50 protein-coding genes, 2 tRNA genes and 1 CRISPR repeat array (1 of these 53 cut by a window edge) are annotated in these 56269 nt (G+C 69.7%); of the genes, 21 read left to right on the forward strand and 31 right to left on the reverse strand.

Annotated features, from left to right (window positions below; translation table 11 throughout):
- The first annotated feature begins 149 nt into the window (after window positions 1-149).
- A CRISPR array of direct repeats spans window positions 150-1337; the repeat unit is 29 nt; unit sequence CGGGACATCCCCGCGCCTGCGGGGAACAC.
- Window positions 1338-1520: 183 nt separating this feature from the next.
- The 10 genes from cas2e to JJQ90_RS23400 form a co-directional block, all read right to left on the reverse strand.
- Complete coding sequence (cas2e, locus tag JJQ90_RS23355; protein ID WP_216878701.1) at window positions 1521-1865, reverse strand: type I-E CRISPR-associated endoribonuclease Cas2e; 345 nt, start codon at window positions 1863-1865, stop codon at window positions 1521-1523.
- Entirely contained in the window at window positions 1846-2793 is a 948-nt protein-coding gene (gene cas1e / locus JJQ90_RS23360; RefSeq protein WP_216878835.1) for a type I-E CRISPR-associated endonuclease Cas1e, read from the reverse strand. Before cas1e ends, cas2e begins: the two co-directional genes overlap by 20 nt.
- Window positions 2794-2818: 25 nt before the next feature.
- A complete protein-coding gene (gene cas6e, locus JJQ90_RS23365) occupies window positions 2819-3502 on the reverse strand; it encodes a type I-E CRISPR-associated protein Cas6/Cse3/CasE (protein WP_216878702.1) in 684 nt (227 codons plus the stop codon).
- A complete protein-coding gene (cas5e, locus tag JJQ90_RS23370; RefSeq protein ID WP_216878703.1) occupies window positions 3499-4257 on the reverse strand; it encodes a type I-E CRISPR-associated protein Cas5/CasD in 759 nt (252 codons plus the stop codon). Before cas5e ends, cas6e begins: the two co-directional genes overlap by 4 nt.
- A gap of 2 nt (window positions 4258-4259) precedes the next feature.
- A complete protein-coding gene (gene cas7e, locus JJQ90_RS23375) occupies window positions 4260-5300 on the reverse strand; it encodes a type I-E CRISPR-associated protein Cas7/Cse4/CasC (protein WP_216878704.1) in 1041 nt (346 codons plus the stop codon).
- On the reverse strand, window positions 5297-5839 hold the full coding sequence (casB, locus tag JJQ90_RS23380; protein WP_216878705.1) for a type I-E CRISPR-associated protein Cse2/CasB: 543 nt from the start codon (window positions 5837-5839) through the stop codon (window positions 5297-5299). The genes cas7e and casB overlap by 4 nt, the downstream gene beginning before the upstream one ends.
- Window positions 5836-7422: a type I-E CRISPR-associated protein Cse1/CasA gene (gene casA / locus JJQ90_RS23385; RefSeq protein WP_329959505.1), complete on the reverse strand. Its 1587-nt coding sequence runs from the start codon at window positions 7420-7422 to the stop codon at window positions 5836-5838. Before casA ends, casB begins: the two co-directional genes overlap by 4 nt.
- Before the next feature lie 48 nt (window positions 7423-7470).
- Entirely contained in the window at window positions 7471-10182 is a 2712-nt protein-coding gene (gene cas3, locus JJQ90_RS23390) for a CRISPR-associated helicase Cas3' (protein WP_230410927.1), read from the reverse strand.
- A 329-nt stretch (window positions 10183-10511) separates the two neighbouring features.
- Window positions 10512-10586 (reverse strand) — tRNA-Asn (locus tag JJQ90_RS23395).
- A gap of 83 nt (window positions 10587-10669) precedes the next feature.
- Window positions 10670-10740: transfer RNA gene (locus JJQ90_RS23400), tRNA-Cys, on the reverse strand.
- A gap of 198 nt (window positions 10741-10938) precedes the next feature.
- Between JJQ90_RS23400 and JJQ90_RS23405 the strand changes: the two genes are divergently transcribed.
- From JJQ90_RS23405 to JJQ90_RS27545, 3 genes are all read left to right on the forward strand, one after another.
- A complete protein-coding gene (locus JJQ90_RS23405; protein WP_230410928.1) occupies window positions 10939-11619 on the forward strand; it encodes a protein-L-isoaspartate O-methyltransferase family protein in 681 nt (226 codons plus the stop codon).
- 67 nt (window positions 11620-11686) lie between these two features.
- The gene (locus JJQ90_RS23410; RefSeq protein ID WP_230410929.1) at window positions 11687-13072 is read left to right on the forward strand and encodes a TolC family outer membrane protein; all 1386 of its coding nucleotides are present in this window, start codon (window positions 11687-11689) and stop codon (window positions 13070-13072) included.
- A 51-nt stretch (window positions 13073-13123) separates the two neighbouring features.
- Complete coding sequence (locus tag JJQ90_RS27545; RefSeq protein WP_329959506.1) at window positions 13124-13678, forward strand: DUF2497 domain-containing protein; 555 nt, start codon at window positions 13124-13126, stop codon at window positions 13676-13678.
- Window positions 13679-13746: 68 nt separating this feature from the next.
- Here the strand turns inward: JJQ90_RS27545 and JJQ90_RS23420 are convergent, their stop codons facing one another.
- The gene (locus JJQ90_RS23420; RefSeq protein ID WP_216878708.1) at window positions 13747-14721 is read right to left on the reverse strand and encodes a tripartite tricarboxylate transporter substrate-binding protein; all 975 of its coding nucleotides are present in this window, start codon (window positions 14719-14721) and stop codon (window positions 13747-13749) included.
- A 98-nt stretch (window positions 14722-14819) separates the two neighbouring features.
- Between JJQ90_RS23420 and JJQ90_RS23425 the strand changes: the two genes are divergently transcribed.
- Window positions 14820-17501, forward strand: coding sequence for a valine--tRNA ligase (locus tag JJQ90_RS23425; protein WP_216878709.1), 2682 nt, complete (start codon window positions 14820-14822; stop codon window positions 17499-17501).
- Between the two features lie 6 nt (window positions 17502-17507).
- Here the strand turns inward: JJQ90_RS23425 and JJQ90_RS23430 are convergent, their stop codons facing one another.
- Together JJQ90_RS23430 and JJQ90_RS23435 are read right to left on the reverse strand one after the other, a co-directional pair.
- Window positions 17508-18074: a Uma2 family endonuclease gene (locus JJQ90_RS23430; RefSeq protein ID WP_216878710.1), complete on the reverse strand. Its 567-nt coding sequence runs from the start codon at window positions 18072-18074 to the stop codon at window positions 17508-17510.
- A gap of 70 nt (window positions 18075-18144) precedes the next feature.
- A complete protein-coding gene (locus JJQ90_RS23435) occupies window positions 18145-18642 on the reverse strand; it encodes a hypothetical protein (protein WP_216878711.1) in 498 nt (165 codons plus the stop codon).
- 166 nt (window positions 18643-18808) lie between these two features.
- On the opposite strand from JJQ90_RS23435, the gene ilvD reads away from it, so the two are divergent.
- A complete protein-coding gene (gene ilvD / locus JJQ90_RS23440; RefSeq protein ID WP_216878712.1) occupies window positions 18809-20527 on the forward strand; it encodes a dihydroxy-acid dehydratase in 1719 nt (572 codons plus the stop codon).
- 141 nt (window positions 20528-20668) lie between these two features.
- Here the strand turns inward: ilvD and JJQ90_RS23445 are convergent, their stop codons facing one another.
- The 9 genes from JJQ90_RS23445 to JJQ90_RS23485 form a co-directional block, all read right to left on the reverse strand.
- Window positions 20669-21643, reverse strand: coding sequence for a Bug family tripartite tricarboxylate transporter substrate binding protein (locus JJQ90_RS23445; RefSeq protein ID WP_216878713.1), 975 nt, complete (start codon window positions 21641-21643; stop codon window positions 20669-20671).
- Between the two features lie 113 nt (window positions 21644-21756).
- Complete coding sequence (locus JJQ90_RS23450; protein ID WP_216878714.1) at window positions 21757-22926, reverse strand: cobalamin-independent methionine synthase II family protein; 1170 nt, start codon at window positions 22924-22926, stop codon at window positions 21757-21759.
- Between the two features lie 27 nt (window positions 22927-22953).
- Window positions 22954-23769, reverse strand: coding sequence for an ABC transporter permease (locus JJQ90_RS23455; RefSeq protein WP_216878715.1), 816 nt, complete (start codon window positions 23767-23769; stop codon window positions 22954-22956).
- Window positions 23770-23947: 178 nt separating this feature from the next.
- A complete protein-coding gene (locus JJQ90_RS23460; protein WP_216878716.1) occupies window positions 23948-24880 on the reverse strand; it encodes an ABC transporter permease in 933 nt (310 codons plus the stop codon).
- Window positions 24877-25269 carry a VOC family protein gene (locus tag JJQ90_RS23465; RefSeq protein WP_230410930.1) on the reverse strand — a complete coding sequence of 131 codons (393 nt, stop codon included), beginning with the start codon at window positions 25267-25269 and terminating at the stop codon, window positions 24877-24879. Before JJQ90_RS23465 ends, JJQ90_RS23460 begins: the two co-directional genes overlap by 4 nt.
- Entirely contained in the window at window positions 25251-26909 is a 1659-nt protein-coding gene (locus tag JJQ90_RS23470) for a peptide ABC transporter substrate-binding protein (RefSeq protein ID WP_216878717.1), read from the reverse strand. Before JJQ90_RS23470 ends, JJQ90_RS23465 begins: the two co-directional genes overlap by 19 nt.
- The gene (locus JJQ90_RS23475) at window positions 26891-27172 is read right to left on the reverse strand and encodes a type II toxin-antitoxin system RelE/ParE family toxin (RefSeq protein WP_216878718.1); all 282 of its coding nucleotides are present in this window, start codon (window positions 27170-27172) and stop codon (window positions 26891-26893) included. Before JJQ90_RS23475 ends, JJQ90_RS23470 begins: the two co-directional genes overlap by 19 nt.
- 10 nt (window positions 27173-27182) lie before the next feature.
- The gene (locus tag JJQ90_RS23480; protein WP_216878719.1) at window positions 27183-27440 is read right to left on the reverse strand and encodes a hypothetical protein; all 258 of its coding nucleotides are present in this window, start codon (window positions 27438-27440) and stop codon (window positions 27183-27185) included.
- Window positions 27441-27453: 13 nt separating this feature from the next.
- On the reverse strand, window positions 27454-28176 hold the full coding sequence (locus JJQ90_RS23485; RefSeq protein WP_216878720.1) for an orotate phosphoribosyltransferase: 723 nt from the start codon (window positions 28174-28176) through the stop codon (window positions 27454-27456).
- A 63-nt stretch (window positions 28177-28239) separates the two neighbouring features.
- On the opposite strand from JJQ90_RS23485, the gene JJQ90_RS23490 reads away from it, so the two are divergent.
- Window positions 28240-29163 carry a mitochondrial fission ELM1 family protein gene (locus JJQ90_RS23490; protein ID WP_216878721.1) on the forward strand — a complete coding sequence of 308 codons (924 nt, stop codon included), beginning with the start codon at window positions 28240-28242 and terminating at the stop codon, window positions 29161-29163.
- A 38-nt stretch (window positions 29164-29201) separates the two neighbouring features.
- The gene (locus JJQ90_RS27655; protein WP_216878722.1) at window positions 29202-30038 is read left to right on the forward strand and encodes a protein-methionine-sulfoxide reductase heme-binding subunit MsrQ; all 837 of its coding nucleotides are present in this window, start codon (window positions 29202-29204) and stop codon (window positions 30036-30038) included.
- Between the two features lie 13 nt (window positions 30039-30051).
- Here the strand turns inward: JJQ90_RS27655 and JJQ90_RS23500 are convergent, their stop codons facing one another.
- From JJQ90_RS23500 to mepA, 3 genes are all read right to left on the reverse strand, one after another.
- A complete protein-coding gene (locus tag JJQ90_RS23500; protein ID WP_230410931.1) occupies window positions 30052-30930 on the reverse strand; it encodes an ABC transporter permease in 879 nt (292 codons plus the stop codon).
- Window positions 30920-31729, reverse strand: a complete 810-nt coding sequence (locus JJQ90_RS23505) for an ABC transporter ATP-binding protein (protein ID WP_216878723.1) — start codon at window positions 31727-31729, stop codon at window positions 30920-30922. The genes JJQ90_RS23500 and JJQ90_RS23505 overlap by 11 nt, the downstream gene beginning before the upstream one ends.
- A 176-nt stretch (window positions 31730-31905) precedes the next feature.
- Window positions 31906-32760 carry a penicillin-insensitive murein endopeptidase gene (gene mepA / locus JJQ90_RS23510; protein ID WP_216878724.1) on the reverse strand — a complete coding sequence of 285 codons (855 nt, stop codon included), beginning with the start codon at window positions 32758-32760 and terminating at the stop codon, window positions 31906-31908.
- 195 nt (window positions 32761-32955) lie between these two features.
- Here mepA and galE point away from each other — a divergent pair, with 195 nt between their 5' ends.
- Window positions 32956-33957: a UDP-glucose 4-epimerase GalE gene (gene galE, locus JJQ90_RS23515; RefSeq protein WP_230410932.1), complete on the forward strand. Its 1002-nt coding sequence runs from the start codon at window positions 32956-32958 to the stop codon at window positions 33955-33957.
- Window positions 33958-34002: 45 nt separating this feature from the next.
- Here the strand turns inward: galE and JJQ90_RS23520 are convergent, their stop codons facing one another.
- The 6 genes from JJQ90_RS23520 to JJQ90_RS23545 form a co-directional block, all read right to left on the reverse strand.
- The gene (locus JJQ90_RS23520; RefSeq protein ID WP_216878725.1) at window positions 34003-34302 is read right to left on the reverse strand and encodes a hypothetical protein; all 300 of its coding nucleotides are present in this window, start codon (window positions 34300-34302) and stop codon (window positions 34003-34005) included.
- A gap of 11 nt (window positions 34303-34313) precedes the next feature.
- The gene (locus tag JJQ90_RS23525; RefSeq protein WP_216878726.1) at window positions 34314-35702 is read right to left on the reverse strand and encodes an HlyD family type I secretion periplasmic adaptor subunit; all 1389 of its coding nucleotides are present in this window, start codon (window positions 35700-35702) and stop codon (window positions 34314-34316) included.
- Complete coding sequence (locus JJQ90_RS23530) at window positions 35699-37450, reverse strand: type I secretion system permease/ATPase (protein ID WP_230410933.1); 1752 nt, start codon at window positions 37448-37450, stop codon at window positions 35699-35701. Before JJQ90_RS23530 ends, JJQ90_RS23525 begins: the two co-directional genes overlap by 4 nt.
- 2 nt (window positions 37451-37452) lie before the next feature.
- Window positions 37453-37815: a hypothetical protein gene (locus tag JJQ90_RS23535; protein ID WP_216878727.1), complete on the reverse strand. Its 363-nt coding sequence runs from the start codon at window positions 37813-37815 to the stop codon at window positions 37453-37455.
- Window positions 37816-38037: 222 nt separating this feature from the next.
- A complete protein-coding gene (locus JJQ90_RS23540) occupies window positions 38038-39000 on the reverse strand; it encodes a glycosyltransferase family 2 protein (RefSeq protein ID WP_216878728.1) in 963 nt (320 codons plus the stop codon).
- The gene (locus JJQ90_RS23545; protein WP_216878729.1) at window positions 38997-39449 is read right to left on the reverse strand and encodes a GtrA family protein; all 453 of its coding nucleotides are present in this window, start codon (window positions 39447-39449) and stop codon (window positions 38997-38999) included. The genes JJQ90_RS23540 and JJQ90_RS23545 overlap by 4 nt, the downstream gene beginning before the upstream one ends.
- A gap of 130 nt (window positions 39450-39579) precedes the next feature.
- Here JJQ90_RS23545 and JJQ90_RS23550 point away from each other — a divergent pair, with 130 nt between their 5' ends.
- From JJQ90_RS23550 to JJQ90_RS23610, 13 genes are all read left to right on the forward strand, one after another.
- Window positions 39580-40428, forward strand: a complete 849-nt coding sequence (locus tag JJQ90_RS23550; protein WP_216878730.1) for an NAD(P)-dependent oxidoreductase — start codon at window positions 39580-39582, stop codon at window positions 40426-40428.
- A 2-nt stretch (window positions 40429-40430) separates the two neighbouring features.
- Window positions 40431-41945 (forward strand): aldehyde dehydrogenase family protein, encoded by a 1515-nt coding sequence (locus JJQ90_RS23555; RefSeq protein ID WP_216878731.1) that lies wholly within the window; start codon window positions 40431-40433, stop codon window positions 41943-41945.
- Window positions 41946-42070: 125 nt separating this feature from the next.
- Window positions 42071-43672, forward strand: coding sequence for an ABC transporter substrate-binding protein (locus tag JJQ90_RS23560; RefSeq protein WP_216878732.1), 1602 nt, complete (start codon window positions 42071-42073; stop codon window positions 43670-43672).
- 111 nt (window positions 43673-43783) lie between these two features.
- On the forward strand, window positions 43784-45376 hold the full coding sequence (locus JJQ90_RS23565) for an ABC transporter substrate-binding protein (protein ID WP_216878733.1): 1593 nt from the start codon (window positions 43784-43786) through the stop codon (window positions 45374-45376).
- A 226-nt stretch (window positions 45377-45602) separates the two neighbouring features.
- Window positions 45603-47162: an ABC transporter substrate-binding protein gene (locus JJQ90_RS23570; RefSeq protein WP_230410934.1), complete on the forward strand. Its 1560-nt coding sequence runs from the start codon at window positions 45603-45605 to the stop codon at window positions 47160-47162.
- Between the two features lie 7 nt (window positions 47163-47169).
- Complete coding sequence (locus JJQ90_RS23575) at window positions 47170-48753, forward strand: ABC transporter substrate-binding protein (RefSeq protein ID WP_216878843.1); 1584 nt, start codon at window positions 47170-47172, stop codon at window positions 48751-48753.
- Between the two features lie 164 nt (window positions 48754-48917).
- The gene (locus tag JJQ90_RS23580) at window positions 48918-50510 is read left to right on the forward strand and encodes an ABC transporter substrate-binding protein (protein WP_216878735.1); all 1593 of its coding nucleotides are present in this window, start codon (window positions 48918-48920) and stop codon (window positions 50508-50510) included.
- A gap of 72 nt (window positions 50511-50582) precedes the next feature.
- Window positions 50583-51524 (forward strand): ABC transporter permease, encoded by a 942-nt coding sequence (locus JJQ90_RS23585; RefSeq protein ID WP_216878736.1) that lies wholly within the window; start codon window positions 50583-50585, stop codon window positions 51522-51524.
- Window positions 51521-52429, forward strand: coding sequence for an ABC transporter permease (locus JJQ90_RS23590; protein ID WP_457851895.1), 909 nt, complete (start codon window positions 51521-51523; stop codon window positions 52427-52429). Before JJQ90_RS23585 ends, JJQ90_RS23590 begins: the two co-directional genes overlap by 4 nt.
- A gap of 5 nt (window positions 52430-52434) precedes the next feature.
- Window positions 52435-53427, forward strand: a complete 993-nt coding sequence (locus tag JJQ90_RS23595; RefSeq protein ID WP_216878737.1) for an ABC transporter ATP-binding protein — start codon at window positions 52435-52437, stop codon at window positions 53425-53427.
- Window positions 53424-54470: an ABC transporter ATP-binding protein gene (locus tag JJQ90_RS23600; protein ID WP_216878738.1), complete on the forward strand. Its 1047-nt coding sequence runs from the start codon at window positions 53424-53426 to the stop codon at window positions 54468-54470. Before JJQ90_RS23595 ends, JJQ90_RS23600 begins: the two co-directional genes overlap by 4 nt.
- Before the next feature lie 112 nt (window positions 54471-54582).
- Window positions 54583-55089 (forward strand): (2Fe-2S)-binding protein, encoded by a 507-nt coding sequence (locus JJQ90_RS23605; protein ID WP_216878739.1) that lies wholly within the window; start codon window positions 54583-54585, stop codon window positions 55087-55089.
- 99 nt (window positions 55090-55188) lie between these two features.
- On the forward strand, window positions 55189-56269 hold the beginning of the coding sequence (locus tag JJQ90_RS23610) for a xanthine dehydrogenase family protein molybdopterin-binding subunit (protein WP_216878740.1). The gene runs 1307 nt beyond the window's last position; only the first 1081 of its 2388 coding nucleotides appear in the window; the start codon lies at window positions 55189-55191; its stop codon lies off the right edge, out of view.

Consider the following 56269-nt stretch of genomic DNA (forward strand, 5'->3'; position numbering starts at 1 on the left):
TTCTCTGCCATGTGCTCAGTATGCCACCCGGCCCGCCGCGACGCACGCCTTGCCTGAGCGGAATATATTCAGGGCCGGTCAAACTGACCCACTACCCCCCGCGCCTGCGGGGAACACGACGTGCCGAGCGGGATGGAAACCGAGGCCCCCGGGACATCCCCGCGCCTGCGGGGAACACCGTCGCGTAATCAGCGACGCCTACAACCGAGGCGGGACATCCCCGCGCCTGCGGGGAACACTGCTGATCCGGCGCGATGATCAGCTTCTTCGGCGGGACATCCCCGCGCCTACGGGGAACACGAGCCGGCGAAGTTGAAGGGATGCACCCCGCTCGGGACATCCCCGCGCCTGCGGGGAACACGCGCATCTGCCGGAGCACACCCAGCCGCACGCCGGGACATCCCCGCGCCTGCGGGGAACACTGGTTCCGGACCTCCCTGCCCCAGTCGTCCGCCGGGACATCCCCGCGCCTGCGGGGAACACCTTCACCGCCCGCCTCCCCGGCTGCGTGAGGCCGGGACATCCCCGCGCCTGCGGGGAACACATCCTGGGTATCCAGGAACGCACCACGGTGGCCGGGACATCCCCGCGCCTGCGGGGAACACTGGCCGGACTGCGACGCCGGGACATCCTGACCCGGGACATCCCCGCGCCTGCGGGGAACACCGCAGGGCGTTCTTCCCCTCCAGCACCAGCGCCGGGACATCCCCGCGCCTGCGGGGAACACGCACGGCCCGGCCGGCTGGACGCGCGACGGGCTGGGACATCCCCGCGCCTGCGGGGAACACGGCCGGCCAGCGCGGCGGCAGGGTGGCCAGGTAGGGACATCCCCGCGCCTGCGGGGAACACCTGTTGCGCGCCATCCAGTCGGTGCGATTCGCCGGGACATCCCCGCGCCTGCGGGGAACACTGAATGATGGCTGGGCCTACAACGGACCGATCCGGGACATCCCCGCGCCTGCGGGGAACACCAATCGGCGCGGGCGGCAAACCAGGCGGCGGCCGGGACATCCCCGCGCCTGCGGGGAACACGGCATCCAGGGCGGCCGCTTCATCGGCGCGGACGGGACATCCCCGCGCCTGCGGGGAACACCTGGTCCCGGTGCAGCAGATCGGCGCGTGCGACGGGACATCCCCGCGCCTGCGGGGAACACGTCGCGCGATGCTCCTCGGGGATTTCCTCGTGCGGGACATCCCCGCGCCTGCGGGGAACACCGTGATCCGCTGGAGACCGACATGTTCGTGGACGGGACATCCCCGCGCCTGCGGGGAACACATCCCCCTCAGCTGCAGGATGACCTCATGCGCCGGGACATCCCCGCGCCTGCGGGGAACACTTGCCCTCGTGGTACTCGGCCCAACCGCACAGCCCGCGCCTGCGGGGAACACTCAGGCCGGCAAGGGAACGCGCCGCCTGGATTTCCGCACAGCCCGCGCCTGCGGGGAACACTCTTCGTGCAGTGCACTGATTTATTTGGCTGATTCTCATCTCAAAGATCCTACCGGCCCGAACGGCCTTTTCAGGCCGCCCCACGACCTCGGCGGCGGGTTTGGTTGGAAGTTGGCCCAGGTTCCGCTGGAAGGGCCGCTTCAGCCACAAAACGCACCAGACGGAGGCCGTCGAGATCAACCGGGATACGGCGGTTCAGACCGCAGGTATCGAACTCGAACCCGACTTCATTCGGCGTCGACCAGGCCAGCACCGCGTTGCCATCCTCGATGTAAGCACAGACGTTGCCCCAGATCATCTCCCGCACGCGGCGACCATAGTCGCCGATATAGACGCCCGCCCGCACCTCCAGCAGCCAAACGGCCAGCCGTCCGCGCAGCCGGGGCGGGGCGTTCTCAACCACGATGACCAGCATCACCCAACCCCTCCGGCGTGTCGAAGGCCACCGGCATCGCCTCGGGGGCGGCTTCCGGCATCGGCAGGCCGCCGGCGGTCAGCACATCCTCGATCAGCGGGATCAGCCGGGCCAGGATATTGGTGCGGCGGAAGGTGTCGCGGCAGCGGCGACGCACCTCCGCCACCGGGTCCTCCACCCGGCGCCCGTCCAGCGGTCGGTCCTGCTGAACAGCCGCGGCGACCCGAAAGGCCTCGGGCACCACCGTCTCGAACTTCACGATGTCGGCGATGTCATAGACGAAGCTCTGCGCCTTGCCGGTATGCAGGAAGCCGATCGCCGGGGCATATCCGGCGGCCAGCACCGCAGCCTCGGTGATGCCGTACAGCGCCGCCGTCGCAGCCGACAGGCAGCGGTTCACGACGTCCGCGGTGGACCACTCGCCAGGATCGTAGGACCGCCCGTTCCAGGTCGCCCCATGCCGCTGCGCCAGCAGCTTGTACGTCTCCCGCACCCGGGCGCCTTCGATTCCGCGCAACTGATCGACGGAGCGGCGCTGCGGGGCCTCCTCCTCGAAGCGAAGGGCATACATCCGCCGCACCACGCGCAGCCGGCTTTCCTCATCCAGCGCCAGCCGGGCCTGAAGCAGCAGACGGTCGGCGCGTGCCCCGCCGGGCTGGCCGGCCGCATAAAGTCGGACGCCCGCTTCTCCCACCCAGATCAGCAGCGTGCCGGCCCGGGCCGCCAGCGCCACGGCGGCGTGGCTGGTGCGCGTGCCGGGCTCCAGCATCAGACAGACCAGGCCGCCCACCGGGATATGCGTGCGGACGCCGCCCTCATCCACCATGACGAAAGCGCCATCCAGCACGTCGAGCCGCCCCTTCTCCACGAAGAGGATGGCCGCGCGTTCGCGGAGCGGGATCGGCCGGGGTGGTGGCAGCCCCGGCATTGTTCCTGCCGTCACGTGGCGCGCGTCATGTCGCGCGACGAATCAGCATCAGCCCGCAGCCGAAGGCGCGCGCCCGACCGAAGCCGGCTGCCAGCGCCGGTAGAAAGGCGGCGGGATCCGTCACCTCCAGCAGGCCCTCGAAATCCAGCACGCCGAAGCGCATTGGGGCCTTGGGACCGCGGCCGATCCGGATGGTCTCGTAGCCATCGACGGCCACATCGCCGAGCGGCCTGAAGCCATGCGCCGTGCCCTGACGCGCCAGCCAGGCGCGCCCGGATTCCTGCGCCAGATCCAGCCGCACCGACGCCCGCTGGCCTTTGGGCGTGGCGTAGAGCGCATGCATGACCACGTCCTGCCTCTTGCCGCGCTGCCCCGGCCCCTGCGGCTGTGCCACCACCGGATTGGCGTGCAGGCGGAAGCGCAGGCGGTCCCCGGCTGTCAGCGTGGGCGCGAAATCCTTGCTCTCGATCTCAAAGATGTCGTGCAGCGGGTTCGGCGGGCGTGGTGACAGCGCCAGGAACTGCCCCGGACTGTCCTGGCGCCAGAGGAAGTCACGCTGGCGGTCCGGCCCGTCACTGAACAGCGCCCAGATCAGCCGATGCGCCGCCGCCGCTTGCTCCCCCGTCTCCTCCGGCACGAGCAAATGTGCCAGCGCCGCTACCGAGGGCGCCTGGCGAAGACGGATGCGGCTGAGCCACAGGGCCGTCATGGCGCTGCGAGCTGCAGTACCAGCTCCTCCCTTAGATCGAACTGCCAGCGGCGGCGCGAGCGAGGCTGGTCGCGGCGCAGCTCCGTGCGCAACCGGCGCGGGTCATCGGCCGCGATGTCCACCGCATCGGCCGAATCCAGCGTGACAATGAGCGGGTCTTTGGGCGCACCCGGGCGCGTGTTCAGCCAGCGGTCACGGAAGGCAGTCTCCGCCCCCGCTTCATGCCGCGCTGCGAGTGCTGTCGGTGCATCCGCGGCCTCGGCGATGGCGGGCGCCAGCGGCAGCCCCAGCGGGCAGGACTTGCGGCCCATATACGGCACGAAGCTGGGGCGCTGCATCGCCGCGGCCAACTCCTCCAGTGACCAGCGTGGCACTGCGCCGCGCGGCCACAGGGCACCCAGGTGCCAGGCATCGCTGCGGTAGTCGCGGCGCGAGAGGATGGTGTTCAGGTCCTTCGTGGCCAGTTCCGCCGCGCGCGTCGCGAAGCGTCGCCCGCGCTGGGCGGAGGGCACCTGTGCGGTGTGGTAGTCGGCCAGCAGCCGCCCCGGCGCATGGCACAGCAGCGCCAGCGCATAGTCCTCGGCCAGCGCGGCCTGCGCCGCATCATCCTCGCGCTCCAGCCCAAGGCAGGCGCCGACCAGGCCAAGCACGGCGGAGCGCCCTGGCCGGTCCCAGCCGGAGCGGCGTTCGCCGACCGCGATGGCGCCGAAGGACGCCAGCGGTGCGACCAATGCGAAGGTCAGGTAATGCGGCATGGTCAGTCGCGGCAGAAGGCGACGATGTCGGCAAGCTTGCCGCCATGGCCGACATGCAGGATCGCGGAAGGCTCCGGCGCCTGCTTGTAGGCGGCGTCAATGTCCTGCCTGAAGCGAGTGAGCGCCTTGATGGAATCCTCCATCAGATCGTCGCCCACCACCGGCCGCGCGAAGGCGCCAGCAAGGGTGCGGGGTTGCAGATCGCCCTTCTCGGCCAGGATGAAGCTGGCCCGCCCATGCGCGGCGAAACTGTTCTGCTTGCCGCGCGGTGCCGCGGTGGCGGCGGCTTCCGCCAGGGCGCCGAGCGCGGTGGCTGCAAGCGCCGTATCGCCGCCAAGGTTCCGCACCAGCAGCGCGCGGTCGATGCAGAGATACAGGTAGAAGACGCCGGAGCCGAAGCCGGCCTCACCCAGGAAGCCTGCGCCGGCATCCTCGGCCGAGGTCTTTAGGTCGTCGACCGCAGTGTAATAGTCGTCTTCCACCGTCACGCGATGCGTGGTGATGGCATGCGCCACCTGCGCCGCGGCTTCGCGGTTGTAGTCCGGGTCCGCGGCCAGCATGCGGCCGAACAGGGCGATATCGGCGGCAGTGTCAGCGGTGCGCAGCAGGTCGGCCGTCTTGGCGTCGATCTTTTCGCCCGCCATGGCACGATCGGCCAGTGCCAGCGCTGCCGCGCTTTCCTCCGGCGCGATGAAGGCGAGCTGCTCGATGCGCGTCGAATCCTTGTCCTTGGCGTCCTTGATCTTGCCGAAGATGCCGGCGATCTCGCGCGCCACCTCGATGGCCTTGTCGCCGGCCATGCCGCCGGATGTCAGATGGTCGCGCAGCACCTCGCCCAGCCGCTGGGTGCGGCTGCCCATATGGCCGCGCAGCGCCTCGGCAAAGACAGGCGCCGTGCGCCAGGCCCGTTTCAAGGCCTGGGAGGAGAGGCGCAGCCGCGGCACGCCGCCCACCACCGCGGTTTTTGGGCGGCCGGTATCGTCGCGGTTCATGTTGGCGGGCGGGAAGAAGGTCAGCAGGTGCAGTTGCAGGAAGCGGCTCATGCGACGGGTTCCTCGGCGGGTTGGGCTGCGGCGCCTTGCGGATTGGCCTTCCAGTAGTCGAAGACCCAGCGGCGCTTGCGTTCGTCGCCCCGGTAGCGGTCCGGCCAGTCGAACAGGGCGGCGGCCAAGTCGCCGACATTCGCCTTGCCGCTCATCAGGGCGACCAGGCGACGGAAGGCGGGCAGGCATTCCTCCACATCGCTGGCTTCCAGCAGGCGGCGGAACCGCAGCGGCTTCAGCAGTGCAGTCTCCGGCCGGTCTGAGCTTTCCGGACCGAGCATCCCGGCGACGCGACCAGACACATCCTCCCGCACATGCGCCAGCACGGCGGCGGCGAGCGAGATGGCGGGCAGGTCATAGGCTTCCGTTGCCTGGCAGAGCTGGAAAAGCTGGATGGTGGCGGGCTGTTGCATGGCGGCGGCCACACTGGGGCAGCGGCGCAGTTGGGCCAGGGCGGCGCGGTCACCGCGATGATCGCGGGCGGGGTCGGGCGTCATCCGGCGCCACCAGATGGCGGCGCCCTGGCGGTTCTGGATCATGCGGCCTTGCCCTTCTTTTTCGCCTTCGCTTCCGCCGCAGGCAGGCCGAGCGTAGTGAACAGCGCCGCGCCCTCCTTGCCGAAGCCGGTCAGCGCGAAGACCAGGTTGCGGCGGGCGCGGGAGATGCGCGGCGCGGCGCCGCCGTTTTCCGGCGTCAGCGGTGCCGCCTCATCGAACAGCGCCAGAGCGAGGGCGCGCAGCCGGACGAGCCTGCGTTGCGAAACATCGGCCGGGGCCTGGGAGAGCAGGCGGAAGAAGTCGGCCTCCGTCTGCTCCCACAGCCTCTCGCGCAGGCTGGACAGCAATTCGGAGTCCAGCTTCACCGTGGCGCCGGCGCTGAACAGGGCGTAGCGCACCGCGCTGCGCAGCAGGCCGGCGACCTGGTTGGCGGAGAGCACCAGCCGTGTGGCCAGCGCGTCATCCGCCCGGGCCGGCAAAGGCATCTCGGATTCCAGGAAGGCGCGCGCCTTCATGTTGTCCATGTCGTAGCCAGCCGCGAGCAGCCGGGCCGAGACTTGGGAGTCGACCTCCCGTTCGTCGCGCCAGGTGGCGACGCTGTCGCCAGGTAGCCGGAGGCCATCCGGCGCCGCGGCGACCAGGCCAAGCCAGTGGCGATAGCCAATGCCGCCGGGTTGGGGATGCAGCGGCAGGAACTCGCCGCCGGCCTTCAGGGCGTAGTGCGGTGTCAGCGGATGCACCTTGCCCCATCCGATATAATTGGAACCGCGCGGCCGCTGCCGCCAGGACCGCACCTGTACAGCATCTGGCATGCCGGTCAGGCCGCATGCTTGTGGTGCCTCCGCCATCGCGAAATCCAGGCGGATTCGGCGCGGCATGCCCCACCAGCATTGCAGGGGATGCACATCCTCGGGCACCACGTCGCGCGACGGGTTCGGCACCAGCCAGGGGAAGATGCGCGGCAGGTCCTCGGCCTCGGCGGGGCGGCCGAGCGGGACATTGGCCCAGACCTGCTGCCAAAGGGTCGGTCGGTCGCCCGGCAGCACCAGCGTGGTCATCGGCCCACCGCCGCGCAGCCCGGTGCGATTGCCGGCACCGCCGGCCGGCGCCCAGGATTGGAAGGTGAACAGCGCCATCGCCGCCGCGGGCCGCCCAAGATCCGCAAGCCGGCCGCGCCGCACCAGCAGGTCCGTGTTCTGGCGCAAGGTACTGGCACCGGGTGAGTCGATCAGCAGGCGTTCGACGGGCTCGGCGTCGGAGACCAGATCCTCAAAGTCCTGAAGGAAGCGCGGCCCGGGCCCATCGAGATGGAAGGCGTGGGCGAGCGGCGCGAAGGCGGCATCCAGCGTGGCGGCATCCGGCGGCACCTGCCACCCATCGAACCAATCCCGCGCTCCCTTGGGCGGGCAGGCGGTGGCGAGCAGGCCGATGAGGAACTCCAGCGCGGCGATACGGAAATCGGCACGTGGCCAGTCCAGCGCCACGGCCGGGTCGTCATTTTCGGCGATCTGGGCCGGGCTAATCGTATCGAGCTGTCCGCTTCTTCGGCGTACTGGCAGCCACTGGTTGACGAGGAGATTAAGCGGCGACGCGCGCGTAGCGCCGGTCGGATCGACTTCTGACACGAGCTCCGTCCTCCTCGAGAGCATGGTCATTCTGAAATCGCAGCAATGTCAACCTGAGGTTATAGGGGTGGCGCCATCTGAGGTTGCGGATGATGGCCAACGGAGCCCGGCGGAAGTGTCGTAGTCTGCCATCGTCGCTTCGCCGGATCCGGAGAGGAAACGCAGTTGGAAACCGGGTGCGGTCTCCGTCATCAACGCCAGGACCACGCGGTCCGACTCCCGCTCCCACCGCCCCCAGCTCTGCTTTGCCGCATCCGCTGCAGCCTCCAGTCCCGGCGGCGCCGGGCAGGTCGCAATGCGGTGGCGTGCCACCGTGACCTCGGACAGGGCCCAGGCGCGGCCCAGATCGGAATCCTGAGCGTAGGGCACCACGGCCCCATCGCGCAGCCGCGCCAGGCGCAGCGTCACGGTCGGGCGGTCCTCCAGCCGTGTCGGGGTGTGTGTCTCAGGCTCCCAGAAGCCGGCATCACGGTCCCAGCAGGCGTCGAACTCCAACAGGTTCATCCGCGCCACGCCTTGCGCCGCCCGGTCCCGCCCCTCGGCCTGCCGCGCTGCCGCGGCGAGGGCAGGGGGCACGGCGCCGGGCGCGTCGCGATCGAAGGCGGCCTCGATCAAAGGCCGCATATCGTCGGGCGTGACGATGGCGCCGCGGGAAAACACCGCCCGGGCGCTACGCCACAGCAGCGCCGGGTCGCTGTAGACGGCCCCCGTGCCGGGTTGGGCCGCCTTGATCCAGTCGGCGGCAGGCGCCTCCACCGGCTCCGGCGACACCACCAGCAACTCCGGCCCTGGCACCGGGCGCGGCCCACGGGCATGGCGCCACAGCCGCCCGGCGCGCTGGATCAGCAGGTCGACGGGCGCAAGGTCCGTCACCAGAAGGTCAAAATCCAGGTCGAGCGACTGCTCCACCACCTGCGTCGCCACCAGCACGCCGGGCCGCGTCCTGGCGTCGCCGTCACGGCCGAAACGGCGCATCACCTCGGCCTCGATGGCCAGGCGGTCGACCATGGCGAAGCGCGCATGGAACAGCAAAGCGGGAATGCCCATGGCCCGCAGCGCCTGCGCCGCGGCGATCGCATCGTCCACCGTGTTGCGCACCCAGGCCACCGCCGCGCCGGTTCGGGCTGCCTCGACGATGCGGGCCAGGGCGGCCTCGGCGTCCTGAAGCCGCGTGACCTCCACGCGCCTTGGCAGGCCATCTCGCGGCGCGCAGGGGTGTTCCGACACGTCAGCGGCCCCGGCCAGCGTCGCCAGCGGATAGTCGTTGCGTGCCAGTGGCAGCGTCCTGGCACCGAGCCCCTTGCGGAAGGCGTTCACAAGGCGTTGCCGCAGCGCCTTCGGCAGCGTTGCCGACAGCAGCACCACCGACCCGCCCAACGCCGCGTGGAATTCCAAAAGCGTCAGGATTTCGCGCTGCATATAGGCGTCGAAGGCATGCACTTCGTCGATCACCAGCACCTTGCCGGCCAGCCCCTGAAGCCGCAGCGCCGCGTGCCGCACCGGCAGCACGGCCAGCATCGCCTGGTCCACGGTGCCGACGCCGATCTGCGCCAGCAGAGCGCGCCGGCGATCCTCGGCTAGCCAGGCGGCGCAATGCGCCTCGGAGGGTTCGTCGGCCGGGTCGGCGGGTCGGCGGCCCGTGGGCCCGGGTTCCGCGGGAATGGCGGTGGCGAAGCGCGGGTCCAGGGCCGCGCGGGCATGTGCCAAAGCCAGCGACGGCCGGGCCTCGGCCGCGAAGAGGCCACGATAGGCCTCGGTAAGACGGCCGAACATCGCATTCGCGGTGGCCATGGTCGGCAGAGCGAGGAACACACCGCTGGCGCGATGCGCCGCCAGCAGGCGATGCGCCAGCGTTACCGCTGCCTCGGTCTTGCCGCTGCCCGTCATGTCCTCGATCACGGCGAGGATGGGACCCTCCGGCAGATCGACATTCTGGGCCCAGAGCTGGACCGGCGAAGGCTGAACAATGGCCGGGAACAGGCCGCCTATCCCGGCGAAACGCGAAGGCGCGGCTGGCGCCAGACCCGCCGCTGCCAGCGCCGCCGCGGCGCGCGGCAGCGCGTGATCCCAAAGATAGGCGGCAGGGTCATCGACCGCCGCCGCATAGGGGAACCATGCCTGCCGGGAGCCGACCCAGTCTGCCAGGGTCACCAGCCCCGCGAGGTGCCAGCCGAGCCGCGCGACGTCTCGGTCCTCCTTGGGGCAGGGCAACACGGGGCTCCCGAACAGGGCGTGCATGGCGCCGAGGAAATCCGAAGCGGCATCGATGCAGGCCGGGCACAGCTCTGCCGTGGTCGGTGGAGCTGGCGGCATCGCTGGTGGGCGGCCGTGGTGTCCGGCGACAGCCCGCAGCAATGGCGCGCGAAGGCCGTCGATCCAGGCCGGCCGTCCATCCTGCAAGGGTGGCAGCGCCGTATCCAGAAGCCGCGCCAGCGGCTTGCGCAGCAGATGCAGTCCCAAGGCATCGTGCCGCGCTCCGGAGGGCACGGCCTTGGGCCGCGGGCCGAGCGCGGCCTGCGGCCAATGCGTCATGTCCTTGGCCTGGAAGCTGCGGGAAAACTTGCCGATGTCGTGTATCGCGGCCAGGAAGCCGAGCATCTGGCCCGGCACATTCATCGATCGTGGTCTTTGCAGAATTATGGCGACAGCCGCGACATCCAGTGAATGTGCAACCAGTGAATGCAGGGGAAATGCAGAAACGGCCTGCGCCTGCGCCTTGCCCCAAAAAAGTGTCGTTTGATTTCGCAGGCGCCTAGCCAATGCTTGGGCGCCAGCTCACGGGGATCTGCAATCTCGACGCGATCAGCCTGTCCATCTTGTCCCAGCTACCTTGGGTGACCAGCATGGCGTCCGTTCGCAGATCCAGCACACTTGGTGGATTGTGACCTCCAACCGCGTGCTGATCGCTCGCAGTCGAGGAGCGCGAGATTGGTGGATTCGCGCGCCGTGGCGTGCCCGCTTTCTCGGAAGGCCTTCAAGAAAGGGAGACATGCATCAGATTCGGGCCGATACAGGGCGTGCCGGATTTGTGGGCTGGTCTGTGGGCCGGCAAACGCAGTGCGGCGAAAGTGGCAGAATACTTGGGGAAGTGGCTCCGGCGGTTGGATTCGAACCAACGACCAACGGATTAACAGTCCGCTGCGCTACCGCTGCGCCACGCCGGATCAGCCAGTGGCCGGGCTATAGCAAGCACCCCGGCCGGGGTAAACCCGCCTCGCGACGATTGTCGCGGAAGCGGGGAAGGGAAAGGCCGCGGCCGGAATCGAACCGGCATATACGGATTTGCAGTCCGCTGCATCACCACTCTGCCACGCGGCCAAGCATGGCGCCCCTGTCCTGCAAAAGTCCGCATGACGAAGCGGCGCCTCTATCCGGCAGCACGCGGTTTCGGTCAAGCGCGGTTAAGCACTCTGCGCGCATGCTGCGGCGCGGAAGTGCTGCTTGGCCGGCGGCCGGACGGCCCGTATAAGCGCGGATATGAACAAGGCGGCGATGATGGACCTGGATCGCGCAGCGATGATGTCTCCCTCCGATCCCGGCATGGCGGCGGCGCGCCGCTTCATGGTGGATGGCCAGTTGCGGCCGAACAAGGTGACCGACCCGGCGCTGCTGGCGGCCATGGGCGACCTGCCGCGGGAGGCCTTCCTGCCGCCCGCGCTCGCGCCCCGCGCCTATGCGGATGAGGATGTGCGCCTGCCGGGCGATCGCGCGCTGCTTCAGCCGATGATGATCGCCCGTCTGCTTCAGTTGCTGCGGCTGCGGGAAGGCGACCGGATGCTCGTGCTCGGCGCCGGCACCGGCTACAGCGCTGCCGTCGCGGCGCGTTGCGGCGCGCGGGTGGACGCGGTCGAATCGGACCCGGCGCTGGCCGACATCGCCCAGACCGCCTGCGCCGCCCTGCTGCCTGCCGGCGCGGTGACCCTGCTGCGCCACGACCCGCTGGCCGGCCACCCGGTCGGTGCCCCCTACGACGCCATCCTGATCGAGGGCGAGGTGCCTTCGGTGCCGGAGCGTATTGCCTTGCAACTGGCCGAGGGCGGGCGGCTGGCCACCGTGCTGGCCGCCCCCCATCGCGGCGCCTTTTCCCGCGCCGTGGTCGGGCTGCGCGCCGGCGGCAGCTTCAGCGTGACGGACGCCTTCGATTGCGCCACGCTGCCGCTCCCGCAATTCCAGCCTGCGCCAGGCTTCGTGTTCTGAACCATGCCATGCGGCCGGTCATCCGGTCGCCCCGCTTTTGCTTGCGGGTTGTAGGAGCCGCCGACCGATGATGTTCAACCGTTCGACCCTGGCGCTCGCCACCCTGCTGATGGCGCCGCCCGCCCTGATCGCCCCCGCCGCGGCCCAGACGCTGCAGGAATCGCTGGCGCTCGCCTATGCCAATAACCCCACCCTGCAGGCAGCCCGCGCCCAGCTTCGCGCGGTGGATGAGAATGTGCCGCAGGCGCTGGCGGGCTGGCGGCCGACCGTGCAGGTGGCCGGCAGCGTCGGCACCGCGCAGGGCCGCAGCACCAACACCGCGACCGGCGGCCGGGCCAGTGCCGATCGCGACACCTCCTCGATCCAGGCCAGCGTCACCCAGCCGCTGTATCGCGGCGGCCGCACCACCGCCTCCACGCGCCGGGCGGAGAACCAGGTGCTGGCGCAGCGCGCCCGGCTGCTGGCGACCGAACAGCAGGTGCTGTCCGACACCGTGAATGCCTATGTCGCGGTGATCCGGGACCAGGAGGAGGTGCGCCTCAACATCAACAACGAGCAGGTGCTGACCCGCCAGCTCCAGGCCACCAACGAGCGCTTCCGGGTCGGCGAGATCACCCGCACCGACGTCGCCCAGGCCGAAAGCCGGCTCGCCGGCACCCGCGCCTCCCGCGCCGATGCGGAAGGGCGGCTTCAGCAGTCCCGCGCCACCTTCGCCCGCCTCGTCGGCCAGCCACCGCAGCGGCTGATCGCGCCGCAGCCGCTGCGCGTGCCGATGGCCAATGCGGCGGAGGCCGGCACGCTGGCGGGCCAGAACAACCCGAATGTCGTGGCCGCCCTGTTCGACGAGGCAGCGGCGCGCGACCTGGTGGACGTGAATTTCTCCTCCCTGCTGCCGCAGGTCAGCCTGAACGGCTCCACCTTCCGCAACGACAACAGCAGTGCGCCCGACACCCGCTCCACCGGCAGCCAGGTGACGGCGAACCTGACGGTGCCGCTGTACCAGGGCGGCGCGGAATACTCCCAGGTGCGGCAGGCGCGGCAGACCGCGCAGCAGGCGCGGCAGGTGGTGAACGACCAGCGCCGCGCCGCCAGCCAGCAGGCGACCTCGGCCTGGGAGACGCTGACCGCCGCCCGTGCCCAGGTGGAGAGCGTGCGCGCCCAGATCCGCGCCGCCGAGATCGCGCTGGACGGTGTGCAGCGGGAGGCGGTGGTGGGCAGCCGCACCACGCTCGACGTGCTGAACGCCGAGCAGGAATTGCTGAACGCCCGCGTCAGCCTGGTGCGGGCGCTGGCCAATGTCATCACCGCCTCGCACAGCCTGGCGGCCTCGGTGGGGCGCCTGACCGCGCGGGATCTCAACCTGCCTGTGCAGATCTATGACATGGAAGCCTATTACCGCGAGGTGCGGAATCGCTGGGTCGGCTTCGGCGACTACGCCGAACAGGGGCGCTGAGGCATGAGCGGCGGTGCTGGCCGTCCGGGCGGCGGGGCCTCGGACCCGGCCATGGATGACATCCTGGCCTCCATCCGCCGCATCCTGAATGAGGATGAGGCGCAGGAGGGTCAGCAGCAGGGCGGCGCGGCGGAGCCGGAGCCGCTGGACCTGACCGAGGCGATGCTGGTCGCCGCCCCACCGCCGCCGCCCGAGCCGCCGGTGGTCGCGGAGGAGCCCGAGCCCGAGCCCGAGCCGCAACCGGAGCCGGAGGAGATCGCGGCGCCGGTCGTCCCGGCACCGCCGCTTCCGCCACCCGTCATCTCGGCGCCCGTGGCCGTGCCGCCGATGGCGGAGGTGCCGCCGGCTGCGCCGGCGCCCTCCCTCGATTCGCTGATCGCCCCGGCCGTGGCCGCCGCCACCACGGCGACCCTGGCCTCCCTGCTGCGCAGCGTGGCGCAGGAGCGCAATGCCCCGGTGCATCGTGGCGGCCCGTCGATCGAGGATGTGGTGCGGGAGGAGCTTCGGCCGCTGCTGAAGGCCTGGCTCGACCAGCATCTGCCGCCGCTGGTCGAGCGCCTCGTCCGAGTCGAAATCGAACGCGTCATCGGCCGCGCCGCGCCCTAAAGACTGGGAGGGGCCCGGGGACGATCATCGTCCCCGGCGGGGCGCGGGGCAGAGCCCCGCTCTTCCTCTCAGTCCGGCTTGATCTGGTTGTCCCGGATCACCCCCGCCCAGGTCTCCATCTGCCGGTCGAGGAAGGTGCCGAATTCCTCCCGCGAGGAGGCGACGATCTCGACCCCCATCGGGCTCGCCAGCCGCGCGCGCACCTCCGGCACCTCCAGCGCCTTGGCGAGCGCCGCGTGGAAGCGGCGCTGGATCAGCTCCGGCGTGCCGGCGCGGCCGAGCATGGCCCACCAGGCCTTGGCGTCGATCCCCGGCACGCCGGATTCGGAGACGGTCGGCAGGTCGGGGAACAGGGCGGAGCGCTGGCCGCCGGTCTGCGCCAGCGGGCGCAGGGTCTGCCCGACCTGGCCGCCGAGGCCGGCGTTGCTCGCCATCGGCAGGTCGAGCTCGCCGGCCGCGGCCGCGGCGCTCATCGGGCCGCCGCCGCGATAGGGCACATGCACCATCTTGAAGTCGCCGCGCTGCTGCATCAGCGACATGGTCAGGTGCGACAGGCTGCCGACGCCGATGCTGCCATAGGTGATGGTATCCGGCGCCGCCTTGGCTGCCGCGATCACCTCCTCCAGCTTCCGCCAGGGGCGGGAATTGTGGGTGGTGATGAGCATCGGCGCGGTGCCGATGAGCATGATGGGCACCAGGTCCCGCTTCGGGTCGAAGCCGAGATTGCTGATGAAGGACGGGTTCACGGAGTGGCTGTCGAAGACTGTCACCCAGGTATTGCCATCCGCCGGCGCGCGCGCCGCGGCGGCCGTGCCGAGGGCGCCGGAGGCGCCGGGCCGGTTCTCGATCACCACCGGCACGCCGAGGTCCTGCGTCAGGCGCGGCTGAAGCAGGCGGGTGATGGTGTCGACGCTGCCGCCGGGCGGGAAGGGGACGACGATGCGGATCGGGCCGTTCGGCCAGGGCGCCTGCGCCAGGGCCGGCGCGGCGAGGGCGGTGGTGGCGAGCCCCGCCAGCAGGGGACGGCGACCGATTCTCAGCATCTTGATGTTCCCAACCCGATCCGGCCCGTATGAACCGCAGGCCTGCCGCCGTCCAGCCGCCCCTTGACGGAAGCCGGCCGGCGGGGAAGGGATGCCGCATGCTCGACAAGACCTTTGACCACGCCGCCATCGAACCCCGCCTCTACCAGGGCTGGGAGGATTCAGGCGCCTTTGCCGCTCATCCCGAGAGTGCGGCAAAGCCCTTCACCATCATGATCCCGCCGCCCAATGTCACGGGCAGCCTGCATATCGGCCATGCGCTGACCATGACGGTGCAGGACATCCTGACCCGCTTCCGGCGGATGCAGGGCCGCGACGCGCTGTGGCAGCCGGGCACGGACCATGCCGGCATCGCGACGCAGATGGTGGTGGAACGGCTGCTCGCCTCCCAGGGGTTGAAGCGGCGCGAGATGGGGCGCGAGGCCTTCCTCGCCAATGTCTGGGAATGGAAGCGCGAATCCGGCGGCACCATCACCCGGCAGTTGCGCCGCCTCGGCGCCAGCCTGGACTGGCCGCGTGAGCGCTTCACCATGGATGAGGGCCTGTCCGAGGCCGTCCGCGAAGTGTTCGTGACGCTGCACAGCCAGGGGCTGCTGTACCGCGACAAGCGCCTGGTGAACTGGGACCCGGTGTTCCAGACCGCGATCTCGGACCTTGAGGTCGAGAGCCGGGAGGTGAAGGGCAGCATCTGGCACCTGCGCTACCCGGTGGAGGGCGAGCCCGGCCGCTTCGTGACGGTCGCCACCACGCGGCCCGAGACGATGCTGGGCGACACGGCGGTGGCCGTGCATCCCGAGGATGCGCGCTACGCCGACCTGGTCGGCAAGCACCTCGTGCTGCCGCTCACCGGACGGCGCATTCCGGTGGTGGCGGACAGCTATTCGGACCCGGAGAAGGGCACCGGCGCGGTGAAGATCACGCCTGCGCATGATTTTAATGACTTCGAGGTCGGCCGCCGGCATGGGCTGGCCAGCCCTTCCGTGCTCGACCCGGATGCGAAGGTGACTCTGGCCGAGATCCCCGGCCCCTGGGCGGAGGATGCCTTCGTCCGCAGCCTGGAAGGCCAGGACCGCTTCGCAGCCCGGAAGTCCATTGTCGGAAAACTGGAGGAGATGGAGCTGCTGGCGGCGGTGGAGCCGCATGTGAACCAGGTGCCGCATGGCGACCGCTCCGGCGTGCCGATCGAGCCGCGGCTGACCATGCAGTGGTATGTCGACGCCAAGACCCTGGCGCAGCCGGCGATCAAGGCGGTGGAGACCGGCCAGACCGTCTTCGTACCGCGCCAGTGGGAGAACACCTTCTTCGCCTGGATGCGCGACATCCAGCCCTGGTGCGTCAGCCGCCAGCTCTGGTGGGGCCACCAGATCCCGGCCTGGTACGCGCCGGATGGCGAGGTCTTCGTCGCCAAGACCGAGGAGGAGGCGCGCGCCGCCGCGCGGGCGAAATTCGGCCGCGATGTGGAGCTGGTACGCGACCCGGACGTGCTGGACACCTGGTTCAGCTCCGCGCTCTGGCCCTTTTCGACACTTGGCTGGCCGCAGAAGACGCCTGAACTCGCAAAATACTACCCGGGCGACGTCCTGGTGACCGGCTTCGACATCATCTTCTTCTGGGTCGCCCGGATGATGATGATGGGCCTGCACTTCATGGACGGGAAGGTGCCCTTCGAGAAGGTCTACATCCATGGCCTCGTCCGGGACGAGAAGGGCCAGAAGATGTCGAAGTCCAAGGGGAACGTCATGGACCCCCTGGAGCTGGTCGAGGCCTATGGCACCGATGCGCTGCGCTTCACCATCGCCTCGCTCACCGGCCCCGGCCGGGACGTGAAGCTCGGCCGCAAGCGGGTGGAAGACTTCCGGTCGTTCGGCACGAAGATCTGGAACGCGGCCCGCTTCCTGGAGATGAACGGGATCAAGGCCGACCCGGCCTTCGATCCGGCCAGCGTGAAGACGCCGCTGGCGCGCTGGATTCTCGATGGGTCGAACCGGGCGGTGGCGGAGGCGACGGCGGCGCTGGAAGCCTTCCGCTTCGATGAATATGCGGCAGCGTCCTACCGCTTCGTCTGGGGCAGCTTCTGCGACTGGTTCCTGGAATTCGCCAAGCCGGTACTGAACGGGCCGGACGGACCCGCCAAGGATGAGGTGAAGGGCGCTGCGCAGCATGTCTTCGGCACCATCCTGAAGCTGCTGCACCCGGCCATGCCCTTCATGACCGAGGCCCTGCATGCCGAGTTCGGCTATGGCGCCGAATGCACCCTGATCCGCGCCGAATGGCCCGGCGCCGTGCCGGTGGCGGATGCCGAGGCGGCGCGGGAGGAGCTGGACTGGCTGGTGCGGCTGATCGGCGAGGTGCGCGGCGTGCGCTCCGAGATGAACGTGCCGCCCTCCATCACCGTGCCGCTGCTGCTCTCCGGCGCCTCCGGCACCACCCTGGCCCGTGCCGAGGCCTGGATCGAGGTGATCCGCCGCATGGCGCGTGCCACCGAGGTGCGGCCGTTGCAGGGCGCCGTGCCGAAGGGCGTGGCGCAGGTGGTGGTGGGGGAGGCGACGGTGATGCTGCCGCTGGCCGACGTCATCGACCTCTCGGCCGAACGCGCCCGCCTCGGCCAGGCGCGCGCCAAGGCCGAGGCCGAGGCCGGCAAGGTGCTGGCCAAGCTCGGCAATGCCGACTTCGTCGCCCGCGCCAAGGAGGAGGTGGTGGAGGAGAACCGCGAACGCCTGGCCGCCTTCCAGGCGGAGATGGCGCGGCTGGACGCGGCGCTGGCGCGGATCGCGGGCTGAGGGCGCCTACGCCTTCGGAAACAACTGCTCGACCTGAATCGTCAGGCCGGGCGGGTCCAAAGTGAGCGGACCCTCGCGCAGGATGGCGGACTGGATCGTGCCATCCTCCGCCCTGCGGTGATGCACCAGGATGCCTGTCTCGACGGCCAGGAGCAGGTAGTGGCGGATCGAGGGCGCGCGCATATAGGCCGCGAATTTGACCACATGATCGCCGCGGGTTGAGGACGGCGAGGCGACCTCCACCACGATGACGGGGTTCGGCACGGCGAGGGCATCGCCATCGACCGGCGCACCGCAGGTGACCAGCACATCGGGCTCATAGGCGGTGTGGTCGCCGATCTCGATCGCGGCGCCATCGATAAGCGCCTCGCAGGACAGGCCGGCGGCGGCGATGGCGTCTTCCAGGGCACGGGCCGTGCGCATCTTGGCGCGGACATGCCGGACGCGTTCCGGCGCCATGGCGATCACCTTGCCCTCCTCCAGCTCATACCGGCCGCGCGGCTGCTGCGCCGCCCAGGCGTAGAACTGGGCGCGGGTCATGCGGTGGTCGGGTGTTTTGGGCAGGTCGGACATGGCGCCTGATATGGGTATCCGGCGCATAGACTACGCCCACCACCCCCCGGATCGTCCAGCCTGACGTCCCTCAGCGCCGGTGCTGTTCCAGCCAGCGCTGGTTCTGCTGGTCGAACTGGTTCTGCTGCTGCCGCATCCGGTCCTGGTGCTGCTGGAACTGCTGCTGCTGCTGGCGCATGCGTTGCTGATGGTCCTGCGTCATCTGCTGGCTGGAATAGCCCTGACCGCCGCCGGCCATGCCGCCACCCTGGATCATCCCGGCCTGCTGCTGCTGCTGCCAGGCGCCGACCACCTGCTGCGCGCCATTCTGGAAATACTGGCAGGCCTGTCCATTGCCGGCCTGGCAGGCGTGCTGGGCGCGGCTGAGGTCCATCTCCACCCGGCGCATCTGCTGCGCCCTCTGGCAGGCCTGGGGGTTGCCCTGCTGGCATTGCATCGCCGCGAGCCGGAACATCTGCTGCAAGGGTCCGGCGACGCGGGGGTCGAGGTGATCGGCCCTGGCCGGCATCGCCAGCAGCGCAAGGCCGGTACCTGCCGCGAGAAGGAAGGCTCTGCTGATGCCGGCCATGGGCGTCGCTCCACCGTTCTTTTCTGGGACGCGCCATCATGCCGGCATCGGATCATCCGTGAAAAACACGGATTGCGGGGCCAGGGGCAAGAGTCCGTGATCCGACGCCCCTGGCCGTGCCGCGCTTCCTGTGGCACGCCAGTCCCAAACCGCCGGGAAACGCGCCATGACCAAATGGGACAAGTCCAAGCTGCCGAGCCGCCACACCACGGTGGGTCCGGAACGCGCGCCGCATCGCAGCTACTACTACGCCATGGGCCTGACGCAGGAGGAGATCGACCAGCCCTTCGTCGGCGTCGCCACCTGCTGGAACGAGGCCGCGCCCTGCAACATCGCGCTGTCCCGCCAGGCGCAGTCCGTGAAGATCGGCGTGAAGGAAGGCGGCGCGACACCGCGCGAATTCACCACCATCACGGTGACCGACGGCATCGCCATGGGCCATCAGTCCATGAAGTCGTCCCTGGCGTCGCGCGACGTCATCGCCGATTCCATCGAGCTGACCATGCGCGGCCATTGCTATGACGCGCTGGTCGGCGTGGCGGGCTGCGACAAGTCGCTGCCGGGCGTGATGATGGCAATGGTGCGGCTGAACGTGCCCTCCGTCTTCATGTATGGCGGCTCGATCCGCCCCGGCCGCTTCCAGGGCCGCGACGTGACGGTGGTGGATGTGTTCGAGGCCGTGGGCCAGCACGCCGCCGGCAATATGTCCGACGCCGACCTGCTGGAGCTGGAGCAGCATGCCTGCCCGGGCGCCGGCGCCTGCGGTGGCCAGTTCACCGCCAATACCATGGCCTGCATTTCCGAGGTTTTGGGGCTCGCTTTGCCGGGTTCCGCCGGCGCCCCCGCGCCGGATGAATCGCGCGACTACTACGCCGTGCAATCCGGCCGCGCCGTGGTGGACCTGATTCGGAAAAATCTGCGGCCGCGGGACATCGTGACGCGGGATGCGCTGTTCAATGCGGCGGCCATCGTCGGCGCCACCGGCGGGTCCACCAATGCGGCGCTGCACCTGCCGGCCATCGCGCATGAATGCGGCATCAAGTTCGACCTGCATGACGTGGCGGAGATCATGCGCGCCACGCCGCATATCGCGGACCTGAAGCCGGGCGGCCGTTACGTGGCGCAGGACGTGTTCAACATCGGCGGCGTGCCGGTGATCATCAAGGCGCTGCTGGAGGGTGGCTACCTGCGCGGCGATGCCATCACCGTCACCGGCAAGAGCCTCGCCGAGAACCACCGGGAGGTGATCGTCCCGAAGGACCAGGACGTGGTGCGCCCGACCAGCGACCCGATCAGCCCGATCGGCGGCGTGGTCTCGCTCAAGGGCTCGCTCGCCCCGGAAGGCGCCATCGTGAAGATCGCCGGCATGTCGAAACTGCGGTTCGAGGGCACGGCGCTGTGCTTCGACTGCGAGGAGGACGCCTTCAAGGCGGTGGAGATGCGCGCCTACAAGCCGGGCGACGTCATCATCATCCGCTACGAGGGCCCGAAGGGCGGCCCGGGGATGCGGGAGATGCTGTCCACCACCAGCGCCATCTACGGCCAGGGCATGGGCGACAAGGTGGCGCTCATCACCGATGGCCGCTTCAGTGGCGCCACGCGCGGTTTCTGCATCGGCCATGTCGGGCCGGAAGCCGCGGTCGGCGGCCCCATCGCCCTGCTGAAGAATGGCGACCCCATCGTCATCGACGCCGAGGCTGGCACCATCGACGTGATGCTGCCCGAGGCCGAGATGGCTGCCCGCCGCGCCGCCTGGGTGCCGCGCAAGACGCTCTACACCTCCGGCGCGCTGTGGAAATACGCCCAGACGGTGGGTCCCGCCGCGCAGGGTGCGGTGACGCATCCCGGCGCGGCGGAGGAAGGGCACGTCTACGCCGACCAATAATGCCAACGGCCCTTTCGCGTGACCGCGCCAGAGCCCCTCAGGCGCCGGGCGCTGGCTTGGCTCGCCGGACAACCGGCGGGCCGCATTCGCGGCCTCGGCCGGCGTGACGCCGGCCGCAGGTCAGCCTTTTCGGCGGCAACTCTACTGGACCGCGATGCCCTTGGTGCGCACGACCTCGGACCAGCGGTCCAGGTCGCTGCGCATCACGGCGGTGAGGGCGGCGCCGTCGCCGGCCACCGGGGTCGCGCCCTGCTGCACGAAGCGGTCCCGCACTTCCGGATTGGCGAGCACCTTGTTCACCTCGCCACGGATCTGCGCGACCAGCGCCGGGTCCATCCCGCGCGGGCCGAGCAGCCCGTACCAGAAGGAATAGGTGAAGTCGAAGCCGAGCTCCTTGGCCGTCGGCACGTCCGGCAGGGCCGGAATGCGGCCGCCCGTGGTGCCGATGGCGATGGCCCGCGCCCTTCCGTCCCGCACCGCGCCCAGCACGGTGGGCGGGGCGGCGATCAGCAGGCCAACGCGGCCGGCCATCAGGTCCAGGAAGGCCGGACCCATGCCGCGATAGGGCACATGGGTCATGCGGATGCCGGCAATGTCCTGAAGATACTCGGTATAGAGATGCGGGGAGGAGCCGGAGCCCATCGAGCCATAGAAATTGCCATCCGGCGCCTGGCCGCGCGCGGCCTCCACATAGTCCCGCAGCGTGCGCACGGTGGCATTGCCCGGCACGACGAAGACGGTGGGGTAGTCCACCATCAGCGAGACGGGGGTGAAGTCCGTCATCACGTCGAAGCCGAGATTGGGAAACAGCGGCGGCGCGGTGGCGAGCGAATTGTCGGTGACCAGCAGGGTCGAGCCGTCATTGGCCGAGCGCACCACATTGGTCCAGCCGATCACGCCGCCGCCGCCGGAGCGGTTGTCCACCACGAAATTGCCGCCGGTCTGCTCGCCCAGGCGCTGTGCCAGCAGGCGCGCCACGAAGTCGCTGGTGCCGCCGGGCGGGTAGGTGACGACGATGCGGACCTGGCGGGTGCCGGGCCAGGCCGGGGTTTGCGCGAAAGCGGGCAGGGCGGCCATCAGCGCGGCTGCGGCGCCCAGCAGGATGCGGCGGAACATGGTGTTTCTCTCCTTGAAGGACCCGGCCGTTCTCGGCCTTGGGGCAGGCTCGGCCGGCTTCGGCCTCGGTCTTGGCTTGGGCGGCGGGCGCCGGATGGTGCAGAGCCAGCACATCAGGGACGCAGCCGCTCGGTCGCGATCCGCGCGCCCTCGCTCATGCTGCGCAGCTTGGCCCAGACGACATCGGCGGAGACGCGGCCGCGTCCGGCCGCCGTGTCGAAGCCGCAATCGGTGCCGGCCATCAGACGGCGCGGATCGCCCAGGCTCTCGGCGATGCGTTCCAGCCGTTCGGCGACCACCTCCGGGTGCTCGACGAAGTTGGTCAGCGTGTCGATGACGCCGGCGACCAGGATCTGGTCCTCGGCCAGCGGCTGCTTGCGGAACAGCCGGTGCTCATGGGCGTGGCGCGGATTGGCGAAGGGCAGCACGAAGCCGCCGACCCTGGCGTGCAGGATGGTGGGCAGGATATCCGCGAGCGGTACGTCCGCATCATGCGGACCCTCGTAATTGCCCCAGCAGACATGCAGGCGGATGCGGTCCTTCGGCAGGCCCTCGATGGCGCGGTTGATGGCGGTGACGACGCGTTCGCAGAAGCCGATGAAGTCGGACAGCGGCCGGTCCTGGTAGGAGGCGTGGCGTTCCAGCGCCAGGTCCGGACAGTCGAGCTGCAGGACGAAGCCGGCATCGAGGATCGCCCGGTATTCCTGGCGCAGCGCCGTGGCCAGCGCCGCCAGATAGGCTTCCTCCGTGTCGTAGTGCTTGTTCTGCACCACGGCCGCGACGATGCCCGGGGAGGGCGCGGCGAGGAAGGCCTGCCGGTACTGGCCCTTGGCCGGCGCCAAAGCGCGGGCGAATTCGGCGCATTCGGCGGCCATGGCGGCATCGCCGATATAGCGCACATCGCCCACGGCGGCGGGCAGGTTCGCCGTCATGCTCGCCGTCTCCTTGCCCGCATTGGCGGCCTGGAGGTCGGCCTTGAACTCCGGATAGGCGTCGATGTCCTGCCAGCCGCCGCGCAGGCTCTCGCCGCCCAGCCCGGTCAGCCGGTCGCGCAGATACAGCACGAAGGATTCGCGGCCCTGCTCGCCATTGTTCGGAATGTCGATGCCGGCGGCGATCTGCTTCGGGACGATGGCCTCCACAGCCGCCTGGGCCGCCGCCTCCAACTCCGCCGCATCCACCGATTCGCCGCGGGCGCGGCGGGCATGCAGGCGGGTGAGGGCGCGCGGGCGCGGCAGGCTGCCGGTGTGGCTGGTCAGGATGCGGTCGGCACCTTGCGGCATGATGTTTCCCCCGGATTTGGGAAAACCTTACCTGCGCAAACCATCCGCCACCAGGGTGCAGCCTGCCACGGCCAGAAGGATGGCGAGCCCCGGCCAGACCGCGACCCAGGGTGCGCTGAACACCAGGTCCTGCGCATTGGCCAGCATATTGCCCCAGCTCGCGGCCGGCGGGGCGATGCCAAGTCCCAGGAAACTCAGCGTGCTCTCGGCCAGGATGGCGCCGGCCACCGTCAGCGCCGCGGCGATGGCGATGGGGCCGGCGATATTGGGCAGCACATGGCGCAGCAGCACCCGTGCCTCCGTCGCGCCCAGCGCGCGGGCCGCCCGCACATAGTCCCGCGCCAGGACGGAAAGCGCCGCCGCCCGCGCCAGCCGCGCCACGCCGACCCAGCCGAAGACGGAGAGGATGGCGACGATCCGGAAAATGTCGGAGGCGGCCTCGCCGCGCGGCAGGCCGATGCGCCCGGTATCCACGGCGGCCAGCACCACCAGCACCGGCAAAGCGGGCAGGGCCAGCATGCCATCGGCCAGCCGCATCAGCACCGCATCCAGCACCCCGCCGCGCCAGGCCGCCAGCAGCCCGATGCCGGTGCCAAGCAGCGTCGCCGCCAACGCCGTCGCCACCCCCACAGCGAGCGACACCCGCGCCCCTTCCAGCAGCCGCAGCAGCACATCCCGCCCGAGATCGTCGGTGCCGAGGGGGTTGGTGGCGGAGGCCGGGGCGAAGCGGTTGAACAGATCCGGCGCGAAGGGATCGAGGCCCATCCAAACGGAGACCAGCGGCGCGGCGAGGCCGCCGGCGGCCAGCAGGCCCAGCAGCAAAAGGCCGAGGCGCAGCCTCATGGATGCCGTCCCGGCACTCCCTCTCCCCCCGACGGGGGGAGAGGGTCGGGGTGAGGGGGGCTCGCCAGGATGCAAAGCGGGTTGTGCGGCAAGGGATACCAAGCCCATGGCAGGTCCCCCCTCACCCAACCCTCTCCCCCCGTTGGGAGGAGAGGGCCTCTCCTGCGTCCAGACATCCTCATGCCAGCCGTGGGTCCAGCGCGCGCTGGGCCATATCGGCGGCCAGCGTCGCCAGCATCGTCACCAGCGCCACCAGCAGCAGTGCCACCAGCGCCAGGTTGGTGTCGTTGCCCATCACCGCGTCATAGATCAGCTTGCCCATGCCGGGCCGGGCGAACAGCGTCTCGGTGATCAGCGCGCCGCCCACCAGGCTGCCGGCATCCAGGGCGGCCACCTGCAGCACCGGCACCGCCGCATTCGGCGCGGCATGGTGCAGCAGGATGCGCATCTCCCCGGCGCCACGGGCGCGGGCGGCGGTGATCCAGGGGGCGTGCAGCACATTGCTGAGTTCGGCCGCGCTGTGGCGCGCATAGGCGGCGAGGTTCGCCATGGCCAGCGTCGCCACCGGCAGAACCAGGAAGCGCAGCGCCTCCACCCCGCCCATCTCGGCGGCGCCGCCGGCCGGCAGCCAGCCCAGCGTCACGGCGAAGACGATAATCAGCAGGATGCCGAGCCAGAAGCTCGGTGCCGACTGGCCGAGGATGGCGATGGCATCGGCGAAGGGCGCGAAGCGCGGCCGCATCGCCGCCAGGGCGCCGAGTGCGAGGCCCAGCAGGGCGGAAACCGCCACCGCCGCGCCCAGCAGCACCAGGGTGGACAGCAGCGCCGGACCAATGATCTGCGCGACCGGCTGCGCGAACAGCCGCGAATAGCCGGCCTCGCCGGCCAGCAGCGACCCGGCCCAGGCGAGGTAGCGGGTCATCAACGGCTGATCGAGACCATGCAGCGCCCGCATCCGCGCCGCATCCTCCGCCGTCAGGCGGGGGTCGCCGGCCAAAGCCAGGTCGATGGGATCGCCCGGCATCAGCCCGATCAGCAGGAACATCGCCAGCGACAGCAGCGCCAGCGTCACCGCGATCTGCACCAGCCGACCGGCCAGCAGGCGGATCATGCCGCGGCCCGGTGGCAGACCGCTTCCACCCGGTTGCCGTCCGGGTCGCGCAGGAAGGCGGCGTAGTAGGCCGGGTGGTAGTTCGGCCGCAGCCCCGGCGCGCCATCGTCGCTGCCCCCCGCCGCCACCCCGGCCGCATGGAAGGCCCGCACGGAAGCGCGGTCCGGCGCCCCGAAGGCCCAGTGGCAGGCCGGGTCGGCTGGCATGGCGCCGAGGCGGATGGTCAGGTAGCCGGCCGCATCCCGCGCCCCATAGCCGATCGCCCGATCCTCCCGCCACACGCAGCCCATGCCCAGCAGCGGCATCACCGCATCGTAGAAGCGCGCGGCGCGGGGCAGGTCGGTGACGGCGATGGACACATGGTCCAGCATCAGCGCGTCACCCGCCATTCCTCGACCCAGTTGGAGGAGGGGCTGAGATGCCCGGTCGGCCGCACCCCTTCCAGCCAGGTCGGCCAGACATGCGCGTCGGAGCGGAACCACAGGGGGATCACCGGCAGTTGCTCCGCATAGATGGCCTGGAGGCGATGCCACAACACGCGGCGGCGCTCCCGGTCCAGCTCGATCGGCAGGGCCTCCAGCAGGCTGTCCATCTCCGCATTGCGGAAGCCGGTGTAGTTCTGGCCGGACCAGTTGCGCGCGGCGGTCGGGATTTCGTCGGAATGCAGCGTGGTGCGTGGCACGTTCTCCGGGCTGCTGATCCAGGCGAACAGGGCGGCGCCGGTGAAGCGGCGGCGGCTGACCGTCTCGCTGAAGAAGACGCGCGGCGGCTCGTTGCGGATGCGCGCCTCGATGCCGGCCTGGCGCCACATGCCCTGGATCACCTGCTGCACCGCCTCCCGCCCCCGATTGCCGGCGGTGGTCATCAGTTCGAGGCTCAGGCGCTCCCCGGCCGCATTGCGGCGGATGCCGTCGGGGCCGGGGGTCCAGCCGGCCTCGGTCAGCAGGGTGGCGGCGCGGGCGGGGTCGAAGGGCCATTGGCGCACGGCGTCGTCATGCATGCCGTCCAGCGGATTGACCGTTGTGTGCGCGATCGGCTGGCGGCCCTCGAACAGCCGGGCGACGATCTGGCCGCGGTCGATCGCCATCACCAGCGCCTGCCGCACCCGCAGGTCGGCGAGGATTGGATTGTCCAGCATCAGGTCGAGATGCTCGTAGACCAGGCCGGGCTTGTATTCGATGCGGAAGCGGTTGCGGGTGCGGCGTTCCAGCGCCGAGACCTGCTCCAGCGGCAGGCCCAGCTCGCCCGCCACCATGTCGAGTTGCCCGGCGAGAAGCTGGGCTTCCAGCGCCGCGGTATTCTCGATGGTGCGGATGTTGATGCGGCGGAAAGCGGGCGCCGGGCCGGACCAGTGCGGGTTCCGTTCCAGCGTGACGCCCGTGCCAGGGGTGGTGGCGGCAACTCGAAAAGGGCCGTTCCAGAGGCCGGGATTGGTGGGCTCCGTCTCATAGGCGCTGCGGGTGCGGTAGGTGCGGGGCTCGGCTTCCCAGCGGGCGCGCTCGATATGGGCGGGCAGGGGCACCCAGTCGCCGCTGGCGCCGTATTCGAAGGTGACCTGGTCGAAGCGGAGCGTGATGCGGCGGGGGGATTCGACGATCGCCTCATAGGCGCGGCGGTAGAATTCGCTGCCGCCGAAGCCGGTGGAAAAGTCGCGGCCGGCCTGCCAGGCGAACAGAAGGTCTTCCGCCGTCACCGGCGTGCCATCGCCCCAGGCCCAGCCCTCCCGCAATTCCCAGGTCACCCGGATGCCGGCCTTGCCATCCGGCGTCTGTTCCAGCGTGGCGAGGCCGTTCTCCAGGCTGGGGACGGTGACGCAGCCGAGGCAGGTCAGGTTCCAGTCGGGGTCGCGGCTGGTCAGCGGCCGGCGGATGAAGCCGCCGACATAGGACTTGGCCGCCATGGATTCGATATTGGGATGGAAGGTGGCCGGGTATTGGGTGATGCCGATGGTCAGGCTGTCGCGCGCCGGCTGGGCGAAAGCGGGGGCGGCGGCGAGGAGGAGGGAGAAAATCAGCCGGAGGGCGGCCATTTGCGGGCTCCATGCCAGACAGCGAGGATGGCGATACGGTCGGGATGGACACGGTAGATCAGGCTGAAGGGTGTGGGCGGCAGCGCCATGATGCGGAGCGTGCCGCCGTGCGTACGTCCAGCCTGTGGAAAACGGGTGAGTAACTCGGCCCTGCGGACCAACCCTGCAACAAGCGCATCGGCCGCGGCCGGATTGTCCTGCGCGATATAATCACGCGCCTCGTGCAGGTGGCGCAGGGCCACCGGCATCCAGACCAGCTTCACGAAACCGGCTTCACCGGCTGGCGTGGCGGGCTCGAATCTCCGCGGCCCAGGCGTGCATTTCCAGCATCACCTCGTCATGCGGCACGCCGAGGCCGGCTTCCATCTCCGCCTCGGCCTGGAGCAGCGCGGCCTCCAGCGCAGCCTGATCGGCGACCCGATCCCGGATGGCGGCGGCGGCGAGCGTCTCGGGCGTGGACTGGCGCGCGCTGGCAGCCGCCTGAAGCGCGGCGGCCACCTCCTCCGGCAAATCGACGCTGATCCGTACCATCGCCCTATCCCCCTTACTCCGTGCCGTCCTTCGGCTTCGCCTCGGCGAGCGAGGAAATGCCGCCATGGGCGCCGGACCAGCCCACCGGATCCTCCAGGAACTTCCGCACTTCCTTCAGCGCCGCTTCCGAGAAGTAGGGGCGTTCGCGGCAGACTTCCAGCACATCCCACCAGGTGCAGAGGTGGTGCAGGTTCAGCCCCATGGCCTTCATCTGCTCGAAGCTGCCGGGGAAGACGCCGTAGTAGAAGACCACGAAGGTGTGGTCGCAGATCGTGCCGGCTTCCCGCAGCGCATTGGCGAAGCGGATCTTCGAAGCGCCATCGGTGGTCAGGTCCTCCACCAGCAGGGTGCGCTGGCCGACCGGAACCTCGCCCTCGATCTGGGCATTGCGGCCAAAGCCCTTGGGCTTCTTCCGGACATAGGCCATGGGGGCCATCATGCGGTCGGCGATCCAGGCGCCGAAGGGAATGCCGGCGGTCTCGCCGCCCACCACCACGTCGATGGATTCGTAGCCGATGTGCCGGCCGATCTTCTCCACCGCCAGGTCGCAGATGCGGTTGCGGGCGCGAGGGAAGGAGATGATCTTGCGGCAGTCGATATAGACCGGGCTCTTCCAGCCTGATGTGAAGGTATAGGGCTCCTCCGGCCGGAAATTCACCGCCTTGATCTCCAGCAGGATCCGCGCGGTGGTCAGGGCGGCGTCGCGGTCCCAGTCGGAGGCGTGCGGGATGGCCATTGTTGCGAGTTCCTCATGCGCGGAGCGATGCGCCGTTGGTAGCCCTGCGACGCGGCGCCGTCCATGACGGTTGAACAGGTCTGGGTGCTGGCCGATCCGCGTGCCGGCACGGCGGCGCAGGCGCTGGGCATCGCGGAACGGCTGCCGGGGCCGCATCGGGTGGTGCCGCTGGAATGGGGGAAGCTGGCCCGGCTGCCCCTGCCTTTTCCCACTTTGCTGGGCCTGACCGGGCCAGCGCGTGCGGCTTTCGTGCCGCCCTGGCCGAGGCTGGTGATCTCCGCCGGGCGGCGGGCCGGGCCGGTGGCGCGCTGGCTCGGGCGGCGCGGGGCACGGGTGGTGAACTGCATGCGCGCGGCCGGGCATTTTGATCTTTCGGTCATCGGACGCCACGACGACCCGCCCGATTCGCCGGATGTGCTGCCGATTCTGGGGGCCGCGCATCGCGTGACGCCGGCGCGCCTCGATGCGGCCCGGGCGGAATGGTCCGCGCTGGCAGCGCTGCCCGGGCCGCGGGTGGCGCTGCTGCTGGGTGGGCCGGTGCGGGGGGAGGGGTTGGACCCGGCCCTCGCGGCCGCCCTTGGAGCGCAGGTCGCGGGTTTTGCCGGCAGCGTCATGGCCAGCGCCAGCCGCCGTACCGGCGGGGCGGCGACCGAAGCCCTCGCGCAGGCGCTGTCCAGCGTGCCGCACCGCCTGCACCGCTGGGGCGGAACAGGCAAAAATCCGTATCTCGGCTTCCTGGCCTGGGCGGACGTGGTGGTGGTCAGCGGCGACAGCGTCTCGATGCTGTCGGAGGCGCTGGTCGGCCCCGCGCCACTGTTCATCGCGCCGCTGGGCGGGGAGGGACGGCGGCATCTGGCGCTGCACCAAAGCCTCTATGCCGCCGGCCAGGCCCGGCCGCTGGACCAGGCGCCGGCGCCCTTCGCCCGGCCGCCTTTGGACGAGGTCGGGCGCGTTGCCGACGAAATCCTGGCGCGCGGATGGCTGTGAGGCGGAACCGGCGGCCCGCCGCCGGCGAAGCAGCCCGCATGTCCAGCACCACCCTGACCGCCTTCCCCATGCCCTGGCGCGACCGCGCCGGCCGCTTTTCCTGGCTGCGCGCCTTGGTGCTGGCCTCGGCGCTGGCGCCCGGCCTGGTGCTGCTGGCCCTGCTCGCCACCGGCCAGATGGGCGCCGAGCCCTGGAAGGCGGCGACGCGGGAAGCCGGCACCCATGCACTGCGCTTCCTGCTGGTCTCGCTGGCGGTGACGCCGCTGCGCTACCTGGCGGACTGGCCGAAGGCGCTGACGCTGCGGCGCATGCTGGGGCTGGTGGCGCTGGGCTACGCGCTGCTGCACCTGCTGCTCTATGCCGGGCACATGGCCTGGGACCTGGCCGAGATCACCAGCGAAATCCTGCGGCGCTTCTACCTGACCCTCGGCTTTTGCGTGCTGCTGGGGCTGTGTGTGCTGGGCTGGACTTCGACCGATGGCTGGCAGCGGCGGCTCGGGCGGCGCTGGAAGCGGCTGCACAAGGGGGTCTATCTGCTCGCCGCGCTCGGCATCTTCCATGCCTTTCTCCAGGCGAAGTCCCGCGCCGATTCGACGGTGGTGCTGGCCGGGGTCTTCCTGTGGCTGATGGGATGGCGGCTGCTGCCGGGCTGGGCGCGGGCGCATGGCGCGGCGCTGGCCGGCCTGGCGGTGCTGGCCGCGCTTGGCGCGGCGGGTCTGGAATGGGGCTGGTATGCGGCGACCACCAACCTGCCCGCCGGGCGCATCCTGGCCGCCAACCTGGACCCGGCCGCCGGGTGGCGGCCGGCACAGGGGGTGCTTCTGGCGGGATTGGCGGTGGCGGCGCTCACCGAGCTGCGCCGCCGTCTTCGGTGAAGACGGGCCGGGGTCACACCCCCGGCACGGTCACCTGCTGGTCGTTCTGGCCGCGCATGGCCCAGCCGGTGGTGCGGTTCTCGATGGCGACAGCAGCCACATACATCGCCACGCCCATCACCGCCGTCACGATCAGCCCGGCGAAGACCAGCGGCACGTCGAAGCGGCTGCTCGCCAAAATCATCAGATGGCCGATGCCCTTATTGGCCGCCACCGTCTCCGCGATGATGGAGCCGACGAAGGCCACCGTGATGGCGATCTTCAGCGAGGCAAAGAAATAGGGCATTGCCCGCGGCAGCCCGACCTTGCGGATGATGTCGGAAGGCCGCGCGCCCAGCGCCCGCAGCACGTCCCGAAGCTCCGGCTCCACGGTCGCGATGCCGGTCGCCACGTTCACCACGATCGGGAAAAAACTGATCATGAAGGCGGTGATGACGGCCGGCACGGTGCCGATGCCGAACCAGATCACCAGGATCGGCACCACGGCCACCTTCGGCACGGAGTTGAAGCCGATCAGCAGCGGATAAAGCCCGTGATACAGCAGCGAGGAACTGCCGATCGCGACCCCCAGCAGCAGCCCGAAGATGACCGCCAGGAAGAAGCCGATCAGCGTGGTCATCAGCGTCTGCCAGCTGTTGTCCAGCAGCGGCACCCACCACTTCACCATGCTCTCGGCGATGGCGGACGGCGCCGGCAGCACGAATTGCTGCACGTTGAAGGCGCGGACCCCGATTTCCCAGATCACGAACATGCCGATGATGACCAGCCAGGGCAGCCAGGCCTGAAGCCGGCGGCGGCGGCGCTGCGCCACGGCCAGCGCCATCAGCCGCCGCATGGCCTCCGGCGACATGGTGGCGTCGCCCACGGGGTGCAGGGTGCTCTCAGTGGCCATGGACGACCTCCTCGCCCTTGCGGGCGGCGCTGATATGTTCGCGCAGATCATGCACCATGGAGACGAATTCGGGCTTGAAGGTCGTCTCCAGCGTGCGCGGCCGCGGCAGGTCCACCACGCGTTCCGCGATGATCCGCCCGGGGCGGGACGACATGACCAGAACGCGATCTGCCAGATAGGCGGCTTCGCGCAGGTCATGCGTCACCAGGATCACGGTCGGCTTCCGCGCCATCCACACATCCTGAAGCACCGCCCAGAGATCCTCCCGCGTGAAGATGTCCAGCGCGGCGAAGGGCTCGTCCAGCATCAGCAAAGCAGGTTCATGGATCAGCGCGCGGCACAGGCTGGCGCGCTGCTGCATGCCGCCCGAAAGCTCATGCGGGAATTTCTTGTCGAAGCCGCCGAGGCCGACCAGCCTCAGCAGGTCCTGCGCCTTCGCCTCATACATCGCGCGCTGGGCGCGCAGCTGGCGGCGATGCGGCTCCACCACTTCCAGCGGCAGCATCACGTTGTCGATGATGTTGCGCCAGGGCAGCAGGGTCGGATTCTGGAAGGCCATGCCGGCGATGGACAGCGGCCCGTCCACTTCCTGCCCCGCGACCAGCAGCGTGCCGGCGGTGGCGGGCCAGAGGCCGGTGACCAGCTTCATCAGGGTCGACTTGCCGCAGCCCGAGGGGCCGACCACGGCGATGAACTCGCCCTTGCCGACCGACAGCGTGGCGTTCTGCAAGGCCAGCGTGCCCTCCACGCCGCCATAGCGCATGGCCACATTGTTGATCTCGACGAAAGGTCGCTCCATCCGATTTCCCCGGCCCTTCCCGTTGGCGTGACGACGCGCGCGCGGTCCTGTGTGCGACAGGCGACGGGGCTGGCGCAAGACGCGCTGCGGCGCACAAGGCGCCGTTGAGGCAGGAATGGGCGATTTTCTGGCGCGCGATCGGGCAGACCGCCCGCTTTGGCGTCACCGATACCGCATCACCGGCCCAGCATCACCGCCTGGCAGGCGAGCGGCAGGCGGGGCGGCGGGCCGGGGCGGGCGGGGCGGCGGGGCGGGCTGCGCGCCTCCTCGCTGAACCACCAGTCCAGCGAGGCGTCGCAGCCATCGCCGGGCGGCGGCGGGCCGATGTCGCGGCATTCCGGGCTGCCGGGCGGGCAGCGCAGGCGGATGTGCATATGGCTGTCATGGCCGCGCCAGGGCCGCACGCGCCGCAGCCAGGGCGCGCCGGCATGGTCGGCGCAGAGCCGTCGCTTGATGGCGGGGTTCACCAGCAGCCGGTCCAGCCCCGGCGCCTCCGCCGCGATGCGGATCAGCGTGGCATGGCGCGCGGTCCAGCGGCCGGGGTCCACATCCTGCCCATCGGCGCGGACCAGGGAGGGGATGGTCAGATCCTCCCGCATCGCCGCGGGCACGCGGGGTTTCGGCCGCAGGTCGAGCCAGATGTCCACATCCAGCCCGCTCTGGTGGCTCGCATGGCCCCAGGGCATCGGCCCGCCGCGCGGCTGCGCCAAGTCGCCGATCCAAAGGTCGGGCAGCCCCGCCGCCTGCGCCCGCCCGGCGACATGGGCCACGAGTTGCAGCGTGGCGGGATGCCCCCAGTGCCGGTTGCGGGAGGTGCGGACGGCCTGCCAGCCCGGCCCCTCCGGCGCCAGCGCCTGGGCGCCGGCGAGGCAGCCCAGGTTGGTCGTGCCGATGGACCGCGCCGGCCCGGCATTCGGCCGCGCCAGGGCCGCCCAATCCGCCGCGCGGGCAGGTGGCCCCTGTTGCGCCAGGGCGGCGGGGGCCAGCGCCAGCAGGAACACGGCGAGGGGCAAGGCGAGGGTGCGGTTCATGTGCGGATGATGCTGCCACCCGCCGGCGGCCTCAAGCCGGGGCAACACAACCCAGGCTGGTTCCAGACGGTCACATCGCGGTCAAGTTGCGGCACCGGGCCGCTAATTGCGCCATATTCCAATGCGACAAGGGCGCGTCACGAGGATGCCTGGGGCGCGGTGGACCGGGTGGCGGCGAGGGATGGAGCTAGGGATTTGGGCCGTTATCTGGTGACCGGCGGGGCCGGCTATGTGGGCAGCCATATCGTTCTCGCGCTGCGTGACCGTGGCGATGAGGTCGTCGTGCTGGACGACCTCTCCAAGGGCCATGCCGCCGCGGTGCCGGAAGGGGTGCGGCTGGTGGCGGGCCGCTGCGAGGATCGTCGCGCCTTGGCCGAGGCCTTCGGCAGCGGACGCTTCGACGCGGTGCTGCATTTCGCCGCCCTCTCCCTGGTCGGCGACAGCATGCGCGACCCGCTGCGCTACATGTCGGAGAATCTGGCCACCCTCTCCGCCGTGGCGCAGGCTGCCGTGCAGCACGACTGCCTACGGCTGGTCATGTCCTCCACCGCCGCGCTGTTCGGCTTTCCCGAGCGGATTCCGATCGACGAGGACCAGCGCCTCGGCCCGGTCTCGCCCTATGGCGAGAGCAAGCTGATGTGTGAGCGGGCGCTGGAATGGGCCGAGAAGATCCACGGGCTGCGCTTCGCCTCCCTGCGCTACTTCAACGCCGCCGGCGCCGACCCGGAAGGCCGGGCTGGGGAGGATCACGATCCGGAGACGCATCTGGTGCCGCTGGCCATCGACGCGGCGCTGGGCCTCCGGCCGCCGCTGATGGTCTTCGGCACGGACTACCCGACGCCGGATGGCACCGGCGTGCGGGATTATGTGCATGTGACGGATCTGGCCGATGCGCATCTGCGCGTGCTGCCGCTGCTGGAGACGCGGTCGGTTCGCTACAACCTGGGCAATGGCACCGGCTATTCGGTGCGCGAGGTGATCGACACGGTGGCGCGCGTCAGCGGCCGCGCCGTGCCGCACGCGCTGGGTCCGCGGCGGGAGGGGGACCCGGCGGTGCTGGTCGCCTCCTCCGCCCGCCTGCGGGCCGAGACCGGCTGGTCGCCGCGCTTCCCGAAGCTGGAGGATATCGTGCGCACGGCCTGGGACTGGCGCCTGGCCCATCCCCAGGGCTATGCGAAGGACCGCAAGGCGGCCTGAGGGGCCGCCCCCAAGGTCGGCCCCCCGACTTCAGCTCCCCCGACGTCAGCCGTTGAAGCGGAAGGCGCCGGCCACCTGGTCCGGCGCGGCCTCGGCCTGCTGCTGCTGGGCCTGCTGCGTCTGCATCGTCTCCCGCGCCTTGGCCTCGATCTGCCGGGTCACCTCCATCAGCACCTTGGCCAGGTTCGGCAGTTGCAGCACCGGCAGGACCAGCAGGGCGGAGGGTTCCGGCTTGTTGTCCTTGGAACTGGCGGCGGTCTGCGCGCCGAGGGTGATGCGCGCCACGCCGCTGGCGACATGCACGTCGATGATGCCATCGGCGAAGACGGTGGGAAGGGTGGTCATCGGCTGGTTCCTTACTGTTCGCGGAAAGCGCGGTGGAAGCTGTCGATCAGCGGCTGGAGCATGTAGCGGGCGAAGGTGCGTTCCCCGGTCTGGATCTGCGCCTCCACCGCCATGCCGGCCCGCAAGGTCATGCCTTCCAGCGCCGTGAGCTGATCCTCGTCGAGCTGGATCTGCACGCGGTAATAGCTGAGGCCACGCCGCTCATCCTCCGTGACGTCGGAGGCGACGAAGGTGACGTGGCCGTGCAGATAGGGCACGACGCGCTGCTTGAAGGCGGGCAGGCGGATTTCGGCCTGCAGACCCTGATGCACCACGTCGATGTCGTTGGGCTGCACATGCACTTCCGCGATGATGCGGTCCCGCGCCGGCACCAGGTCCATCACCGCATCACCCGGCCGCACCACGGCACCCAGGGTGAAGACGCGCAGGTTCAGCACGATGCCGGCCTCCGGCGCCGTGATCTCGAGCCGGGTGGAGACATTCTCCGCCGCGCGCAGCCGTTCCTGCACCTCCGCAAGCCGCACCCGGACCTCCCGCAATTCGGTCGAGGCCTCCTGCGTCCGCGTATTGCCGATGCGCTCCATCTCCCGCCCGGCCTCCTCGATCTGGGCGCGGGAGCGGAGGATCTGGTTGGTGATGTCGGTGATATTGCCCTCGGTGGAGGCCACCTGGCGCTGCAGCGCCAGCAATTGCGGCAGTCGGGCGAGGCCCTGGCGCAGCAGTTCCGCCGTATTGCGCTCCTCCGCCCGCAGCAGCACCAGCATGCGGCGCTGGGCGTTCATCTGGCCCTCGGCGGCAGCGATGGTGGCGTTGTGCTGGTCGATCCGCGAGCGCAGCACCTGCATCTGGCTCTCCAGCGCCGTGCGCCGCGCCGCGAACAGGGCGATCTGGCCGGAGACGACCTCCGCCGCGCGGGGCTCGGCCGAGGCGCGCAGGTCGGGCGGGAAGGCGATGTCGCTGCGATCCTCCAGCTCCGCCGTCAGCCGCGCATCCTGCGCCAGCAGTGCCCAGCGCTGGCTGCGCAGCGTCTCGGTCTGCTGCTCCGCCTGGGGCTGGTCGAGGCGCAGCAGCACCTGGCCTGCGGTGACGGCATCGCCGTCGCGCACCAGGATGTCGCGCACGATGCCGCCCTCGAAATGCTGGATGGTGCGGCGCGTGCCTTCCACCTTCAACTGACCCGGCGCGATCGCGGCCTCGGCCAGCGGCACGGTGCTGGCCCAGAGGCCGAGGCCGACCACGAAGATGGCGAGGATGGCATAGCCGATCAGCATCGGCGCGCGGGTGCGCGGCTGCGGGGCATCCAGGATCAGCGCCGCCTCGGCGGGCTGCCACAAAGCGGGCGGCGCGGCGGCGGGGCGGGGGACGATGCTGCCGATCGGCTGGGACACGACCTCGCTCATCGCACACCCTCCACGCGGCCCTGCGGCGCCTCGGCCGGCCGGCCGATCTGCGACAGGCGCTTCAGCACCTCGTTGCGCGGGCCGAAGGCTTCCACCGCGCCATCGCGCAGCAGCAGCACCTTGTCCACGCCCTGCACCAGGGTCGGGCGGTGGGACACCAGGATCACCGTGGTGCCCTGCTTCTTCAAGGCCTCCAGCCCCTGGATCAGGGCCTGCTCGGCATCGCCGTCCAGGTTGGAATTGGGCTCGTCCAGCACGACGAAGCGCGGCCCGCCATACATGGCGCGCGCCAGGCCGATCAGCTGGCGCTGGCCGCCGGACAGGTGCTGGCCGCCATCGCCGATCTCGGTGTCGTAGCCCTGCGACAGGCGGAGGATCATCTCATGGCAGCCGGCAAGCCGCGCGGCCTCGAACACGCCTTCCGGCGCTTCGTCGCGCATGCGGCTGATGTTCTTCATCACCGTGCCGTCGAACAGTTCCACATCCTGCGGCAGGTAGCCGACATGGCGGCCGAAATCCTCCCGCTGCCAGGTGAAGACATCGGCGCCATCGAGGCGGACGGTGCCGGCGGCGGGCTGGAGGGTGCCGATCAGCAGGCGGATCAGCGTGGTCTTGCCGGCGGCGGAGGGGCCGATGATCGCCATGCTCTCCCCGGCCGCGAGCTGGAAGCTGATGCCCTTGATGATGGCGACCGATTGCCCTGGAAAGCCGAAGGTCACCCGTTCCGCGGCGACGCGGCCGGTGGGGGCGGGCAGGGCCATGCCCGGCGGGCGGATGCGCGGCAGGGCCAGGAAGCCGAGCAGGCGGCGATAGGACTGCCGGGCCTGCACCAGCTGCTTCCAGCCGCCGATCATCTGCTCCACCGGCGCCAAAGCGCGGCCCATGATGATGGAGGCGGCGATGGAGGCACCCGCCGTCATCTGCTGTTCCAGCACCAGAAAGGCGCCGGCGCCCAGCACGCCGACCTGCACCGCGAGGCGGGAGAAGCGGGTGATGGAGAGCAGGATGGCCGCGCGATCCGCCGCGCGTTCCTGCGGCGGGATGCTGGCCGAGAAACCCTCCCGCCACCTTTGCAGCACGGCGGGGGCCATGCCCATGCTGTCGATCACCTCCGCATTGCGGACCATGCTCTCGGCGCGGCGCTGGCTGGTGATGCTGGCGGTGCTGGCCTGGCGCACCAGGGCGCCGGTGGCCCATTCATTGGCCAGCGTCAGCAGGAACAGCAGCAGCGCGCCGGCCAGGGCGATCCAGCCCAGCGTCGGATGCAGCGCGAAGATCACCGCGAGGTAGATCGGCACCCAGGGCACGTCGAACAGGGTGAGCGAGGCCGGGGAGCCCAGCCAGGCACGGCAGGCAGAGAGGTCGCGCAGCGCCTCCATCCGATAGGGGCGGCCGCGGAGCTGGCTTTCGATGGCGCGCAGGAAGGCCTCCGGCGCCACCTTGCCCTCCACCCAGCTCGCCAGCCGCTGCATCACCTGGGCGCGCAGCCCGTCCAGCACCGCCATGACCAGCAGCGCGAAGATGGCGATGGCGGTGAGGTAGTACAGCGTGTCGAGGCTGCGGCTGCCGAGGACGCGGTCGAAGACCTGCATCATGTACAGCGAGACGGTGAGCTGGAGCAGGTTCACCACGCCGCTGAACATGGCGACGCCGAGCAGTTGCTGGCGGCAGGCGGCCACCGCCTGGGACAGCACCGTCTCGGGCGCGGAGACCGATCCGCCGGGCATCAGCGGCATGGGGGGGCGCATGGTCAGAGCCCCCAGGCAGCCAGAAGGCCCTGCTGCCGGAGCACCGCCACCACGCCGGCGACCAGGCCCAGGGCGATCAGGTTGCCGAGGATGAGGCGGGGCAGGCCGGGGCCGCGCAGCCGCAGGATCTGCTCCCGCGCCGCCTCCAGCCGGATTGTCTCCACCTGGTTGTGCAGCCGGCGGAAGGCCAGCGCCTCCAGTTCGGCCTCGGCCCGGGCCTGAAGTGCCGCGCGATCCATCGGCGGTCCGGCTTCCACCGCCAGGGCGAAGGCCAGCAGGTCTCGCAGCCGGTCATCCGGGCGGCCGGACAGGAAATCCTCCAGGCAGGGGGCGCCTTCGGGGACCAGGACAGGTCGCGCCGGCATGGCTGGGCGGCCCGGCGCGGCATTTGCCGGAAAGGGCGCCCTGAGATGGTCTGCAGACATGTTTTTGTCCGTGCGGCTCGCCGGCGGGAAAGGGAATGGACTGGCAACCGGCCGCTTCTACAGCAAGAGACGCCCGGATGACATTGTTCCACATGTCCGTTCTGTTGCAGTCTAGTGCGATGTTATGAAGCAGAGATGAATCGGGACAGGTCCCGATCAGCCTCAGGTGACCTCGCCCGCCGCCTTGACGCCGGCGGGGGGCGGGAAGTCCGGCGCGGGAATGGCGAGATAGGCCATCCGCTTCGCCTCCATCCGGCCGCGCGTCACCGTATCCAGGATCAGGCCGCAGGCGAGCGACAGGAAGGCCAGCACCACCAGCCCCATCGACAGCACGGCGGTGGGCAGGCGGGGCACCAGGCCGGTGGCGATGAAGGTGTGCAGCACCGGGATCGCCAGCCCCACCCCGAGCCCCGCCAGCAGCAGCGCCACCAAAGCGAAGAAGGGCAGCGGCCGTTCGCGGCGCACCAGCAGCAGGATGGCGCCCAGGATGCGGAAGCCGTCGCGCCAGGTGTTGAGCTTGGATTCACTGCCGGCGGGGCGGGCGCGATAGGCGGTGGGCATCTCGCCCACCGGCATGCGCAGCTCCAGCGCATGGACGGTGAATTCCGTCTCGGTCTCGAAGCCCTCGGCCAAAGCGGGGAAGGATTTGGCGAAGCGACGGGAGAACACCCGGTAGCCGGAGAGCATGTCGCTGATCCGGTTGCCGAAGATCAGCCGGACCATCCCGGTCAGCACGATGTTGCCCAACACATGGCCGGGGCGGTAGGCGGCCTCGGCTTCCGTGACGCGGGTGCCGGTCACCATGTCCAGCTTCTCCACCATGGCGAGGCGCAGCATTTCCGGCGCCGCGGCGGCGTCGTAGGTGTCGTCGCCATCGACCAGCACGTAGAAGTCGGCCTCGATGTCGGCGAGCATCCGGCGCACCACATGGCCCTTGCCCTGCTGCACCTCTCGCCGCACCAGGGCGCCGGCGGCGCGCGCCGCCTCCGCGGTGCCGTCCTGGCTGTTGTTGTCATAGACATGGATGGTGGCGCCTGGCAGGGCGGCACGGAAGCCGGCGACCACGCGCGGGATCGCCACGGCCTCGTTGTAGCAGGGGATCAGCACGGCGATGCGTGGCGTCATGTGGTGGCGGCCTTGAAGACGAATCGCCGGGACAGCCAGAAATTGCCGACCATGCCGGCAAGCGCCCCGGCGGCCACGCCCAGCACCGGATGGGCGGCGACCAGCGGCACGAAGGCGATGAGCGCGGCATAGGTGCCATAGTTGCAGGCGAAGCCGATCAGGTTGACCAGCAGGAACAGCGCCCATTGCCGTGCCGCCGGCGCCTGGCCCGAATCCCGGAAGGTCCAGGCCCGGTTCAGCGCCCAGGTGGTGCTCGCCGCCGCGACATAGGAGACGGCGCGGCCGGAATAGAGGCCGAGTCCCAGCGCCAGCCCGGCATAGAGCACGGCGGTATCGACCAGGAACCCCACCGTCCCGACCACGCCGAAGCGCAGGAACTGCAGCAGCCCATCGCGGCGTTCCGGACCCAGGCGCGCGATCAGGGTTTCGGCGGCAGTGCGTGCGGGCATGATGTGTCCATGGGCGTCAGGTGGGGTGAACTCGCGCATCGTCAAACCACTGCGGCGTGACCAAAAGGCGGCAGCTTGCCGGCAGCCGGATGGGCTGCGAGCCTCGGCACGGGATCGAGCGAGGTGGCGAATGCGGATCGGCGTCGTGGGATTGGGGCAGATGGGCCTGGCCATGGCCGGGCGGCTGGTGGACCAAGGGGCGGAGGTGCTGGGCTTCGACCTGGATGCCGGCCGCCGCGCCGCGGCGCAAGCCCGGGGGGTGACGCTGGCCGAGGCGGTGGAAGGCACGGCCGCGCCGGTCGTGCTGCTCTCCCTGCCGCAGGACCGGGCGGTGGAGTCGGTGCTGCTGGGGCTGCTGCCGGCGCTGCCGAAGGGCGCCGTCATCGCCGATACCTCGACGCTCGACCCCCAGGCGGCGCGGCGTTTCGCGGGTGCCGCGGCGGATTGGGGGGTGGATTACCTGGATGCGCCGGTCTCCGGCGGGCCGGCCGGCGCGGCGGCGGGGACGCTGGCGATGATGCTGGGCGGCGAGGCAGCGGCGATCGAACGCGCCCGGCCGGCCTTGGCGCTGGTGGCGGCGAAGCTGGTGCATGTCGGCGCGGCGGGGGCCGGGCAGGTGGCCAAGCTGGTGAACAACCTGATGGTGGCGACGCATCTGGCTGTGGCAGGGGAGGCGCTGCGCCTGGGCGCGCTGGCCGGGGTGGCGCCGGAGGCCTTGCTGCCGGTGGTCAATGCGGCCTCCGGCCGCTCCGCCGCGACGGAGGTGAATTTTCCGCGCTGGATCCTCTCGGGTGGTTTCGATTCGGGGTTCTCGGCCGGGCTGATGCGGAAGGACGTGCGGCTGGCCCAGGCGCTGGCCGTGGATGTCGGTGCTCAGCTTCCGCTGTGCGAGGCGGCGGTGGCACGGTGGGAGGCCAGCGCGGTCGACGACGCCGCGGACTTCAACCACGTCCCGGCCGCCATCCTGGGAGGCTCGTGAACATGTTCGACGCGAAGGCGGTGCTGGCGGAAGACGTGGTGCGGCTGCTCGGCGGGCGGATTGGCAGCGTGGTCCAAGGCGAGGTGCTGGAGGGGCAGGGGGCGGCGATCGCCCTGCAGGATCCGGCCACCGGCCAGGTGATGGCCAGCTACGCCGATGCCGGCGCCGAAGTGGCGCGCCAGGCGGCGGCAGGCGCGGCCCGGGCGCAGCGGGAATGGATGGCGCTGAGCGCCGCCGAACGCGGCCGGCGCATCTGGGCGCTGGGGGCGCTGGTCCGGCAGAATGCGGAGGCCTTGGCGCGGCTGGAATGCGCCAATGCCGGCAAGCCGCTGCGCGACTGCCGCGCGCAGGTTTCCCGCGTTGCCGAGATGGCGGAATACTGGGCGGGCTGGTGCGACAAGATCGAGGGGCGGACGGTGCCCGTGCCCTCCGGCCACACGGTGCTCATCCGGCGGGAACCGATGGGGGTGGTGCTGGCCATCACGCCCTGGAACGCGCCGCTTTTCACCTGCGGCTGGAACGTGCTGCCGGCCATCGCGGCAGGCAACGCCGTGGTGCTGAAGCCATCGGAATACACGCCGCTGACGTCCCTGGCCTTCGGGCTGCTGGCGGTGCAGGCCGGGCTGCCGCGTGGCCTGGTGCAGGTGGTGGCCGGCCTCGGCGCCACGAGCGGGGAGGCGCTGCTGGCGGCGCCGGAGGTCGCGATGGTGACCTTCGTCGGTGGCGCGGCGAGTGCCAGCCGCATCGCCGGCGCCTGCGCTGCGCGGATGATCCCCTGCGTGCTGGAGCTTGGCGGGAAATCCGCCAATATCGTCTTTGCCGATGCCGACCTGCCGGCCGCCGTGCAGGGCGCCCAGCAGGCCATCTTTGCGAGCTCTGGCCAGAGCTGCGTCGCCGGGTCGCGCCTGCTGGTGCAGCGTTCCGTGCATGACCGTTTCGTGGAGATGCTGGCCGAGGCCTCCGCCAGGATCCGGCTGGGCGATCCGCTGGATGCGGCGACGGAGGCCGGGCCGTTGGCCACCGCGCGGCAATACGCCCATGTGAAGGAACTGGTGGCGGCCGGCGTGGCGGAGGGTGCGACCCTGCTGGCCGCGTCCCGTGCCGAAAGCCTGCCGCGCGACGGCTTCTGGGTGATGCCCAGCATCCTCGCCGGCCTGTCGAACCAGGCGCGCGCTGCCCAGACGGAAATCTTCGGCCCCGTCGTCGCCGCGATTCCCTTCGAGGAGGAGGCAGAGGCCGTGGCGATGGCCAATGCCACCCCCTACGGCCTGGCCGGCGCGGTCTGGACCCGCGATCTCGGGCGCGCGCATCGTGTCGCCGCCGGGGTGCGGGCGGGCAGCTTCTGGGTGAATGGCTATGGCACCATCCATGTCTCGGTGCCCTTTGGCGGCTTCGGGGCCAGCGGGCATGGCAGGTCCTCCGGCGTGGAGGCGCTGGCCGCCTATACCCAGTCCAAGGCCGTCTGGATCGAGACCGCGGAGACGCCCGCGCTCGGCTTCGGCCATCGCCCCGCCTGATTGTTGCGGTGCTTGCATCGGGACGGGGAAGACTGTTCCCTGTGCCCCGAGGTTTCACGCGGCGCCCCGCCGCGCGGTTTCAATGCGGCGCGAAACTGCGCCAGACGTCTGGAGAGTGAAAGAAGATGCTGCGACGCCATCTGTTGACCGGCGCCGGTGCGGCGCTCGGCGCTTCCACCCTGGGTGCCCCCGCCTTCGGCCAGGGCACCCCCGCCGCGGCGCGGGTGCTGAAGTTCATCCCCCAGGCCGACCTGGCGGTGACCGACCCGATCGTCACCACCGCCTATGTCACCCGCAACCATGCCTATCTGATCTGGGACACGCTGTACGGCTTCGATGCCGACTACAAGGCGCAGCCGCAGATGGCGCAGGGCCACTCGGTGGAGGATGACGGCAAGCGCGTCACCATCACGCTGCGCGAGGGGCTGAAATGGCATGACGGCACGGCAGTGACGGCGAAGGACTGCGTCGCCTCCATCCGCCGCTGGGCGGCGCGCGACGCGCTGGGCCAGGTGCTGATGGCGCAGACGGATGAGCTGGCGGCGCCGGATGACAAGACCATCCTGTTCCGCCTGAAGAAGCCCTTCCCCCTTCTGTTCGAGGCACTGGGCAAGCCCTCCACCCCCGTCGCCTTCATGATGCCGGAGCGCCTGGCCAGCCAATCCCCCACCACGCCGATCACCGGCGACCTGATCGGCAGCGGGCCGTTCAAGTTCGTGGCCGGGGAGCGCGTGCCGGGCGCCCGCGTGGTCTATGAGCGCTTCGCCGACTACGTGCCGCGCCCCGAGGGCACGGCGAGCTGGACCGCCGGGCCGAAACTGGCAAAATTCGACCGCGTGGAATGGCACGTGACGCCGGATGCCGCGACCGCCGCGGCGGCGCTGCAGAATGGCGAGATGGATTGGTGGGAACAGCCGACCGGGGACCTGCAGCCGCTGCTGCGCCGCAACCGCAATGTCGTGCTGGAGATTCCGGACCCGACCGGGCTGATGGCGATCGCCCGCTTCAACCACCTGCACGCGCCCTTCGACAAGCCGGCGGTGCGCCGCGCGCTGCTCGGCGCCATCAACCAGGCGGATTTCATGACCGCGGTGATCGGCACCGACCGCAGCCTGTGGCGCGAGGGCATCGGCTTCTTCCCGCCGGGCACGCCGCTGGCCTCCGATGCCGGGCTGGGCGCCATCACCAGCCCGCGGGACATGGACAAGGTGAAAGCCGAACTGGCCGCCGCCGGCTATAATGGGGAGAAGGTGACGCTGATCGCGGCGTCGGACTTCCCCTCGCTGAACGCGCTGGCGCAGGTCACCAACGACATGCTGCGGCGCGCCGGGATGAATGTGGACTATGTCTCCACCGACTGGGGCACCGTGGTGCAGCGGCGGGCGAGTCGGGAGCCGGGGGAGCGTGGCGGGTGGAGCATGTTCTGCACCTTCTGGTCCGGCCTCGACATGTTCAATCCGGGCGTTCACCAGAGCCTGCGCGGCCATGGCCAGCAGGCCTGGTTCGGCTGGCCGACCATCCCGAAGATCGAGGAACTGCGCGTCGCCTGGTTCGAGGCGCCGGACCTCGCCGCGCAGCAGGCCATCGGCCGGCAGATCCAGGAAGTCGCCTTCCAGGAAGTGCCCTATCTGCCGCTCGGCCAGTACTTCCAGGCGACGGCGTATCGGCGCGACCTGACCGGCGTGCTGAAGGGCCTGCCGCTGTTCTGGAACGTGCAGCGCGGCTGATGCGAGGGCGGGGAGGGGCGCTGCGGTGCTCCTCCCATTCGGTTACGGCTTGCAGGATGCGGCCAGGGCTGGTCTGATCCGTTCTCGGGAAGGCTTGAACGGGAGACTGGTATGCTTCGCAGGGACCTGCTGAGGACGGGCGCAGCTATTGGCGGTGCAGCCGCACTGCCAAGCTTCGCCATCGCGCAGCCGGCGCAGAATCGCGTGTTGAAGATGGTGCCGCAGGCGAATCTGACGAGCCTGGACCCGGTCTGGACCACGGCGAATATCACCCGCAACCACGGGCACATGATCTATGACACGCTGTATGGGCTGGACGCGCAGTTCCGCCCGCAGCCGCAGATGGCCGCGGGCCATGTGTCTGAGGATGGCGGGCGCCGCATCATCATCACGCTGCGCGACGGGCTGAAGTTCCACGACGGCACGCCGGTCCTGGCCAAGGATGCCGTGGCCAGCGTCTCCCGCTGGATGAAGCGCAACCCCTTCGGCCAGAAGCTGGCCTCGCTGACGGATTCGCTGACGGCGCTGGACGACAAGCGACTGCAGTTCAACCTGAAGCGGCCCTTTCCGCTGCTGTTCGCCGCCCTCGGCCAGGTCTCCAACAGCCCGGCCTTCATCATGCCGGAACGCCTCGCCAGCACGGATGCCTTCACCCAGATCCGCGAGGCCGTGGGCAGCGGGCCGTTCCGCTTCAAGGCGGATGAATACAATTCCGGCTCGATGGTCGTGTACACCCGCAACGCCGACTACGTGCCGGTCTCCACCGGCACGCCGAGCCTGACGGCGGGGCCGAAGATCGTGAATTTCGATCGCGTCGAATGGCACATCATCACCGATGCCGCGACCGCCGCCGCCGCGATCCAGACCGGCGAGATCGACTGGTATGAGCAGCCGCCGCCGGAGATCCAGCAGCTTCTGCGCCGCAACCGCAATGTGAAGATCGAGGCGATCGACCCGCTGCCGCTGACCGGCATCCTGCGCTTCAATCACCTGCACGCGCCCTTCAACAACAAGAAGATGCGCCAGGCGATGCTGCCGGCGATCAGCCAGTCCGACTTCATGCAGGCCATCGTCGGCACCGACCCGGCCAATTTCAACGCGGCCACCGGCTTCTTCACGCCGGGCACGCCGATGGCGAACGACGCGGCGATGGCGGCGCTGACCGGGCCGCGCAGCATCGACCGGGCCAAGGCCCTGATGCAGGAGGCCGGCTACGCCAACGAGTCGATGCGCCTGATCGGCCCGACCGATATCCTCGCCCCCTCGGCGATGACGCAGGTGGGTGCGGATCTGGTGCGCCGGATGGGCTTCAACGCCGACATCGTGCTGACCGACTGGGGCACCACGGTGCAGCGCCGCACATCGCGGGAGCCGGTTTCCGCCGGCGGCTGGAGCATGCTGTTCACCGCCTTCTCCTCCTTCGACTTCGCCAACCCCGCGGCGCATTTCCCGCTGCGCGGCAATGGCGCCGGCGCCTGGTTCGGCTGGCCGAGCATCCCGAAGCTGGAGGAGTTGCGCGACGCCTGGTTCGAGGCGCCGGATGTCGCCGCCGAACAGCGCCTGGGGCGCGAGATGCAGGAGGTGGCGATGGATGAACTGCCCTACATTCCGGTCGGCGCCTACCTTTCGCTGACGGCGCTGCGCAGCAACCTCTCGGGCCGCGTGCCCGGCCTTGCGCTGTACTGGGGCATCAAGCGCGACTGATATCCCGACCCAGAAGATCCACCGGTCGGTCCGTGGCGTCATTTGCATCCCGAAGTGGGACGGTGTCCGGCAACTTGCCGATGCAACCTGCATCGGCGGTTTGGCCCCGGCCAGGCTGAAGAATCCGCGACCGGCCGTCAGCCGCCGATCTCATGGGTCAGCCGCTGGGGCTGGGGCAACACATAACCAAAAGGGGACTTCATCAATGATCGGCAGGCGTGGACTTATGGCGGCTTCGGCCGCGGCGGTGGCGGCCCCCAGCGTGGTTTCGGCGCAGGGTGGGGCGCAGCGCAGCCTGCGGGTGATTCCCCAGGCGAACCTGACTTCGGTCGACCCGGTCTGGACCACCGCGGTGGTAACCCGCAACCACGCCTTCATGATCTACGACCAGCTCTGCGCGCAGGACAGCAGCGGCGCGATCAAGCCGCAGATGGTGGAAGGCTGGACCGTCGCCGACGACCAGCTCACCTGGACCTTCACCCTGCGCGAAGGCCTCGCCTTCCATGATGGGGAGAAGGTGCTGGCGAAGGATGCCGTCGCCTCCATCAAGCGCTGGGCGCGGCGCGATCCCTTCATGCAGGTCCTCAGCGCCGGAGTCGCGGAGGTGGAGGCGATGGATGACCGCCGCTTCCGCTTCCGCCTGCACCGGCCGGTGCCGTTGCTGACCATGGCGCTCGGCCAGACGCAGTTCCCCTGCTTCATCATGCCGGAACGCATCGCCAGCACGGACGCCTTCACCCAGATCCGGGAGACGGTGGGCAGCGGCCCGTTCAAATTCGTCCCCGGCGAATGGAACCCCGGCCAGCGCGCCGTCTGGGCGAAGAACGAAGCCTATGTGCCGCGGCAGGAGGCGGTGGATGGCCTGGCCGGCGGCCGCCGTCCGAATATCGACCGCGTCGAATGGACCATCATCACCGACCCGGCGACCAGCGCGAATGCGATGATGCAGGGCGAGCAGGACTACTGGGAATATCCGCTGCACGACCTGCTGCCGCTGATGCGGCGGAACCGGGAGATGGTGGTGCAGCAGCGGTTGCTGGACGGCACCTACGGTGTCTGCCGCTTCAACACCCTGCAGCCGCCCTTCAACAATCCCGCCATCCGACGTGCGGTGGCCATGGCGGTGGACCAGCGCGACTACCTCCGCTCCGTCGCCGGCAATGACCCGGATGGCTGGGGCGTCTGCGAGGGCGTCTTCACCTGCGGCACGGCGCTGGCCAATGAGAGTGGCAGCGAGGTGCTGAAGACCCGGAACATCGAGCGTGCCAAGGCCGCGCTGGCCGCCGCCGGCTACAATGGCGAGAAGGTGGTGCTGATCGCGCCGGGCGACTATCCGCAGATCAATGCGCTGTCGCTGGTGACCGCCGATATCCTGACGCGCATGGGCATGAACCTGGAGGTGATCTCCACTGACTGGGGCACGCTGGTGCAGCGCCGCGCCAGCAAGGAGCCTGTGGAGCGTGGTGGCTGGAGCATCATCCACACCACCTCCTCCGGCCAGTCTCTGGCCCTGCCGGTCTACCACCTGTTCCTGCGGGCCAATGCGGCGAATGCCTGGTTCGGCTGGCCGGATGAGCCGGAGATCGAGCGCCTGCGCGGGGAATGGGTGCAGACCGGTGACCCGGCCGAAAGCCGGCGGATCGCGGAGCAGTTGAACGCCAAGGCGATGGAGTCGATGTACTACATCCCGCTCGGCTTCTACTGGCAGCCGAGTGCCTGGCGCCGCAACGTCACCGGCGTGTTCCGCGCGCCGGCCACGGTGTTCTGGAACATCGGCAAGGCGTGATCCCATGATGCAGACGACCAGGCGTGGCGTACTGGGGGCGGCAGGTGCGGCGCTGGTCGCGCCCCGCCTGGCGTCGGCACAGGCGGCAAGCACGCTGCGCTTCGTGCCGCAGGCCAATCTCTCCAACATCGATCCCGTCTGGTCGACCGCCGTCGTGGTGCGCAACCACGGGCTGATGATCTACGACACGCTGTACGGCCTCGGCGCCGATTTCCAGCCGAAGCCGCAGATGGCGGCGGGGCATGAGATCAGCGACGAGGGGCGGCGCTGGACCATCACGCTGCGGCCAGGGCTGCGCTTCCATGACGGCACGCCGGTGCTGGCGCGGGATTGCGTCGCCTCCATCGCCCGCTGGGCTAAGCGGGATGTGCTGGGGCAACGGCTGGACGGGTTGCTGGAGGGGATGCGCGCGATCGACGATACGCGCTTCGAAATCCGCATGAAGAAGGCCTGGCCGGGGCTGGCCTTCGCCCTGGGGAAACCCTCGGCGAATATCTGTGCCATCATGCCGGAACGGGTGGCACAGACCGATCCCTTCCAGCAGATTCAGGATTTCACGGGCAGCGGGCCGTTCCGCTTCCTGCGCGACGAATTCCGCTCCGGCGACCGCATCGTCTATGCGAAGTTCGATGGCTACACCTCACGCGATGAGCCGACCGACTTCATGGCGGGCGGCAAGCCCGTGCATTTCAACAGGGTCGAATGGCATGTGATGCCGGACCCCTCCACCGCCGCCGCGGCCCTGCAGAACAACGAGGTCGACTGGTGGGAAACGCCGCTGTCGGACCTGCTGCCGCTGCTGCGCCGCAACCGGGACATCGCGGTGGAGATGGTCAGCGCCGCCGGCAATCTGGGCGTGCTGCGCTTCAACTTCCTGCATCCGCCCTTCGACAATCCCGCGGTGCGCCGCGCCATCCTGCCGGCGCTCGACCAGCGCGCCTTCATGGATGCGGCGATCGGCACGGATCCGGAGATGTCGCATGTGCCGGCCGGTGCCTTCACACCGGGCATGCCGCTGGCGAATGAGGCAGGGTTGGAGGTGCTGTCGGGTCCGCGCGACCTGGCGGCGGCGCAGCGCGCGCTGCGCGACTCGGGCTATGCGGGGCAGCGCGTGGCGATGCTCTCGGGCACCGATATCCCGATCCTGCAGAACCTGTCCGTGGTGGCGGCGGATCTGCTGCGGCGCATCGGCTTCAATGTCGATCTGCAATCGATGGACTGGGGCACGCATATCCAGCGCCGCACGAATCGCGGCCCGGTGGACCAGGGCGGCTGGAGCGCCTTCTGCACGACCTGGGAGGGCTTCGACGTCTCCGTCCCCGGCAGCCATCAGCCGATTCGCGGTCATGGCAGCGCCGCCTGGGCCGGCTGGCCGACGATTCCCCGGCTGGAGGAGCTGCGGGAGGCCTGGTTCGAGGCACCCGACCTCGCCGCCGAACGCCGGATCGCGGAGGAGATGCAGCGGGTGGTGTGGCAGGAGGTGCCGTTCATCCCGCTCGGCCAGGTGCGACCGCGCATGGCCTTCCGCCGCAGCCTGACCGGGGTGGTGAAGGGCGGCCCGGCGCTGTTCTGGGGCGTCCGCCGCGCCTGATCCCGCATGGCATCACAGCCTTGCCAGGAATGGCACGGGATGTGCACCGCAACCTCCGCAGGTGCGCAGTCCGGGGGAGAACCGCTCGGGGACGCTGGCGTGCCGCACAGGGATAAGGCAGTCTGCCCGTAATTGGGGCGGCTGGGGGCAAGGGAATTCGAAAAATGGATCGCAGGTCGTTTCTCAAGGCCGGTGCCGTGGCGGTTTCGGGGGGCTATGCCGCCCCGGCGCTCTCGCAGGGCGCCAATGCGCGGACGCTGCGCTTCGTGCCGCAGGCCAATCTGGCCAATTTCGACCCGATCTGGGGCACGCAATATGTCGTGCGCAACGCCTCCGCCATGGTGTGGGACACGCTGTATGGCGTGAACGACAAGCTGGAGCCGCTGCCGCAGATGGTGGAGGGGGAGACGGTCTCCTCCGATGGTCTCACCTGGACCTTCAAGCTGCGCGCCGGGCTGCGCTTCCATGACGGCACGCCGGTCCTGGCCAAGGACGTGGTCGCCTCCATCGCCCGCTGGGCGCCGCGCGACCCGATGGGCCAGATGGTGCGCGCCATCCAGAAGGAGCTGGTGGCGGTCGACGACACCACCTTCCGCTGGGTGCTGGGCAGCCCCTATCCGAAGCTGAAATACGCGCTCGGCAAGACCAACACGCCGATCTGCTTCATCATGCCGGAGCGGATCGCCACCAAGTTCGACAGCTTCACCCAGATCGACGAATATGTCGGCTCCGGCCCGATGCGCTTCATCCGCAACGAATGGGTGCCCGGCGCCTCCGCCGTCTTCCAGAAGTTCGACCAGTATGTGCCGCGGCAGGGTGCGCCGAGCTGGCTCTCGGGCGGCAAGGTGATGGGTGTCGATCGCGTCGAATGGGTGGTGATGCCGGACCCGGCGACCGCCGCCGCCGCGCTTCAGAACGGCGAAGTGGATTGGTGGGAGAACCCGATCACCGACCTGGTGCCGCTGATGCGCCGCAACCGGAATATCCGCCTGGATATCGCCGATCCGCTGGGCAATATCGGCAGCTTCCGCATGAACCACCTGCATGCGCCCTTCAATTCCAAGAAGATCCGCCAGGCGGTTCTCGCGGCGATGAGCCAGGAAGACTACATGCGCGCGCTCGTCGGCACGGATGATGCGCTGTGGAAGCCGCTGCCGGGCTTCTTCACACCGGGCACGCCAGCCTATACGGAAGCGGGCGGCGACATCCTGAAGGGTCCGCGCAACATGGACCTGGCCAAGCGCCTGTTGCAGGAAGGCGGCTACAACAACGAGCCGGTGATCTGCATCGTGGCGCAGGACCAGCCGATCACGAAGGCGCAGGGCGACATCACGGCGGACCTGCTGAAGCGCATGGGCATGAATGTCGATTTCGTCGCGACCGACTGGGGCACCACCGGCCAGCGGCGCGCCATGAAGAACCCGCCGGCGAATGGCGGCTGGAGCATGTTCCACACCTGGCACGCGGGCGCGGATTGCGTGAACCCGGCCGCCTACAATGCCGTGCGCGGCACTGGTCAGAATGCCTGGTTCGGCTGGCCCGAATCGAAGGGCGTCGAGGACGGGGTGGCGGAATGGTTCTCCGCCGCCGATGCCGCGGCCGAGAAGGTGGCGATGGACAAGATCAACACCTCCGCAATCGACGACGTGGTCTATGCGCCGACCGGCTTCTTCCTGGGCTATACCGCCTGGCGCGCCAATGTCTCCGGCATCCAGAAGGGCCCGCTGCCCTTCTTCTGGGGTGTCAACAAGGCCTGATGACCGGCCGCGTCCGGACCAGCCGAAAGGCTGGTCCGGACGCCCTGATGAACCGAAAGGTCTGATAAGCGGATGTTCGCCTATATTGTCCGAAGAGTACTCGCCACCATCCCGGTGATGGCGATCGTCGCGCTGTTCGTCTTCTCGCTTCTGTATATCGCGCCGGGCGATCCGGCCGCGGTGATTGCGGGAGACCAGGCCACGCCGGACGATGTGGAGCGCATCCGCGCCAGCCTCGGCCTCGACCGTCCCTATCTGGTGCGGTTCGGGGCCTGGGTCTGGGATATTGCGCGCGGTGACCTTGGCGTTTCGATCTTCACCAACCTGCCGGTCAGCACCATGATTCAGCAGCGCATCGAGCCCACGCTGTCTTTGATGATCGTCACGCTGATCCTGGCCATCACCGTCGCCGTGCCGATGGGCGTCGTGGCGGCCTGGCGGCAGGGCACCACCATCGACCGCGCGGTCATGGCCTTCGCGGTGCTCGGCTTCTCCGTGCCCGTCTTCGTCGTCGGCTATATGCTGGCCTATATCTTCGCGCTGGAACTCGATTGGCTGCCGGTCCAGGGCTACACGCCCTTCTCCCGCGGCTTCTGGCCGTGGCTGCAGAACCTGATCCTGCCCGCCATCGCGCTCGGCTCCGTCTATATCGCGCTGATCGCCCGCATCACCCGCGCCACGATGCTGGAGGTGCTGCAGCAGGACTATATCCGTACCGCCAAGGCCAAGGGGCTTGGGCAGCGGGCCATCCTGTTCGTGCATGCGCTGAAGAACGCGGCGGTGCCGATCATCACCATCATCGGCATCGGCCTGGCCGGGCTGATCGGTGGCGCGGTGGTGACGGAGAGCGTCTTCGCCATCCCGGGCCTTGGTCGCCTGACGGTGGATGCCATCCTGCGGCGCGACTACCCGGTCATTCAGGGCGTCGTGCTGCTGTTCAGCTTCGTCTATGTGCTGGTCAACCTTGCCATCGACCTGGCCTACACCCTGTTCGACCCGAGGATCCGGTATTGAGCACCACAACTTTGCCACCCGGCGTGAACGCCGCGGTGCCGATGCAGGACATCATGCCGCCGGTGCGCGCGCGTGGTGGCGCCCTTGGCTTCCTGCGCCGCAACCCGACCATCGCGATCGGCGGACTGCTGGTCTTGCTGATGATCTTCGTTGCCGTCTTCGCGCCCTTCCTCTTCACGCGCGACCCGACGTCGCTGGCGCCGGCGCTGCGCACGCGGGAGCCTTCGGCGCAGTTCTGGTTCGGCAGCGACATGCTGGGGCGGGACATCTATTCGCGTGTGCTGTATGGCGCCCGCGTCTCGCTGACGGTGGGCTTCGCGGTCGCGATCTGCGCCTCCGCCATCGGGCTGTTCATCGGCCTGATTTCCGGCTTCATCCGGGTGGCGGACAGCATCATCATGCGGATCATGGATGGCATCATGTCCATCCCCTCGATCCTGCTGGCGATCGCGCTGATGGCGCTGACCCGCGGCAGCGTCGGCAATGTGATCCTGGCGATCACGGTGGCCGAAGTACCGCGCGTCGCCCGCCTGGTGCGCGGCGTGGTGCTCAGCCTGCGAGAGCAGCCCTATGTCGATGCGGCCGTCGCCTCAGGCACGCGCACGCCGGTGATCATCATCCGCCACATCCTGCCGAATACGCTGGCGCCGATGACCGTGCAGGCCACCTATATCTGCGCCAGCGCCATGATCACGGAGGCGATCCTGTCCTTCATCGGCGCCGGCACGCCGCCCATCATCCCGTCCTGGGGCAACATCATGGCCGAGGGCCGCGCGCTCTGGCAGGTGAAGCCCTACATCGTCTTCTTCCCGGCGCTGTTCCTGTCCATCACCGTGCTGGCCGTGAACCTGCTGGGTGACGGGCTGCGCGATGCGCTCGACCCGCGCATGGCCAAGAGGCTCTAACCGACATGGCACTTCTCGAAGTCGATGCGCTGCAGACGCATTTCCGCACGCCCGACGGCATCAACCGCGCCGTCGATGGCGTCTCCTTCCATGTGAATGCCGGTGAGACGCTGGCCATCGTGGGGGAGAGCGGCTGCGGCAAGTCCGTGACCGCCATGTCCATCCTGCGGCTGATCCCGGAGCCGCCCGGCAAGATCGCCGGTGCCATCCGCTTCAACGGCAAGAACCTGCTGGAAGCGACCGACAAGGAGATGCGGGCGATCCGCGGCAACGAGATCAGCATGATCTTCCAGGAGCCGATGACCAGCCTGAACCCGGTGCTGACCGTGGGCCGCCAGATCGGCGAGACGCTGCGCCTGCACCAGGGCCTGTCCGCCCAGGCGGCCGAGGATCGGGCGGTGGAGATGCTGAACCTGGTCGGCATCCCGGAAGCCAAGCGGCGCGTGCGCGAATATCCGCACCAGCTTTCGGGCGGCATGCGCCAGCGCGTGATGATCGCCATCGCGCTGGCCTGCAATCCGAAGCTGCTGATCGCGGATGAGCCGACCACGGCGCTCGACGTGACCATCCAGGCGCAGATCCTGGACCTGATGCGCGACCTGAAGCACCGCGTCGGCGCTGCCATCGTCCTCATCACCCACGACCTCGGCGTGGTGGCGGAGGTCGCGGAGCGGGTGGTGGTGATGTATGCGGGCAAGAAGGTGGAGGAGGCGCCGGTGCATGCGCTGTTCAACCGCCCGCGTCACCCCTACACGCAGGGCCTGCTCGGCTCCGTGCCGAAGCTGGGCTCCTCCCTGACCGGGGAGGCGACGCGGCTGGCGGAGATCCCCGGCCTGGTGCCGAGCCTGAAGCAGAAGATCCCCGGCTGCGTCTTCGCCAGCCGCTGCCCGCACGCCACCGACCTCTGCACCGCCATCGCCCCGGCGCTGGAGGAGAAGGCCCCGGGCCATGTCGCCGCCTGTCATTATGCCTTGCGTGAAGGGGCACTCGCCGCATGAGCACTGCCCCTCTGTTGCAGGTCAACGACCTGAAGAAGCACTTCCCGATCCATGGCGGGTTCTTCGGCGGCGTCACCGCCAAGGTCTATGCGGTGGACGGCATCTCCTTCGACATCGCGAAGGGGGAGACGCTGTCGCTGGTCGGCGAATCGGGCTGCGGCAAGTCCACCGTCGGCAAGGCGCTGCTGCGGCTGTTCCCGCTGACCGACGGCCAGGTGATCCTGGGCGGCACCCGTATCGACGACATGCCGAGCAGCACCTTGCGGCCGATGCGGCGGCGAATGCAGGTGGTCTTCCAGGACCCCTTCAGCTCGCTCAACCCGCGCATGCGGGTGCGGGACATCCTGGCCGAGCCGATCCGCAATTTCGGCCTCTCCAACAGCTCCGCCGATCTGGAGGCGCGGCTGGTCGCGCTGATGGACAAGGTCCGGCTGCCGAAGGATGCGATCAATCGCTGGCCGCATGAATTCTCCGGCGGGCAGCGGCAGCGCATCGGCATCGCCCGGGCGCTGGCGGGCGAGCCGGATTTGATCATCTGCGACGAGGCGGTCTCCGCCCTCGACGTCTCGGTGAAGGCGCAGATCGTCAACCTGCTGCAGGACCTGCAGAAGGAACTCGGCCTGGCGATGCTGTTCATCAGCCACGACCTGGCGATCGTCGAGCACATGACGCACCGCGTCGCCGTGATGTATCTGGGCAAGATCGTGGAGGTGGCGCCGCGGCGCAGCCTGTTCGGTGCGCCGAAGCACCCCTACACGGAGGCGCTGCTCTCAGCCGTGCCGCAGCCGACGCCGGGCATCCAGCGCCAGCGGGTGATTCTCAAGGGCGACGTGCCCAGCCCGATCAACCCGCCCAAGGGTTGCCGCTTCCACACCCGCTGCCCCTATGCCTTCGACCGCTGCCGGGTGGAGGAGCCTGTGCTGCGGCCGATTGCGGATGCGATGGGGGAGGGGCATGTCAGCGCCTGCCACCTGCATGACCGTTCGGCGGCGGAAAATCCGCTCTCGGGGGCCAAGGGCGCGGCGCTTCTCGCCGTCGGCTGACGGTTTCGCCATCGCCACGCTTGACGAGGCGCGGTGCCGGGACGACTCTCCCCCCATCAGGGCGGCCACCCCAATCGGTGGCCGCAGAGGCCAAATCTGGGGGAGAGGCGCGATGCCGCAGGTGACACTGACGGTCAACGACACGAAACACACGGTGGAGGTCGAGGCCCGCACCCTGCTGGTGGAGACACTGCGGGAACAGCTTCGTCTCACCGGCACCCATGTCGGCTGCGATACCAGCCAGTGCGGCGCCTGCGTCGTCCATATGGGCGGGGACAGCGTGAAGTCCTGTACCATCCTGTCCGTGCAATGCGACGGCAGCGACATCACCACCATCGAGGGCCTGGCGGCCGCCGACGGCACGCTGCATCCGATGCAGGAAGCCTTCCGGGAATACCATGCGCTTCAGTGCGGCTTCTGCACCCCCGGCATGGTCATGTCCGCCATCGACCTGGTGAACAAGCATCCCGACGGCATGTCCGAGAAGGAGATCCGGGAGGGGCTGGAGGGCAATCTCTGCCGCTGCACCGGCTACCACAACATCGTGAAGGCGATCGCCGCCGCACAGGATGTGATGCAGGGCCGCGTGCCGGAACTGGTGCGCGCCGCCGCCGAATAGGCCGGGACTCCGGTTGGGTGCTCCGCGGACCTAGCCCCCCGATAGAGGGGGCACCGCGGCGGGCCAGCCTGTTGCAACGCGACGGGGAGGAATCAAGCAATGAACGTGGTGACGCCCTTCGAGGGCATCGGCGCCAGCCTGCGCCGCAAGGAGGATTTCCGGTTCCTGATGGGCCGAGGGCAGTATGTGGATGACCTCAACCGGCCAGGCCAGACCCATGCCGTGATGCTGCGCAGCCCGCATGCCCATGCGACCATCGACCGCATCGACACCGCCGCTGCCAAGGCGATGCCGGGGGTCAAGGCGATCTTCGTGGGGGAGGACATGGCGGCCGAATCCATCGGCGGCATCCCCTGCGGCTGGCAGATCCACAGCAAGGACGGCTCCCCGATGGCGGAGCCGATGCATCCGGCTTTGGCGCTGGGCAAGGTGCGCCATGTCGGCGACCCGGTGGCGGTGGTGATCGCGGAGACGAAGGCCCAGGCGCGGGATGCGGCGGAAGCCATCATTGTCGACTACACGCCGCTGCCCGCCGTCTCCGGCACCGTGGCCGCGCTTCAGCCGGATGCGCCGCAGGTGCATGAGGCCGCGCCGGGCAACCTCTGCTACGACTGGCACATCGGTGACAAGGCGGCGCAGGAAGCCGCCTTCGCCCGCGCCGCGCGGGTGGTGACGTTCGAGACGACGAACAACCGCCTGGTGCCGAATGCGATGGAACCGCGCGCGGCCATCGGCGATTTCGACAGCTTTTCCGGCGACTACACCCTCTACACCACCAGCCAGAACCCGCATGTGATCCGGCTGCTGATGGGCGCCTTCGTGCTGCACATCCCCGAATCCAAGCTGCGCGTGGTGGCGCCCGATGTCGGCGGCGGCTTCGGCAGCAAGATCTACCACTATGCCGAGGAGGCCATCGTCACCTGGGCCGCCGGCAAGGTGAAGCGGCCGGTCAAATGGACCTGCGAGCGGTCTGAATCCTTCATGTCGGACGCCCATGGCCGCGACCATGTCTCCGCCGCTGAACTGGCACTGGATGCGGAGGGAAAAATCCTCGCGCTGAAGGTGCACACCCTGGCGAATATGGGCGCCTATCTCTCCACCTTCGCACCCTGCGTGCCGACCTATCTCTACGCCACGCTGCTGTCGGGCGTGTATGCCATGCCGGTGATCTATGCGGAGG

The organism is Falsiroseomonas oleicola (assembly GCF_019029495.1).
In the GTDB taxonomy this organism is placed as follows: Bacteria; Pseudomonadota; Alphaproteobacteria; order Acetobacterales; family Acetobacteraceae; genus Falsiroseomonas; species Falsiroseomonas oleicola.

What these genes read in the sequence shown, in the direction of transcription:
- cas2e (WP_216878701.1), bottom strand. Translation starts at nt 1,865, where the DNA reads ATGCTGGTCATCGTGGTTGAGAACGCCCCGCCCCGGCTGCGCGGACGG.
- cas1e (WP_216878835.1), bottom strand. Translation starts at nt 2,793, where the DNA reads ATGCCGGGGCTGCCACCACCCCGGCCGATCCCGCTCCGCGAACGCGCG.
- cas6e (WP_216878702.1), bottom strand. Translation starts at nt 3,502, where the DNA reads ATGACGGCCCTGTGGCTCAGCCGCATCCGTCTTCGCCAGGCGCCCTCG.
- cas5e (WP_216878703.1), bottom strand. Translation starts at nt 4,257, where the DNA reads ATGCCGCATTACCTGACCTTCGCATTGGTCGCACCGCTGGCGTCCTTC.
- cas7e (WP_216878704.1), bottom strand. Translation starts at nt 5,300, where the DNA reads ATGAGCCGCTTCCTGCAACTGCACCTGCTGACCTTCTTCCCGCCCGCC.
- casB (WP_216878705.1), bottom strand. Translation starts at nt 5,839, where the DNA reads ATGATCCAGAACCGCCAGGGCGCCGCCATCTGGTGGCGCCGGATGACG.
- JJQ90_RS23405 (WP_230410928.1), top strand. Translation starts at nt 10,939, where the DNA reads ATGATGTCTCCCTCCGATCCCGGCATGGCGGCGGCGCGCCGCTTCATG.
- JJQ90_RS23410 (WP_230410929.1), top strand. Translation starts at nt 11,687, where the DNA reads ATGATGTTCAACCGTTCGACCCTGGCGCTCGCCACCCTGCTGATGGCG.
- JJQ90_RS27545 (WP_329959506.1), top strand. Translation starts at nt 13,124, where the DNA reads ATGGATGACATCCTGGCCTCCATCCGCCGCATCCTGAATGAGGATGAG.
- JJQ90_RS23420 (WP_216878708.1), bottom strand. Translation starts at nt 14,721, where the DNA reads ATGCTGAGAATCGGTCGCCGTCCCCTGCTGGCGGGGCTCGCCACCACC.
- JJQ90_RS23425 (WP_216878709.1), top strand. Translation starts at nt 14,820, where the DNA reads ATGCTCGACAAGACCTTTGACCACGCCGCCATCGAACCCCGCCTCTAC.
- JJQ90_RS23430 (WP_216878710.1), bottom strand. Translation starts at nt 18,074, where the DNA reads ATGTCCGACCTGCCCAAAACACCCGACCACCGCATGACCCGCGCCCAG.
- JJQ90_RS23435 (WP_216878711.1), bottom strand. Translation starts at nt 18,642, where the DNA reads ATGGCCGGCATCAGCAGAGCCTTCCTTCTCGCGGCAGGTACCGGCCTT.
- ilvD (WP_216878712.1), top strand. Translation starts at nt 18,809, where the DNA reads ATGACCAAATGGGACAAGTCCAAGCTGCCGAGCCGCCACACCACGGTG.
- JJQ90_RS23445 (WP_216878713.1), bottom strand. Translation starts at nt 21,643, where the DNA reads ATGTTCCGCCGCATCCTGCTGGGCGCCGCAGCCGCGCTGATGGCCGCC.
- JJQ90_RS23450 (WP_216878714.1), bottom strand. Translation starts at nt 22,926, where the DNA reads ATGCCGCAAGGTGCCGACCGCATCCTGACCAGCCACACCGGCAGCCTG.
- JJQ90_RS23455 (WP_216878715.1), bottom strand. Translation starts at nt 23,769, where the DNA reads ATGAGGCTGCGCCTCGGCCTTTTGCTGCTGGGCCTGCTGGCCGCCGGC.
- JJQ90_RS23460 (WP_216878716.1), bottom strand. Translation starts at nt 24,880, where the DNA reads ATGATCCGCCTGCTGGCCGGTCGGCTGGTGCAGATCGCGGTGACGCTG.
- JJQ90_RS23465 (WP_230410930.1), bottom strand. Translation starts at nt 25,269, where the DNA reads ATGGCGGGTGACGCGCTGATGCTGGACCATGTGTCCATCGCCGTCACC.
- JJQ90_RS23470 (WP_216878717.1), bottom strand. Translation starts at nt 26,909, where the DNA reads ATGGCCGCCCTCCGGCTGATTTTCTCCCTCCTCCTCGCCGCCGCCCCC.
- JJQ90_RS23480 (WP_216878719.1), bottom strand. Translation starts at nt 27,440, where the DNA reads ATGGTACGGATCAGCGTCGATTTGCCGGAGGAGGTGGCCGCCGCGCTT.
- JJQ90_RS23485 (WP_216878720.1), bottom strand. Translation starts at nt 28,176, where the DNA reads ATGGCCATCCCGCACGCCTCCGACTGGGACCGCGACGCCGCCCTGACC.
- JJQ90_RS23490 (WP_216878721.1), top strand. Translation starts at nt 28,240, where the DNA reads ATGACGGTTGAACAGGTCTGGGTGCTGGCCGATCCGCGTGCCGGCACG.
- JJQ90_RS27655 (WP_216878722.1), top strand. Translation starts at nt 29,202, where the DNA reads ATGTCCAGCACCACCCTGACCGCCTTCCCCATGCCCTGGCGCGACCGC.
- JJQ90_RS23500 (WP_230410931.1), bottom strand. Translation starts at nt 30,930, where the DNA reads ATGGCCACTGAGAGCACCCTGCACCCCGTGGGCGACGCCACCATGTCG.
- JJQ90_RS23505 (WP_216878723.1), bottom strand. Translation starts at nt 31,729, where the DNA reads ATGGAGCGACCTTTCGTCGAGATCAACAATGTGGCCATGCGCTATGGC.
- mepA (WP_216878724.1), bottom strand. Translation starts at nt 32,760, where the DNA reads ATGAACCGCACCCTCGCCTTGCCCCTCGCCGTGTTCCTGCTGGCGCTG.
- JJQ90_RS23520 (WP_216878725.1), bottom strand. Translation starts at nt 34,302, where the DNA reads ATGACCACCCTTCCCACCGTCTTCGCCGATGGCATCATCGACGTGCAT.
- JJQ90_RS23525 (WP_216878726.1), bottom strand. Translation starts at nt 35,702, where the DNA reads ATGAGCGAGGTCGTGTCCCAGCCGATCGGCAGCATCGTCCCCCGCCCC.
- JJQ90_RS23530 (WP_230410933.1), bottom strand. Translation starts at nt 37,450, where the DNA reads ATGCGCCCCCCCATGCCGCTGATGCCCGGCGGATCGGTCTCCGCGCCC.
- JJQ90_RS23535 (WP_216878727.1), bottom strand. Translation starts at nt 37,815, where the DNA reads ATGCCGGCGCGACCTGTCCTGGTCCCCGAAGGCGCCCCCTGCCTGGAG.
- JJQ90_RS23540 (WP_216878728.1), bottom strand. Translation starts at nt 39,000, where the DNA reads ATGACGCCACGCATCGCCGTGCTGATCCCCTGCTACAACGAGGCCGTG.
- JJQ90_RS23545 (WP_216878729.1), bottom strand. Translation starts at nt 39,449, where the DNA reads ATGCCCGCACGCACTGCCGCCGAAACCCTGATCGCGCGCCTGGGTCCG.
- JJQ90_RS23550 (WP_216878730.1), top strand. Translation starts at nt 39,580, where the DNA reads ATGCGGATCGGCGTCGTGGGATTGGGGCAGATGGGCCTGGCCATGGCC.
- JJQ90_RS23555 (WP_216878731.1), top strand. Translation starts at nt 40,431, where the DNA reads ATGTTCGACGCGAAGGCGGTGCTGGCGGAAGACGTGGTGCGGCTGCTC.
- JJQ90_RS23560 (WP_216878732.1), top strand. Translation starts at nt 42,071, where the DNA reads ATGCTGCGACGCCATCTGTTGACCGGCGCCGGTGCGGCGCTCGGCGCT.
- JJQ90_RS23565 (WP_216878733.1), top strand. Translation starts at nt 43,784, where the DNA reads ATGCTTCGCAGGGACCTGCTGAGGACGGGCGCAGCTATTGGCGGTGCA.
- JJQ90_RS23570 (WP_230410934.1), top strand. Translation starts at nt 45,603, where the DNA reads ATGGCGGCTTCGGCCGCGGCGGTGGCGGCCCCCAGCGTGGTTTCGGCG.
- JJQ90_RS23575 (WP_216878843.1), top strand. Translation starts at nt 47,170, where the DNA reads ATGCAGACGACCAGGCGTGGCGTACTGGGGGCGGCAGGTGCGGCGCTG.
- JJQ90_RS23580 (WP_216878735.1), top strand. Translation starts at nt 48,918, where the DNA reads ATGGATCGCAGGTCGTTTCTCAAGGCCGGTGCCGTGGCGGTTTCGGGG.
- JJQ90_RS23585 (WP_216878736.1), top strand. Translation starts at nt 50,583, where the DNA reads ATGTTCGCCTATATTGTCCGAAGAGTACTCGCCACCATCCCGGTGATG.
- JJQ90_RS23595 (WP_216878737.1), top strand. Translation starts at nt 52,435, where the DNA reads ATGGCACTTCTCGAAGTCGATGCGCTGCAGACGCATTTCCGCACGCCC.
- JJQ90_RS23600 (WP_216878738.1), top strand. Translation starts at nt 53,424, where the DNA reads ATGAGCACTGCCCCTCTGTTGCAGGTCAACGACCTGAAGAAGCACTTC.
- JJQ90_RS23605 (WP_216878739.1), top strand. Translation starts at nt 54,583, where the DNA reads ATGCCGCAGGTGACACTGACGGTCAACGACACGAAACACACGGTGGAG.